Origin of the sequence: Luteibacter anthropi (assembly GCF_011759365.1) — a bacterium.
Lineage (GTDB): Bacteria > Pseudomonadota > Gammaproteobacteria > Xanthomonadales > Rhodanobacteraceae > Luteibacter > Luteibacter anthropi.
This window is the reverse complement of the sequence record NZ_JAARLZ010000014.1, coordinates 1-56,099: the sequence shown is the minus strand read 5'-3', so window position 1 is coordinate 56,099 and position 56,099 is coordinate 1. Positions and strand designations below refer to the sequence as shown.

The 56,099-nt window shown below is 65.5% G+C and carries 53 protein-coding genes, 1 pseudogene and 1 riboswitch (1 of these 55 running past the window's edge); of the genes and pseudogenes, 33 read left to right on the top strand and 21 right to left on the bottom strand.

Annotation, left to right across the window (positions count from 1 at the left end; all coding sequences use genetic code 11):
• On the top strand, positions 1-93 hold the 3' end of the coding sequence (locus tag HBF25_RS20040) for a TorF family putative porin (protein ID WP_166951973.1). It extends 630 nt beyond the left edge of the window; 93 of the gene's 723 nt are visible here — the last part of the coding sequence; its start codon lies off the left edge, out of view; it ends in the stop codon at positions 91-93.
• Between the two features lie 119 nt (positions 94-212).
• Here HBF25_RS20040 and HBF25_RS20030 read toward each other — a convergent pair whose 3' ends face one another.
• Positions 213-599, bottom strand: a complete 387-nt coding sequence (locus tag HBF25_RS20030) for a DUF4440 domain-containing protein (protein WP_166951967.1) — start codon at positions 597-599, stop codon at positions 213-215.
• Complete coding sequence (locus tag HBF25_RS20025) at positions 596-1,777, bottom strand: MFS transporter (protein WP_166951965.1); 1,182 nt, start codon at positions 1,775-1,777, stop codon at positions 596-598. Before HBF25_RS20025 ends, HBF25_RS20030 begins: the two co-directional genes overlap by 4 nt.
• Positions 1,778-1,876: 99 nt before the next feature.
• Here HBF25_RS20025 and HBF25_RS20020 point away from each other — a divergent pair, with 99 nt between their 5' ends.
• Positions 1,877-2,791, top strand: coding sequence for a LysR family transcriptional regulator (locus tag HBF25_RS20020; protein ID WP_166951962.1), 915 nt, complete (start codon positions 1,877-1,879; stop codon positions 2,789-2,791).
• Here HBF25_RS20020 and HBF25_RS20015 read toward each other — a convergent pair.
• Entirely contained in the window at positions 2,788-3,780 is a 993-nt protein-coding gene (locus HBF25_RS20015; protein WP_166951960.1) for an oxidoreductase, read from the bottom strand. The two genes, HBF25_RS20020 and HBF25_RS20015, sit on opposite strands and share 4 nt — an antisense overlap.
• A 97-nt stretch (positions 3,781-3,877) precedes the next feature.
• Between HBF25_RS20015 and HBF25_RS20010 the strand changes: the two genes are divergently transcribed.
• Positions 3,878-4,789 carry an AraC family transcriptional regulator gene (locus HBF25_RS20010; RefSeq protein ID WP_166951957.1) on the top strand — a complete coding sequence of 304 codons (912 nt, stop codon included), beginning with the start codon at positions 3,878-3,880 and terminating at the stop codon, positions 4,787-4,789.
• 174 nt (positions 4,790-4,963) lie between these two features.
• Here the strand turns inward: HBF25_RS20010 and brnQ are convergent, their stop codons facing one another.
• Positions 4,964-6,319 (bottom strand): branched-chain amino acid transport system II carrier protein, encoded by a 1,356-nt coding sequence (gene brnQ, locus HBF25_RS20005; RefSeq protein WP_208392696.1) that lies wholly within the window; start codon positions 6,317-6,319, stop codon positions 4,964-4,966.
• Positions 6,320-6,418: 99 nt separating this feature from the next.
• Here brnQ and HBF25_RS20000 point away from each other — a divergent pair, with 99 nt between their 5' ends.
• The 7 genes from HBF25_RS20000 (at position 6,419) to HBF25_RS19970 (ending at position 11,448) form a co-directional block, all read left to right on the top strand.
• Positions 6,419-7,207 carry a DUF4339 domain-containing protein gene (locus tag HBF25_RS20000; RefSeq protein WP_166951952.1) on the top strand — a complete coding sequence of 263 codons (789 nt, stop codon included), beginning with the start codon at positions 6,419-6,421 and terminating at the stop codon, positions 7,205-7,207.
• A gap of 125 nt (positions 7,208-7,332) precedes the next feature.
• Positions 7,333-7,950, top strand: a complete 618-nt coding sequence (gene gmk, locus HBF25_RS19995) for a guanylate kinase (protein WP_166951949.1) — start codon at positions 7,333-7,335, stop codon at positions 7,948-7,950.
• Positions 7,947-8,759 (top strand): ABC transporter ATP-binding protein, encoded by an 813-nt coding sequence (locus HBF25_RS19990; protein ID WP_166951946.1) that lies wholly within the window; start codon positions 7,947-7,949, stop codon positions 8,757-8,759. The genes gmk and HBF25_RS19990 overlap by 4 nt, the downstream gene beginning before the upstream one ends.
• Entirely contained in the window at positions 8,756-9,523 is a 768-nt protein-coding gene (gene mlaE, locus HBF25_RS19985) for a lipid asymmetry maintenance ABC transporter permease subunit MlaE (protein ID WP_166951943.1), read from the top strand. The genes HBF25_RS19990 and mlaE overlap by 4 nt, the downstream gene beginning before the upstream one ends.
• Before the next feature lie 58 nt (positions 9,524-9,581).
• Entirely contained in the window at positions 9,582-10,457 is an 876-nt protein-coding gene (mlaD, locus tag HBF25_RS19980; protein ID WP_166951940.1) for an outer membrane lipid asymmetry maintenance protein MlaD, read from the top strand.
• Positions 10,458-10,477: 20 nt separating this feature from the next.
• On the top strand, positions 10,478-11,155 hold the full coding sequence (locus tag HBF25_RS19975) for an MlaC/ttg2D family ABC transporter substrate-binding protein (RefSeq protein ID WP_166951937.1): 678 nt from the start codon (positions 10,478-10,480) through the stop codon (positions 11,153-11,155).
• The gene (locus tag HBF25_RS19970; RefSeq protein WP_166951935.1) at positions 11,152-11,448 is read left to right on the top strand and encodes an STAS domain-containing protein; all 297 of its coding nucleotides are present in this window, start codon (positions 11,152-11,154) and stop codon (positions 11,446-11,448) included. The genes HBF25_RS19975 and HBF25_RS19970 overlap by 4 nt, the downstream gene beginning before the upstream one ends.
• Positions 11,449-11,615: 167 nt before the next feature.
• On the opposite strand, the gene HBF25_RS19965 is transcribed toward HBF25_RS19970, so the two are convergent.
• Positions 11,616-12,449 carry an MlaA family lipoprotein gene (locus HBF25_RS19965; protein ID WP_166951932.1) on the bottom strand — a complete coding sequence of 278 codons (834 nt, stop codon included), beginning with the start codon at positions 12,447-12,449 and terminating at the stop codon, positions 11,616-11,618.
• Positions 12,450-12,626: 177 nt separating this feature from the next.
• Here HBF25_RS19965 and rpoZ point away from each other — a divergent pair, with 177 nt between their 5' ends.
• The 4 genes from rpoZ (at position 12,627) to recG (ending at position 17,930) form a co-directional block, all read left to right on the top strand.
• Positions 12,627-12,917, top strand: coding sequence for a DNA-directed RNA polymerase subunit omega (gene rpoZ / locus HBF25_RS19960; protein ID WP_166951929.1), 291 nt, complete (start codon positions 12,627-12,629; stop codon positions 12,915-12,917).
• A gap of 114 nt (positions 12,918-13,031) precedes the next feature.
• Positions 13,032-15,215 (top strand): RelA/SpoT family protein, encoded by a 2,184-nt coding sequence (locus tag HBF25_RS19955; protein WP_166951926.1) that lies wholly within the window; start codon positions 13,032-13,034, stop codon positions 15,213-15,215.
• Between the two features lie 197 nt (positions 15,216-15,412).
• Entirely contained in the window at positions 15,413-15,796 is a 384-nt protein-coding gene (locus HBF25_RS19950; protein WP_166951924.1) for a RidA family protein, read from the top strand.
• 16 nt (positions 15,797-15,812) lie between these two features.
• Complete coding sequence (gene recG / locus HBF25_RS19945) at positions 15,813-17,930, top strand: ATP-dependent DNA helicase RecG (RefSeq protein WP_166951921.1); 2,118 nt, start codon at positions 15,813-15,815, stop codon at positions 17,928-17,930.
• A gap of 225 nt (positions 17,931-18,155) precedes the next feature.
• Here the strand turns inward: recG and HBF25_RS19940 are convergent, their stop codons facing one another.
• The gene (locus tag HBF25_RS19940) at positions 18,156-19,121 is read right to left on the bottom strand and encodes a mitochondrial fission ELM1 family protein (protein WP_166951918.1); all 966 of its coding nucleotides are present in this window, start codon (positions 19,119-19,121) and stop codon (positions 18,156-18,158) included.
• Between the two features lie 139 nt (positions 19,122-19,260).
• Here HBF25_RS19940 and HBF25_RS19935 point away from each other — a divergent pair, with 139 nt between their 5' ends.
• From HBF25_RS19935 to HBF25_RS19910, 6 genes are all read left to right on the top strand, one after another.
• Positions 19,261-19,854: a malonic semialdehyde reductase gene (locus HBF25_RS19935; protein ID WP_166951915.1), complete on the top strand. Its 594-nt coding sequence runs from the start codon at positions 19,261-19,263 to the stop codon at positions 19,852-19,854.
• Between the two features lie 73 nt (positions 19,855-19,927).
• Positions 19,928-20,509 carry a YceI family protein gene (locus tag HBF25_RS19930; protein ID WP_166951912.1) on the top strand — a complete coding sequence of 194 codons (582 nt, stop codon included), beginning with the start codon at positions 19,928-19,930 and terminating at the stop codon, positions 20,507-20,509.
• A 108-nt stretch (positions 20,510-20,617) separates the two neighbouring features.
• Entirely contained in the window at positions 20,618-20,842 is a 225-nt protein-coding gene (locus tag HBF25_RS19925) for a zinc-finger domain-containing protein (protein ID WP_166951909.1), read from the top strand.
• Positions 20,843-20,900: 58 nt separating this feature from the next.
• A complete protein-coding gene (locus tag HBF25_RS19920; RefSeq protein WP_166951906.1) occupies positions 20,901-22,040 on the top strand; it encodes a glycosyltransferase in 1,140 nt (379 codons plus the stop codon).
• Positions 22,037-23,314 carry an O-antigen ligase family protein gene (locus HBF25_RS19915; protein ID WP_341778201.1) on the top strand — a complete coding sequence of 426 codons (1,278 nt, stop codon included), beginning with the start codon at positions 22,037-22,039 and terminating at the stop codon, positions 23,312-23,314. Before HBF25_RS19920 ends, HBF25_RS19915 begins: the two co-directional genes overlap by 4 nt.
• Positions 23,304-24,098, top strand: coding sequence for a glycosyltransferase (locus tag HBF25_RS19910; protein WP_166951903.1), 795 nt, complete (start codon positions 23,304-23,306; stop codon positions 24,096-24,098). The genes HBF25_RS19915 and HBF25_RS19910 overlap by 11 nt, the downstream gene beginning before the upstream one ends.
• Here the strand turns inward: HBF25_RS19910 and HBF25_RS19905 are convergent.
• Together HBF25_RS19905 and lpxL are read right to left on the bottom strand one after the other, a co-directional pair.
• Complete coding sequence (locus tag HBF25_RS19905; protein ID WP_166951900.1) at positions 24,045-24,959, bottom strand: VirK/YbjX family protein; 915 nt, start codon at positions 24,957-24,959, stop codon at positions 24,045-24,047. The two genes, HBF25_RS19910 and HBF25_RS19905, sit on opposite strands and share 54 nt — an antisense overlap.
• Before the next feature lie 122 nt (positions 24,960-25,081).
• Complete coding sequence (gene lpxL, locus HBF25_RS19900; RefSeq protein ID WP_166951897.1) at positions 25,082-25,999, bottom strand: LpxL/LpxP family Kdo(2)-lipid IV(A) lauroyl/palmitoleoyl acyltransferase; 918 nt, start codon at positions 25,997-25,999, stop codon at positions 25,082-25,084.
• An 80-nt stretch (positions 26,000-26,079) separates the two neighbouring features.
• On the opposite strand from lpxL, the gene waaA reads away from it, so the two are divergent.
• Entirely contained in the window at positions 26,080-27,345 is a 1,266-nt protein-coding gene (waaA, locus tag HBF25_RS19895; RefSeq protein ID WP_166952139.1) for a lipid IV(A) 3-deoxy-D-manno-octulosonic acid transferase, read from the top strand.
• A gap of 10 nt (positions 27,346-27,355) precedes the next feature.
• Here the strand turns inward: waaA and HBF25_RS19890 are convergent, their stop codons facing one another.
• From HBF25_RS19890 to HBF25_RS19875, 4 genes are all read right to left on the bottom strand, one after another.
• Positions 27,356-27,958, bottom strand: a complete 603-nt coding sequence (locus tag HBF25_RS19890; RefSeq protein ID WP_166951894.1) for a hypothetical protein — start codon at positions 27,956-27,958, stop codon at positions 27,356-27,358.
• Between the two features lie 17 nt (positions 27,959-27,975).
• On the bottom strand, positions 27,976-28,569 hold the full coding sequence (locus tag HBF25_RS19885) for a hypothetical protein (protein WP_166951891.1): 594 nt from the start codon (positions 28,567-28,569) through the stop codon (positions 27,976-27,978).
• A 202-nt stretch (positions 28,570-28,771) separates the two neighbouring features.
• Positions 28,772-30,163, bottom strand: a complete 1,392-nt coding sequence (locus HBF25_RS19880) for a TolC family outer membrane protein (RefSeq protein ID WP_166951889.1) — start codon at positions 30,161-30,163, stop codon at positions 28,772-28,774.
• 35 nt (positions 30,164-30,198) lie between these two features.
• On the bottom strand, positions 30,199-30,858 hold the full coding sequence (locus HBF25_RS19875) for a protein-L-isoaspartate O-methyltransferase family protein (protein ID WP_166951886.1): 660 nt from the start codon (positions 30,856-30,858) through the stop codon (positions 30,199-30,201).
• A gap of 364 nt (positions 30,859-31,222) precedes the next feature.
• Between HBF25_RS19875 and HBF25_RS19870 the strand changes: the two genes are divergently transcribed.
• From HBF25_RS19870 to HBF25_RS19855, 4 genes are all read left to right on the top strand, one after another.
• Positions 31,223-31,885, top strand: coding sequence for a TetR/AcrR family transcriptional regulator (locus tag HBF25_RS19870; RefSeq protein WP_166951883.1), 663 nt, complete (start codon positions 31,223-31,225; stop codon positions 31,883-31,885).
• 35 nt (positions 31,886-31,920) lie between these two features.
• A riboswitch (TPP riboswitch) is annotated at positions 31,921-32,020 on the top strand.
• Between the two features lie 73 nt (positions 32,021-32,093).
• Positions 32,094-33,935 carry a phosphomethylpyrimidine synthase ThiC gene (gene thiC, locus HBF25_RS19865; protein WP_166951880.1) on the top strand — a complete coding sequence of 614 codons (1,842 nt, stop codon included), beginning with the start codon at positions 32,094-32,096 and terminating at the stop codon, positions 33,933-33,935.
• 163 nt (positions 33,936-34,098) lie between these two features.
• Positions 34,099-34,671 carry a ferritin-like domain-containing protein gene (locus tag HBF25_RS19860; RefSeq protein WP_166951877.1) on the top strand — a complete coding sequence of 191 codons (573 nt, stop codon included), beginning with the start codon at positions 34,099-34,101 and terminating at the stop codon, positions 34,669-34,671.
• 37 nt (positions 34,672-34,708) lie between these two features.
• Positions 34,709-35,737 carry a DUF2333 family protein gene (locus HBF25_RS19855; protein ID WP_425483512.1) on the top strand — a complete coding sequence of 343 codons (1,029 nt, stop codon included), beginning with the start codon at positions 34,709-34,711 and terminating at the stop codon, positions 35,735-35,737.
• 166 nt (positions 35,738-35,903) lie between these two features.
• Here the strand turns inward: HBF25_RS19855 and ppa are convergent, their stop codons facing one another.
• The 5 genes from ppa to HBF25_RS19830 form a co-directional block, all read right to left on the bottom strand.
• A complete protein-coding gene (ppa, locus tag HBF25_RS19850) occupies positions 35,904-36,437 on the bottom strand; it encodes an inorganic diphosphatase (protein ID WP_166951872.1) in 534 nt (177 codons plus the stop codon).
• Between the two features lie 134 nt (positions 36,438-36,571).
• Positions 36,572-38,653 (bottom strand): prolyl oligopeptidase family serine peptidase, encoded by a 2,082-nt coding sequence (locus HBF25_RS19845; RefSeq protein WP_425483513.1) that lies wholly within the window; start codon positions 38,651-38,653, stop codon positions 36,572-36,574.
• A 288-nt stretch (positions 38,654-38,941) separates the two neighbouring features.
• Positions 38,942-40,990: a sodium-translocating pyrophosphatase gene (locus HBF25_RS19840; RefSeq protein ID WP_166951867.1), complete on the bottom strand. Its 2,049-nt coding sequence runs from the start codon at positions 40,988-40,990 to the stop codon at positions 38,942-38,944.
• Positions 40,991-41,089: 99 nt separating this feature from the next.
• On the bottom strand, positions 41,090-41,554 hold the full coding sequence (locus HBF25_RS19835) for an RcnB family protein (RefSeq protein WP_166951864.1): 465 nt from the start codon (positions 41,552-41,554) through the stop codon (positions 41,090-41,092).
• A 128-nt stretch (positions 41,555-41,682) separates the two neighbouring features.
• Entirely contained in the window at positions 41,683-42,969 is a 1,287-nt protein-coding gene (locus tag HBF25_RS19830) for an amidohydrolase family protein (RefSeq protein WP_166951861.1), read from the bottom strand.
• A 159-nt stretch (positions 42,970-43,128) separates the two neighbouring features.
• On the opposite strand from HBF25_RS19830, the gene HBF25_RS19825 reads away from it, so the two are divergent.
• Together HBF25_RS19825 and HBF25_RS19820 are read left to right on the top strand one after the other, a co-directional pair.
• Positions 43,129-44,343, top strand: a complete 1,215-nt coding sequence (locus HBF25_RS19825) for a putative DNA modification/repair radical SAM protein (RefSeq protein ID WP_166951858.1) — start codon at positions 43,129-43,131, stop codon at positions 44,341-44,343.
• Positions 44,343-45,749 (top strand): UdgX family uracil-DNA binding protein, encoded by a 1,407-nt coding sequence (locus tag HBF25_RS19820; RefSeq protein WP_166951855.1) that lies wholly within the window; start codon positions 44,343-44,345, stop codon positions 45,747-45,749. Before HBF25_RS19825 ends, HBF25_RS19820 begins: the two co-directional genes overlap by 1 nt.
• 154 nt (positions 45,750-45,903) lie before the next feature.
• Here HBF25_RS19820 and HBF25_RS19815 read toward each other — a convergent pair whose 3' ends face one another.
• On the bottom strand, positions 45,904-47,163 hold the full coding sequence (locus tag HBF25_RS19815; protein WP_166951817.1) for a 6-phosphofructokinase: 1,260 nt from the start codon (positions 47,161-47,163) through the stop codon (positions 45,904-45,906).
• Between the two features lie 180 nt (positions 47,164-47,343).
• Between HBF25_RS19815 and HBF25_RS19810 the strand changes: the two genes are divergently transcribed.
• From HBF25_RS19810 to HBF25_RS19790, 5 genes and pseudogenes are all read left to right on the top strand, one after another.
• Positions 47,344-47,925: an adenylate kinase gene (locus HBF25_RS19810; RefSeq protein ID WP_166951814.1), complete on the top strand. Its 582-nt coding sequence runs from the start codon at positions 47,344-47,346 to the stop codon at positions 47,923-47,925.
• A 73-nt stretch (positions 47,926-47,998) separates the two neighbouring features.
• Entirely contained in the window at positions 47,999-49,357 is a 1,359-nt protein-coding gene (gene mpl / locus HBF25_RS19805) for a UDP-N-acetylmuramate:L-alanyl-gamma-D-glutamyl-meso-diaminopimelate ligase (RefSeq protein WP_166951811.1), read from the top strand.
• A gap of 10 nt (positions 49,358-49,367) precedes the next feature.
• The gene (locus HBF25_RS19800) at positions 49,368-49,970 is read left to right on the top strand and encodes an LON peptidase substrate-binding domain-containing protein (protein ID WP_166951808.1); all 603 of its coding nucleotides are present in this window, start codon (positions 49,368-49,370) and stop codon (positions 49,968-49,970) included.
• 210 nt (positions 49,971-50,180) lie between these two features.
• Positions 50,181-51,119, top strand: a pseudogene (locus tag HBF25_RS19795) (sigma-54 interaction domain-containing protein); the annotation flags it as partial.
• A 426-nt stretch (positions 51,120-51,545) separates the two neighbouring features.
• Positions 51,546-52,796 carry an acetylornithine/succinylornithine family transaminase gene (locus HBF25_RS19790; RefSeq protein WP_166951802.1) on the top strand — a complete coding sequence of 417 codons (1,251 nt, stop codon included), beginning with the start codon at positions 51,546-51,548 and terminating at the stop codon, positions 52,794-52,796.
• Between the two features lie 188 nt (positions 52,797-52,984).
• Here HBF25_RS19790 and hemL read toward each other — a convergent pair whose 3' ends face one another.
• Together hemL and thiE are read right to left on the bottom strand one after the other, a co-directional pair.
• Positions 52,985-54,262 (bottom strand): glutamate-1-semialdehyde 2,1-aminomutase, encoded by a 1,278-nt coding sequence (gene hemL, locus HBF25_RS19785; RefSeq protein ID WP_166951799.1) that lies wholly within the window; start codon positions 54,260-54,262, stop codon positions 52,985-52,987.
• Positions 54,259-54,897, bottom strand: a complete 639-nt coding sequence (gene thiE, locus HBF25_RS19780) for a thiamine phosphate synthase (protein ID WP_166951796.1) — start codon at positions 54,895-54,897, stop codon at positions 54,259-54,261. Before thiE ends, hemL begins: the two co-directional genes overlap by 4 nt.
• 99 nt (positions 54,898-54,996) lie before the next feature.
• On the opposite strand from thiE, the gene HBF25_RS19775 reads away from it, so the two are divergent.
• A complete protein-coding gene (locus HBF25_RS19775; RefSeq protein ID WP_166951793.1) occupies positions 54,997-55,188 on the top strand; it encodes a rubredoxin in 192 nt (63 codons plus the stop codon).
• A gap of 256 nt (positions 55,189-55,444) precedes the next feature.
• Here the strand turns inward: HBF25_RS19775 and HBF25_RS19770 are convergent, their stop codons facing one another.
• A complete protein-coding gene (locus HBF25_RS19770; protein ID WP_243853330.1) occupies positions 55,445-55,894 on the bottom strand; it encodes a DUF192 domain-containing protein in 450 nt (149 codons plus the stop codon).
• Between the last annotated feature and the right edge of the window lie 205 nt (positions 55,895-56,099).

Sequence of the window (56,099 nt, the reverse complement as noted above, 5' to 3'; positions counted from 1 at the left end):
AGCACGGACCTGCGCTACTGGGATACAGATGCACACGAGTCGGGCTCACCATTCCACCCCCACCTCGTGGCCTCCCTGAAAGCCGATATCTAATGGCCTCACCGATCCACTGTAGGAGCGCGCCTTGCGCGCGACCGATGTGGCGAATGCGATGAATGATTTCGCGACAACCGGTCGCGCGCAAGGCACGCTCCTACAAATGCGCTGCATCGCTACGGCAGCAAGGTCTCGTGCAGATACCGCCAGACAGGACGACCGCCTGGCACAGGCATCAACCACGCGGTGGAATGACGGCGATTACCGCTGCCATCGCCCAGGGTCTGCGTTTCGGTGTACGACACCCACAACCCATCGGCATCCGAATGGGTCACGACATCGGCGATATCGATGTGGATGCCCGGTCGCGCTCCACGCAGGCTGGCAAACAGCGTCGCCACGCCATCGCGGTCGATCCGGTCGCCGCGCACGGTGACCATGCGGAAACCCGGGTCGAAACACGCGACGAGCGCATCCAGCGCATCTTCCTCGGCGGTGCCCCCAAACAGGCTTTCGATCTGCCGATGCAGTTCGATGATTTCCTGGTGCGCGATATCGGTCATGCGGAAGTCTCCTCGATGGGGAAAGTATGGCGATGGGACAAGCCCAGGGCGAGGGTCGCCGGAAGCAGGGTCAGCAAGGCCGCCACGGCAAAGGCATACGAGCCACCCAGCCATTGCCAAACAGCACCCATCACGATGGGTCCGGCACAAAAGGCCAGCTGGCGATTCATGTTCCACAGCGCACTGGCCTGGCCCATGCGTGCGTCCGTGACGCCCGTAAAGGCCAGCGTCTGTGCAGCGCTTGAACACAGGCTGCCGCCCAGCCCCATCAGCACGAACGCGCCGGCAGCCCAGGGATCGCCGGGCGCCGTCACCTTGCCGAGTGCCAGGATGCCCAGGGCTTGCGTGACCATGCCGACGAGCAGCAGCGGTCTGGCACCAAGGCGGCCGAAGCTCCTGCGGGTGGTGAGAATGGCCACGCCCGAGGCGATGGCCCACGGCAGCATCAGTGCACCGATGCCCCCGGGTGAATACCCGAGCGAGGCCAGATGCAGTGCGGCGATGAGGTTCACGCCGACGAAAACGCCCGGGACGAACAGATAGACCAGCATCGCCGTATGCAGGGCACGCAGGCGAAGCAGCGACGGAATGGCGGGCAGAAACGAAGCACTCGCCGCGATGTGCTGCCCACGCGGCAGCCACAGCACGGCCAGCGCCAGGGTCATCAATGCAAGCGGCACGTTGGCCAGATACAGCCAGCGCCACGACACGGCATCCACGAGCACACCACCCAGCATCGGCGACAGCGCCGGTATCAGCAGCGCCACGAACATCACCCGCGTGGTGAGCGCGCTGCGCTCGGTGGGTGGCGTAAGCCGATACGCCCAGGCCTGCCCCACCGGAATGAGCATTCCGCCAAAGAGCCCCTGACCGAACCGCCAGCCGATCAGTGTATGGATATCGCTCGTGGTACCGGCCAGCGCGGACATCACGGCAAAGCCGGCAAGGGAGAGGCAGATCAGCGGCTTTTCACCCAGCCATGCGGCAAGCCGGGGACCAGCAGGAATCACTACCGTGAGCCCCAGCGTGTAGATGCCGCTCACCCAAGACAGCTGGGTCACGCTGGCCGCCAGGTCATGCCCGATGCGGGGCATCGCCACGTTGGCGGCGAACATGTTCACCAGGTCCAGGGCGAAGCCCAGCAGGTAGATCCAGGCGACGCGGTTGCGCTCGTCCACGACAGGGCTCCGGTCAAAGCGTGAAGCCTAGGGAATCCGCTCGTCTGGAAATAGCCCACGATGGCGTATAGATTGTCAAAAACTTTTTGACGAATGCCCATGATCAGCCTGGACCGGTTCGACATCTTCAAGGCCGTGGTCGATGCCGGCTCGTTGTCGGCGGCTGCGAAAGCGCTGGGCTTCAGCCGGGCCGTGGTGAGTTTCAACCTCAAGCGGCTGGAGGCCGACCTCGGCGTGGCCTTGCTCACCCGCAACACGCGCAGCCTCACGCTCACCGACGCGGGGGAGCGTTTCTACGAGCGCTGCGTCGAAACCCTGGAAAGCGCACGACGCGCCATCGACGAAGCGCGTGGCGACGATGCGCCCCTGCTGGGGCGCTTGCGCATCACCACCACGGCCGAATACGCCGCGCATGCGGTGATCGGCTGGGTGAACGATTTCCACGCCGCACATCCCGGCCTGCGTATCCACCTCTCCACCAGTTCCGCACCGGCACAGCTGATCTCCGAACGCTTCGACCTTGCCATTCGCCTCGGCCGTCTCCAGGACGCGGAATACCGCGCGACCGAGTTGTCGCGTTACGACATCATGGCGGTTGCCGCGCCAGCGTTGCTGGAACGCGCAGGCCGCGCACGCCCGAACGATCCGGCCTGGGTGCTCGACCTGCCGCGTATCGGCTACCCGCGCCTGCCGGACCAGATCCTGCACGGCCCCGACGGCGTGGACATCCCGTTTCCCAGTAATCCCGCGCAGGTGATGCTGAGCGCGGACAACGCATCGACGCTGCTGGCCTTCGCCCGCGCAGGCCACGGCGTGGCGCTCATGCCACGCTGGCTTGCAGCCCCGTCGCTCGCCGAGGGGACGCTGGTGGCACTGTTACGCCGTCATCGCTTTCCGGATCAAGGCGTCTATGCGGTGTATCCGAACACGCGCCACGTGCCGCACGTGGTGCGACGTTTTATCGATCACGTGCGGCAGGTGGGTGAGCGAAGCGACCCGCGCCGGGGTGTTTAGGCCGGCAGGTGCACGCCGGTCAGGGTTTCACTCAAGTTCCACAGTCTTTCCGCCGCATCCGGATCGATGGCCCAGCGGCGCACGCCGATTTCCTGGGATATGCGGCCGGGTTCCGCGACGCTGTCATCGGGAAGGATGGGCGAGATGTCCGAGTCTTCGCAGTACACGCCGCCCATGCCGTCGAGTTGCGGACTCACGGCCGCCCATACGGTGGTTGCCGCGCCCTGCGCGACGTTCTTGAGTCCCTTGGCGAGGTCGGCGACAGGGCGACCCTGTTCGTCCAGGCCGCCGAAGCCGCGCAGGGTTTCTTCGCTGAGATGTCGGACGAGGTCGGTGATGATGGCGCCGGGGTGCACGGAGAAGGCGCGGATGCCTTGGGCGTGGCCGCGTGTGTCCACCGCAAGTGCGAACAGCGCATTGGCCGTCTTCGACTGGCCGTAGGCCACCCAGGGGTTGTACTCGCGGCGTTCGAAGTGCGGATCATCGAAATCCACGCCGGAAAAGCGATGGCCGCGCGAGGTCAGCGCCACGACACGGGCGCCGTTGGCTCGCACGAGGGCAGGCCATAGACGTGCGGTGAGCTGATAGTGCCCGAGGTGATTGGTGGCGAACTGGCGCTCGTAACCGCGTGCGTCGTGTTCCAGCGGGCAGGCCATCACGCCGGCGCTGTTGATGAGGATGTGCAGCGGTTCGTTCCGGGCGAGGATTTCGCGGGCGAAAGCATCGATGGAGGCCGGATCGGCGAGGTCCATGGGCAGGATCTCGACGTCGATGCCTTTGAGATTTTCGCGTGCCTTGGCCAGGTCGCGGGCGGGTACGATCACGCGGGCGCCTGCGGCGCGCAGGGCGCGGCTGGTCTCGGTGCCGATGCCCGAGTAACCGCCGGTCACGATGGCGGTGCGTCCGGTCAGGTCGATGCCCGCGAGGATGTCATCGGCCGTGGTGGCAGGGCCGTGTCCGGAGGAAATGGGCTGCTGTGGTGTGCGCATGGTGAGCTCCTTGGGTCAGGTATGACACCAAGGTAGGGACGCGCGGCCGAACGATGAATACTTGAAAGTCCCCGTTACATGCTCAATCGTCCCGGGTATGACCCACGATCCCATCACTGACATGCTGCGACTGGCCGAGGTCGAGTCGGTCGTTTCCGGCGGATTCCACGCGGGCGGCGACTGGTCGCTGAGCTTCCTTGCCGCGGACAAGATGAAGTTCTTCGCCGTGGTGCGCGGTGAATGCTGGGCATGCCTCGGCAACGATGCCACGCCCGTGTTCATGCAGGCGGGTGATGTCATCCTGCTGATCAACGAACAGCGTTTCGTACTGGCGAGCGATCCGGCGCTTCCGCCCCGGGATGCGCGAGAAGCATTCGAAGCGGGAGGCTGGCCCATCGCCGCCGTGAACGAGAGCGACGAGGTGCTGCTCATCGGCGGTCACGTGCGCCTGCATCCCGTGTATGCGCCGCTGCTGATCGAGGCGTTGCCTACCTTCATCCATGTGCACGGGGACGCAGCGGATGCGGTGGTGATCCGCTGGCTGATCGACCGGATGATGGAGGAACAGTCGGGTGACCGCCTGGGTGCCTCGCTGGCGACGATGCAGCTGGCTTACCTGTTGTTCCTGCATATCCTGAGGGCGTTTCTCGCCACCGGCGAAGTGCCGCGCGAGGGCTGGCTGCGTGCGGCGACGGATGTGCGCCTGTCTGGTGTGCTGCGGCGCGTGCATGCCGAGCCGGCGCGTGCGTGGCGGCTGGATGAACTGGCGAAGCTGGCGGCGATGTCGCGTACGGCCTTCGCGGCGCACTTCAAGTGCGTGGCCGGTGTGGCACCGCTGGCCTATGTCGCGCAGTGGCGCATGCGGCTGGCCTGCCATGCCTTGCGCAAGGGCGACCAGCCGGTATCGGTATTGGCGCGCGACCTGGGCTACACCTCGGAAAGCGCCTTCAGCCACGCCTTCAAGCGCATCGTAGGCGTAGCCCCCAGCCACTACCTTCCACACATGTAGGAGCGCGCCTGCGCGCGACCGGACCAGAGCGAAAACCGGTCGCGCGCAGGCGCGCTCCTACAGGGTTACGGGATGCGTGTGCGCTACCGCGGCCTGATGCTGTTGTAGGAGCGCGCCTTGCGCGCGACCGGACCGAAGCGAAAACCGGTCGCGCGCAGGCGCGCTCCTACAGGGTTACGGTGTGTCTGTGCCTAGTTCGCGGCCTGGGCCGCCGAGGCGATCTGCTAGGGCCGCCATGGCCATTACCACCAGCACAGGCGGCAGCCACGACAGGCCCTGGTCGTGCAGCGGCAGCTGCTTTACCACCGACAGCGCATCGAAACCGGCGGCGTTGAGCGCATCGGCGCTGCCGACGATGAGCGCGACGATCGCCACGGGCACCACCACGCGCGACGGCGAACGGAACAGCGGGCGCATGAAGAACGTGGCGATCAGCACGATGAAGACCGGATAGATCGACGTGAGGATCGGCACCGACACGCCAATGAGACGCGTGAGCCCCAGGTTGGAGACGCCCCACGAGAACGCCGCGAAAATCCACACATATGTGCTGTACCCGATGCGCGTGATGCCGCTGAAATAGCTGGCGCATGCGCAGGTCAGGCCGATGGCGGTGACCATGCAGGCGATGGTGATCAACACACCCAGGAATACACTGCCGCCGAGGCCGTAGCTGTAATGCACATAGGCGCTCAGCACCTCGGCGCCATTGGTGGCGCTACCGGCAATGGCGTTGCTGCCCGTGCCCAGCAGGAACAGGCAGATATAGATGAGCGCCAGGCCGATGCCGGCGATGATGCCCGACAGCACGGCATAGCGGGTGATGAGGCTCGGTGAGTCCACGCCGCGCGAGCGGATGGCGTTGACGATGACGATACCGAAGGCCAGGGCGCCCAGCGTATCCATCGTGAGGTAGCCGTTGGTCAGGCCCTGCGAGAACGCGGCATGCGCATACAGCTCCGTAGGCTGGCCCGGCTGGCCGGCGGGCCACAGCAGCGTGGTGATCGCCAGCACGATGAGCGCGACGATCTTGATGGGCGAGAGTACCTTGCCCACGGTATCCATCAGCTTGCCCGGATGCAGAGACACCGCGATCACCACGGCGAAATAGGCAAGACTGAACAGCCACAGCCAGTGATCCGAGCCCACGAAGGGCTGGATGGCCGTCTCGTACGACACCGTGGTCGTGCGCGGAATGGCAAAGAGCGGACCGATGCACAGGTAGCAGACGATGGTAAGCACCGTGCCGCTCGTGCGCCCCACCGACCGGGTCAGCACCGACATCGAGCCGCCCGCGCGGGCCATGGCGATCGAGGTGATCACCGGCAGCCCCACACCCGTAAGAAGGAAGCCCGCGGCCGCTGCCCATACCGAGGTGCCGGCCTGCAGGCCGATGAAGGGCGGAAAGATGATGTTGCCCGCACCGACGTACAGGGCGAAATTCATGAATCCCAGGATGAGGATGTCTCTGGCTCGGAACGTGTTCACTGATGAAGGCACGGCGTGGCGGGGAGGGGAAGGGTCGAGCATAGCCCCTGCGGGCGTCCGAACGAACCCGTATGGAGGCATCTCGCCCACCGTGGCTTCCTTGGGCATACTCCGGCGACTTGCAGCGAAGGGGATCGGGGAATGGGCGAGGAACGTCAGATCTGGCTGGGCAGGGGGCAGGAGAAATTCGGACCCTATGCCGAATCGCTGATTCATCAGTGGCTGGCCGAACGCAAGGTATCGCCGTCGATGCTGGCCTGGGTGGACGGCATGGCCGAGTGGCGCCCGCTGCACGAGATGCTGGGGCTGGCGCCCGAGGCCGTGCCGCCGCTGCCGCCGGACGCCTTCGGTGGCCTGGCGGCCCACGATGCCGCTGTGAGGGCCTTGCCCGAGCCCCCCAGTCTGCACTGGTTTCTGGTGCTCCTGCTGTGCATTCCCACCCTGGGTGTCATGGGCATCGTCTGGCCCTTCGTGCAGGCCAGCTGGATCAAGAAGATCGATCCGTCGAGCAAGGCCACCGGCTGGCTGGTGGCGTCGTTGCTGCTGACGCTGGTGGTGTGGGGATTCGGCATCGGCAGCCAGGTCGCGAGAGTCGGCGACGGCCTGACCTCGGTGGCCTTGATCTTTCCGCAACTGGTGATCGGCCTCGCCCAATGGGCCTGCATGATCGTGGCGTTCTTTTCGATGGCCAGCTCCATGCGCCGGGTGTTATCCCCGCTGGGCCTGGTCCCCGAGGTCGGCGGCATCACGCTGTTCTTCTTCACCACGTTCTACATGCAGGGGCAGATGAGCTGGGTGGCGCGCTGGCGGCAGACCGGCCAGACCCAGCCGCCCGCACCCAAGGCCGTGTTCTGGGTGCTCTGGTGCGTTCCGGGGCTGCTGATCCTGATCGTCAGCGTGGCCCTCATGACGGCCCTGCATCACGGGTAAGGGCCGTCCGGGGGTGAATCCGGCTACAATCCCGTTTTGCGCAACGTAATGCCGCGCCCCATCGGCCTTGCCGGCGGGGCGGTGTTCCGGGAGAGAGCCATGAACCCCCATCGAGAGACCCGCGGATGACGCCAGGCACCCTTTTCGTGGTGGCCGCGCCGTCGGGTGCGGGCAAGTCGACGCTGGTCAACGCGCTGCTCGACTGCGAGCCGCAGATTTCGCTGTCCATTTCGCATACCACCCGCCCGCCGCGCGTGGGCGAGCAGTACGGCCGGCACTATTTCTTCGTGGAGCGCCCCGATTTCGAAAAGGAAATCGAAGACGGCATCTTCCTGGAACATGCCGTGGTGCACGGCAACCTCTACGGCACCTCGCGTACCGTGGTGGAAGAAAAACTGAATTCGGGCGCCGACGTACTGCTGGAAATCGACTGGCAGGGCGCGCGCCAGGTGCGCAAGGGCAAGCCGGACTGCGTCAGCGTGTTCATCCTGCCGCCGTCGCGCGTGGAACTGGAACGCCGCCTGCGCGGTCGTAACACGGACGCGGCGGATGTCATCGAGCGCCGGTTGATCAATTCACGCGAAGAGATCGCCCATGCGCACGAATTCGACTACATCATCGTCAACGACAGCTTCGAGGACGCCCTGGGCGACCTCCGGGCCATCGTCCACGCCGTGCGCCTGCGCTCGCCGCTGAACGCCAAACGCCATGAGACGCTGATCCAGGAGCTGATCGCCCCATGACCGACGACGCCATCGTCCGCGTACGCGGACTGACCACGGTCCTCAACGGAAAGACGATTTTCGACTCGCTCGACCTCGATATCCCCCGTGGCAAGGTCACGGCGATCATGGGTCCGAGCGGCACGGGCAAAACGACCCTGCTCAAGCACATTACCGGGCAGATGCGCGGCGATGCCGGCAGCATCGAGGTAGACGGCCAGAACGTACCCTCGCTGTCGCGCGAGAAGCTGTTCGAGCTGCGCGAGCGCATCGGCTACCTGTTCCAGAACTCGGCCCTGCTCACCGACTTCGACGTCTTCGAGAACGTGGCCTTCCCGCTGCGCCAGCACACGAAGCTGCCGGAGGAACTGGTGCGCAACATCGTGCTGAACAAGCTCCAGGCCGTGGGCCTGCGCGGCGCCGCGAAGCTGATGCCCACCGAGCTGTCCGGCGGCATGGCCCGTCGCGTGGCGCTGGCGCGTGCCATCGTCTTCGACCCGGCGCTCATTCTTTACGACGAGCCCTTCGTGGGCCTCGACCCCATCGCGCTGAACCAGGTGCTGCTGCTGATCCGCACGCTCAACGAGACCCTCGGCATCACCAGCGTACTGGTGGCGCACGAGCTCGCGGCGGTGCAGAAGGTGGCCGACCACGTGTTCCTCATCGCCAACGGCAAGGTCGTGGCGCAGGGTGCGCCCGATACGCTGGCCAGCGACGGTTCGCCGTGGACGGCGCAGTTCTTCGGCGGCGAGCCCGACGGCCCCGTTCCCTTCCAGTACCCCGCAGGGGATTACGCCACCGCGCTCGGTTTCCCCGGAGGCAAGGCATGACCACCCGCGACGACAACGTCGTCATTCGCAGCCTGGCGCAGATCGGCGCCTGCGGGCTGTTCCTCCTTACGGTGCTGGCCGCCATTCCGCGCAGCCTGCGCCACGGTCGCGAGACGCTTCGCCAGATCTGGTTCGTGGGCGCGATGAGCCTCACCATCGTGATGACCTGCGGCCTGTTCGTGGGCATGGTGCTGGGTCTGCAGCTCTACGACGTGCTCTCTATCTTCGGCGGCACTTCGGCCACGGGTACCGTGGTAGCCATTGCCATTTACCGCGAGCTGGGCCCGGTGGTCACGGCGCTGCTGTTCGCCGGCCGTGCGGGTACCTCGATCACCGCCGAAATCGGCCTGATGCGCGCCACCGACCAGCTCGACGCCATGGAGATGATGGCGGTGGACCCGATGGCCTACGTGGCCGCGCCGCGTTTCCTTGCCGGCGTGATCGCGCTGCCGCTGCTGGGCGTGGTGTTCTGCGCCATGGGCGTGTTCGGCGGCCATCTGGTCGGCGTGACCTGGCTCGGCATCGACAACGGCACCTTCTGGTCCAACATGACCGCCGCGGTGGATGTCCACAAGGACATCATCAACGGCGTGCTGCTCAAGTCCTTCGCCTTCGGCATCGTGGTCTCCCTGATCGCGGTGTTCCAGGGCTACACCACCCCGCCCACCAGCGAAGGCGTCGCGTATGCGACCACGCGCACGGTGGTCGCATCGTCCATCGCCATCCTGGCGCTGGACTTCGTCCTCACCTCATTCCTGATCTGAGGCCACGGAGGCCCGCCATGACCGTATCCCTTTCCGCATTCAACCCGAGGATCGTGCCGTGACCCAGAGACGCTCCTATGCCGTCGGCACCGGCCTGTTCATCGTGCTCGGCTTTGCCGCCCTGGCCTACCTGGCCACCCAGACCACCTCGGTGGCGAACTCGCGCCAGGGTTCCAGCTATGCCGTGGAAACCCGTTTCGCCAACGTGGGCCAGCTCAAGGTCCGCGCCCCGGTGAAGATCGCCGGCGTGCGCGTCGGTTCGGTCCAGGCCATCGACCTCGTGCCGGGCAAGGAAGAAGCCAAGGTCACGCTGTCGATCGACGACAACCACAAGGACATCCCGGACGACTCGGTCGCCACGATCTACACCAGCGGCCTGCTGGGCGACCAGTACGTAGGCATCCAGTTCGGCCGGTCGAAGAGCCCGGTGAAGGAAGGCGGCGAGCTGAGTCTCACCCGCCCGGCGCAGCAGCTGGAGGAAATGCTCGGCAAGTTCTTCGGCGGCGGCAGCGCTCCGGACCACCTGGGCGGCACCTTCCACGTCACCGGCAACTTCACCAACATCGGCGGCCTGCAGACGGGCGCGGCCGTGAAGATGGCCGGCGTGCCCATCGGCAGCGTCGACTCCATCGTGATCAAGCCGGGCTCCAGCGAGGCCACGGTGACCCTTGCGATCGACAAGAGCTACTCCCAGATACCTGATGACTCGGCCGCTGCGGTATTCACAAGCGGTTTGATCGGTAGCCAGTATGTTGCCCTCCAGCCGGGCGGCTCGCCGGAATACCTGCATGAAGGCGACGAGCTCGTCCTCACGCAGTCGGCGATGCAGCTGGAAGACCTGATCGGCAAGTTCCTCGTGAACGGCTCGCCGAGCGACAACAAGAACGGCGGCGCCTCCGGCGACGCCAAACCAGACAACGCCGGCAAGAAGTAATGCCGGCTCAGGAGACTCGCATGCTGCGTCAGCTTTCCCTCGCCATCGCCCTGGCCATCGGCACGGTCGTGGCCGCGCCGGTTCTCGCCCAGAATGCCGCTTCGGCGGCCGCCACCCAGGGCCAGCAGCCCCAGCAGATCGTCCAGACCATTTCCGACGATCTGGGCAAGGCCATCGAAGGACACCAGGCCGAGCTGAAGAACGACAAGGAAAAGCTGATCGCCGTCATCGACGACACCTTCCTGCCGCACTTCGACATCGACTACGCCTCGATTCTGGTGCTGGGCCAGAACGCAGCCAAGGCATCGCCCGAGCAGCGTGAGCGTTTCGCCAAGGCGTTCTACAACTCGATCACCCATCGTTATGCCGAGGGCCTGCTCAACTACACCCGTGGCCGGGTGAAGGTGCTGCCGTTCACGGGCGATCAGAATCCCAAGCGCACGGTCGTCCGCACCCAGGTCATGCTGGACGACGGCAAGTCGGTGTCGGTCGACTACGCCTTCCGCCAGAGCAAGAGCGGCGACTGGAAGGCTTACGACGTGATCATCGAGGGCATCTCGTACATCACCAACTACCGCAACCAGGTCGATGCCGAGATCAAGAAAGAAGGTCTCGACAAGCTGATCACCGATCTGGAGCAGAAGGGCTCGGCGGCCATCGACCAGCTCGAGAAAGACTCGGGCGGCAAGAAGAAGTGAGCCAGCCGGCCTTCCAGCTGACGACTCCGGCGCCGGATACCCTCGCGGTATCCGGTGCTCTCACGTTCGGCACCGCCACGGCCGCCCTGGCCACGGGCCGTGCCGAACTGGATCGCGGCGCGCAGACGGTGCTGGATCTCGCGGGGGTATCCCAGGCGGACAGCGCCGGGCTCGCCACGGTGCTGGCGCTGCTGGCGCACGGTCGTGGCAAGGGCAGGGCGATCCGCGTGGCCCACGTGCCGACGGGCCTCCAGGCCCTGGCCCGCGTCTCAGGCGTCGAACCGCTGCTGTAACCGACATGCCGTTGTAGGAGCGCGCCTTGCGCGCGACCGGGGTTACGAAAGCATCGGTTGCCGCTGCATCGTTTCATAGGCTGTCGCGCGCAAGGCGCGCTCCTACAAAAGCAGGCGGTAGCAACCGGTAGCAACAAAAAGAAAGGGGCCCATCGGGCCCCTTTCTCTTATTCGGGCTTCTGCCCGTTCTTTTGTTCCCACTTGTGCTGCTGGTCGAGCAGCTCTTCGGGGTCGAAGTTGGAGTTGTCGTTGCCGCTGATGCCCTGCATGCGCTCGATCACGTCGGCCGGCGGGTTGCCGTCGTAGATCTGGTAGAGGCGCTGCTGGCGGTAGGCGTCGCGCATGAACACGTAGGGGTCGTAGGCCGAATTCAGGAAGCTCTCGGCGTCGATCGCACGGGCGCGCAGGGTCACGAGATAAAGGACGGACGGAACGTAGTACTGGCCGGCCTTGAAGTCGTGGTTGCGGGCGAAGTAGCTGAGCGGATCGAAGAAATAGCTGTCCACCGGCAGACGCAGGACGTCGCGCGGGGTGGTGGAGCCGATGAAGGGCAGCACCAGGTAGCTGCCCTCAGGCACGCCCCAGCGGGCGAGGGTCACGCCGAAATCGGTGTCGTACAGCGGCATGCCCAGCAGGCTGGCGGGGTCTTTGAAGCCCAGGAAGCCGATGGTCAGGTTGACCACGAAGCGGCCGGTGGTCTGTATGGCCTGCTTGGGACGGGCCTGGAGCAGCTCGTTGGCCACCGTGATCGGCAGGCGGATATTCGTGTAGAAGTCGCTCACCGCCGTACGGACCGGCGCGTTGGTCACCTTGCGGTAGCCCACGGCCACGGGCCGGATCAGCGTCTTGTCGAGGCTGTCGTTGAAGGCGTAGACCTTGCGATTGAAGTGCTCGTTCGGGTCGTCGGTGCGCGGCGGGGCGATGTGGCACGCAGCCAGGAGGCCGGTGACCAGCAGGCCTAGCGCGGGGCGGACGAACCGGGACAGGAGGCTGGGGTGCATGGGGTCTGCTTTGGCGGGGTGAGGCGGTGCTTTATTGTACCGCTTGGTTTTATTATTTTCACCCGGGAGGTCGATCCCGGCGGGAACCGGGCATCATACCCCTGCCCCGATTGCCAGCCAACCGGCCGGACAGCTACACTGCGCGGTCAGAAGTGTCTTTATTGTCAAGGATTTGAAATGGCCCGTATTACTGTCGAAGACTGCCTCACGGTAGTCGACAACCGCTTCGAGCTCGTGCTCCTGGCGACCAAGCGCGCCCGTCAGCTTGCCAAGGGTGCCGAACCCACCATCGATCCGGATCACGACAAGCCGACGGTCGTCGCCCTGCGCGAGATCGCCGAGCGTCGCGTCAACGAGACGATGATCGATGCGATCGACAAGGCTGCACGCGAGCGTGCCGAGCGCGAAGCCCTCGAGTGGGCCGCCACCGAAGTGGACGACGACCTCTCGAAGGGTGGAGATGACTGATGACGCCGGGTCGCTGTCGGCCCTGCATTCATCCGTTCCCTGCGCAGTACGTTGAAGCGCGGCTGACGAGGCCGCGCGCGGGAGGCGGCGCCCTTTGAGGCGCACGGGTCTCCCATGGATGTCATCCCTGCCAAAAAACTGACCGACGTGGTCGATACCGATCCGGTGCCCTCGTATGTGCAGGCGCTGGAAGATCGCGTGGGCGCGTATCTGCCGAAGGAACAGGTGCTGCGCATCCGGCGCGCCTTCCTCGTCGGCGCCGCCGCGCACGACGGCCAGACCCGCAAGTCGGGCGAGCCGTACATCACGCATCCGGTGGCCGTGGCCCAGGTGCTGGCTGAGCTCGGGCTCGATGCCGAGACAATCATCGCCGCGATCCTGCACGACACCCTCGAAGACACGAAACTGGGTCGTGAGGAGCTGGCCGGCGAATTCGGCGAGACCGTGGCCGAACTGGTCGATGGCGTCACCAAGCTCGACAAGATGCGTTTCTCCAGTCGCGCCGAAGCCGACGCCGAGAGCTTCCGCAAGATGCTCCTGGCGATGGCGCGCGACCTGCGCGTGATCCTGATCAAGCTGTCCGACCGCCTGCACAACATGCGCACGCTGGGCGCCAAGGATTCCGCCTCGCGCCGGCGCATCGCCCGCGAAACGCTGGAAATCTACGCCCCTATCGCGCAGCGCCTGGGCATGAACAAGTTCAAGGCCGAGTTGCAGGATCTCGGCTTCAAGGCGCTATACCCCGACCGCCATCGCATCATCGGCGAGCGCATCCGCGCCGCGCTGGGCAACCGGCGCGAAGCGATGGCGAAGATCGAGATGGCGTTGGAAGGCCGCCTCGCCGCCGAAAAGATTCCAGGTCGCGCGGTCAGCCGCATCAAATCGGCGTGGAGCATCTATTCGAAGATGCGCAACGAGCACAAGTCGTTTGCGCAGCTCATGGATGTCTACGGTTTCCGCGTCATCACCGACACGGCGATGCACTGTTACATGGCGCTGGGCGCCGTGCATGGGCTGTACAAACCGGTGGACGCGCGTTTCAAGGATTTCATCGCCATTCCCAAGGGCAATGGCTACCAGTCGCTGCACACGGTACTGCTGGGGCCGTTCGGTGCGCCCATCGAGATCCAGATCCGCACGTCGGAAATGGAATCGGTGGCCGAGCGCGGCATTGCCGCGCACTGGGCCTACAAATCCGATTCCGGCCCCGCGAACAGCGCGCAGTTGCGCGCGCGCGAATGGCTTTCGGCGCTGGCCGACAGCCAGGCCAACACCCCGTCGGCGTCCGAGTTCCTCGAAAACGTCAAGATCGACCTGTTCCCCGACGAGGTCTACCTGTTCACGCCGCGCGGCGACATCTTCTCGCTGCCGCGCAATGCCACGGCGCTGGATTTCGCCTATGCCGTGCATACCGACGTGGGCGACCACGCGGTGGCGGCGCGCGTCGACAAGAAGCTGGTGCCGTTGCGCACACGCCTGATTTCCGGCCAGGTGGTGGAAGTGATCACCGCGCCTTCGGCCGTGCCCAATCCGGCGTGGCTCGAAGCCGTGGTCACGGGCAAGGCGCGCACGGCCATCCGCCAGTACCTGAAACACCTGCAACACGAAGACGCCGTGGACTTCGGTCATCGCATGCTCGACCGTGCGCTCGATGCGCGCGGCCTCAGCCTCGATTCCGTGCCGCCGGCAACGCTCGACCGCTTCCTCGACGACGCCAAGCTCAAGCGCCTGGAAGAACTGCTCGCGGAAATTGCGCTGGGCAACCGTTTCGCCGACCAGGTGGCCACCCAGCTGGTGGCCCTGCTGGGTCCGAGCGAGGGCCATGCGCCGTCGGTGGCGGACCAGCTCAATGCGGAGAAGATCCGCATCAGCGGTGCCGAGCGCGGTGTGCTGAGCTTCGGCAATTGCTGCCATCCGCTGCCGGGCGACGAGATCGTGGGTTATCTCTCCTCGGGCAAGGGCATCGTCGTGCATCGGGTGGAATGCCCCAACGTCACGGAATTCCGCAAGTCGCCGGAACGCATCGTGGCGATCGAATGGGACCGCGACGTCAGCGGCGATTATCGTGCCGAACTGCGCATCGAAGTACTCAACCGCCCCGGCGTGCTCGCCACGGTGGCGGCGGCCATTGCCGATGCCAGCTCGAACATCGAGAACGTGGAATACATCGAGCGTGACAGCACGGCGGCAACGCTGCTGTTCGCCATCGAAGTAAAGGATCGCAAGCACCTGGCCGACGTGATGCGCCGCGTGCGCCGCACCGGCGTGGTAAGCGGCGTCTACCGCCACCCCCTGTAAAAGCGCGACAGGCGAAGCCACACCCCTGTAGGAGCGCGCCTCGCGCGCGACAGGCCTGTGTCGAAGCGTCAGATGGCAGAATCCCTCGTCACCGCTTCGTTGGTTTGTAGCGCGCGAGGCGCGCTCCTACAAGGGGTGTTGGTGGCGGGTGGGGGGCGCTGCGGCTAGACTCGTCGGCATCATCACGAGGACACCCCATGACCCGCAGCATCGTCGCCACCGATAAGGCACCGGCCGCCATCGGCCCGTATTCGCAGGCCGTCCGCGCAGGCAACACCGTGTACTTCTCGGGCCAGATTCCGCTCGATCCGGCTACCGGCAACCTCGTTGAAGGCGACATCACCGCGCAGACGCGTCGCGTGTTCGACAACCTCGTGGCCGTGGCTGAAGCCGCCGGCGGCAAGCTCCAGGACATCGTGCGCGTGGGCATCTACGTCACCGACCTGGGCAACTTCGCCGCCGTGAACGCCGTGATGGCCGAATACTTCCAGCAGCCGTATCCGGCGCGTTCGACTGTCGAGGTCTCGGGCCTGCCCAAGGGCGCCCAGGTCGAAGTCGACGCGATCCTCGTCCTGCCGTAAGAGACTCGCCATCGCCGTGGCTCCCAGCGTGAGGTCGACTCCCGCCGCACCGCCGGCGGACCCGGGCCGCGCGCCGCTGACGACACTCGGCGGCGTCGGGCCGGCGCTCGCCGAGACGCTGGGCAAGCTCGGCCTGCGCGAGGTGCAGGATCTCTGGTTTCACCTGCCGCTGCGCTACGAAGACCGCACGCGGGTCGTGTCCATTGCCGACCTGCGGCCGGGTGATCATGCGCAGGTCGAGGGCACGGTCGATTTCGTCGAGCGGGGCTTCCGCTTCCGGCCACAGCTGAAGGTGATCATTTCCGACGAATCCGGCCGTGCACTGCTGCTGCGTTTCTTCCATTTCCGCAAGAGCCAGGTCGATCAGCTGCCGAAAGGCACGCGCGTGCTCTGCTTCGGCGAAGTGCGTCAGGGGCCGCAGGGCCTGGAGATGGTGCATCCGCAGTACCAGCGTATCGAGGCCGGTGAGGCGGTGGTGGTGGATGAGCGGCTGACGCCGGTCTATCCCACCACGGAAGGGCTGGGGCCACGTCGTCTTGGCGGTGTGATTGCCAAGGCGCTGGCACACCTGCCGCAGGATGACCGGCTCGAACTGATTCCCGACGATATCGGTCGCCCGCTCGGCATGGCTTCGCTTCGTGATGCCTTGCTGTACGTGCATCGGCCGCCGCCGGATGTGGATCTGCGCCAGTTGGAGCTCGGCGTGCATCCTGCGCAGAAACGCCTGGCGTTCGAGGAACTGCTCACGCAGCATCTCACGTTGCGGCGCATGCGGGCAGCGGTGAAGGAGCGTAAATCGCCGGCGCTCAAAAGCGCAGGTACCTTGCGCGATCGCTTGCTGGCATCGCTGCCCTTCGCGTTGACGAAAGCCCAGGCGCGCGTCTGCGGTGAAGTGGCACGTGATCTCGCCCGTCCGCATCCCATGCTGCGGCTCGTGCAGGGCGATGTGGGCAGCGGCAAGACGGTGGTGGCGGCACTCGCGGCTGTTGCCGCCGTGGAAAGCGGTTACCAGGTGGCGCTGATGGCGCCGACCGAACTGCTGGCCGAACAGCACCTGCGCAATTTCCGTGCGTGGCTTGAACCGCTGGGCCTGGATGTCGAGTGGCTCGCGGGCAAGGTGCAAGGCAAGGCGCGCAAGAGTGCGCTGACGCGGGTGGCCGATGGCAGCGCCCACGTCGTCGTCGGCACGCATGCGCTCATGCAGGAAGGCGTGGCGTTTGCAAAGCTGGGGCTGGTCATCGTCGACGAACAGCATCGTTTCGGCGTGCACCAGCGGCTCGCCCTGCGTGACAAGGGCGCGGAAGGTGAACTCATTCCGCACCAGCTCGTGCTCACGGCCACGCCGATCCCGCGCACGCTGGCGATGAGTGCGTATGCTGATCTCGATGTCTCGTCCATCGACGAGCTTCCGCCGGGGCGTACGCCGGTGCAGACCGTTGCCATTTCCAACGAGCGCCGTTACGACGTGATGGAGCGCATCCATGCCGCGTGCATGGAAGGGCGTCAGGTGTACTGGGTGTGCACGCTGATCGAGGAATCCGAGCAGCTCAATGCACAGGCCGCCGAGGTGGCGCATGCGGAGCTTGTCACGGGGTTGCCTGATCTTGCCGTAGCCATGATCCACGGCCGGATGAAGCCCAAGGAAAAGCAGGCGGTGATGGATGCGTTCAAGCGCGGCGAGATTGCCGTGCTGGTGGCCACCACCGTGATCGAGGTAGGCGTGGATGTGCCGAACGCCAGCCTCATGGTCATCGAAAATAGCGAGCGTCTCGGGCTGGCCCAGTTGCATCAGTTGCGTGGTCGCGTGGGGCGTGGCGCCATCGCGTCGTCGTGTGTGCTGCTGTATCAGACGCCGCTGTCGCGGCTGGCGAAGGAGCGCCTGATCGTGATGCGTGAAACCAACGATGGGTTCCGCATTGCGGAGAAGGATCTGGAACTGCGGGGCCCCGGTGAAGTGCTGGGTACCCGGCAGACGGGCCAGTTGCAGTTCCGCATCGCGGACCTGTCGCGTGATGCGCACCTGATGCCCGAGGTGCAGCGCGTGGCCGAGGCGATGATGCGCGACCACCCGGCGCGTTGTGAGCGCCTGATCGCCCGTTGGGTCGGTGACGCGGCCCGTTACGTCGACGCCTGATCGCCGGATCGGTTTTCGGTATGACCTTGATGCGTGGCGTTGTCGGCCGGTCGCGCGCAAGGCGCGCTCCTACAACAGCAGCGGTGCCCTGTAGGAGCGCGCCTTGCGCGCGACCACCTCAGGTGACCGGTGACGAATGATGCCTTGCGATGATCGGGCGGGCGGTTGGCCGGGCTGGGTTTACTGGACGTGCCGTCGTTGATCGGTCGCGCGCAAGGCGCGCTCCTACAGGTGGCCCAGGTGTTGGTGAATCCTGGCGGCGATGGATGCGGTTTCGCGTAGCGGTTCCTGGCTGTCGGCCGTAACGGCGTCCATGTCGTGCAGGCGGCCGCTGGCTCTGAGTTCTTTATGGAAACGTGCCAGTTTTGCCGGTAACGGCTCGTCCACGCGCGTATGCACCGGGCGTCCCGTGGCGCAGGCTTCCGAGAGCATGTTCACCGAATCGGGGGTGACGGCCAGGCGGTGGGCCCAGCCGAGGATGCCGGGGTAGGGGTTGGGGCCGTCCTGTTCCGAGGTCCAGACGATGCCGGGGATGCCGGCGAAGGCGGCGCGGACCATCGGCATCACGCTGGCAGGCGTGCGTCGCGAGGTGATCGCCATCACCGAGCCGCCGTCACGACCGTGCCTGGCCTTCGCCGCTTCAAGAAACGCGGCCGTGACCGCGGGGTCCACCGGCTTGCCGTGCCGCTCGCCGCCGATGAGCACGCCCAGGCGGGGCGAGGGCAGGGCGCCCAGGGAGGCGAAGGCGCCCCGCGCGTCGTCCAGCCATGCATCGTTTACGGGATGCAGCGAACCCAGCGGGGCCAGCACGTTGTCGCCCTGCAGCCCGTCGTGGCGGGGGGCTACCACCAGGTCCCAGTGGCTCGTATCGATACGCGGATCGAGGATCTGCACCGTCAGCGTGCGGCCACCCGACCAGTAACGCATCAGGCGGGTCACCCAGGCCGCCGTTCTTCCACAGCCGATCGCCAGGGCGGGCCATGGCGGTAGCAGCGCGTCGGTGTTTCCCCTGAGCGCCATGCTCGTTCCCGGCAGGAGACGCGGCGCAAACCAGGACCACGGGGAGCGCAGCTCCACCGAAACCTCGCGGATCGACGGCGTGATCGCCTCGGCCAGGGCCAGGGCCTGGCGCCGGTTACCGGCGCGGCCATCCGTGATGACCCAGCAAAACGGCGCGGCAGGGCGGTTCATGGCGTGGTACTCGCCTGGATTGTTATCGATATTGCGACAGTACGTTCCCCGTCAGAGCGATCCACGAACCCCGTCTTCACCCTTACACTCTCCAGACGCTGGCCCCTGTGGGCCTTCCCGCCACTGTACAAGGATTCCCATGAGCGCTCCGCTGTCCGACGCCTCGCTTGACCAGCTGTTCCGTACCGCGCGTACCTTCAACGCGTGGCAGGACAAGGAAGTGACCGACGAGCAGATCCGCCAGATCTATGACCTGGCGAAGATGGGCCCCACTGCGGCCAACACCTCGCCCCTGCGCGTGCGCTTCATCAAGTCGAAGGATGCCAAGGCGCGCCTGAAGCCCTACCTGCACGAAGGCAACGTCGAGAAGACCATGCTCGCACCGGTGACGGCCATCGTCGCCACCGACTTCGCTTTCTACGAGCACCTGCCGAAGCTGTTCCCGCATGCGGATGCCCGTAGCTGGTTCGTGGGCAACGACCCGCTGATCCAGGCAGCTGGTAACCGTAATGGCTCCCTGCAAGGTGCCTACCTCATCATCGCCGCCCGTTCGCTGGGTCTGGATTGCGGCCCCATGTCCGGCTTCGACCAGGCTGGCGTGGACGCCGAGTTCTTCGCCGGCACCCAGATCAAGTCGAACTTCCTGGTGAACATCGGCTACGGCAACCCGGACGTGAACCTGTTCGGCCGCCTGCCGCGCCTCGATTTCAACGAAGCCGCCGAAATCCTCTGATTTCTTTCCCGCGGTGACCGCCCGGTCCCGCTGCCATCGCAGTACCCAACCCTCACTGCTGGAGAAACACCCCATGCGCGCTCTCCGTTTCGTCGCCCTCGCGGGCCTGCTCGCCACCGCCGGTACTGCCGTTGCCGCCCCGGTCACCTACAAGCTCGACCCGACCCACACCGATGTGCTGTTCACCTGGAACCACTTCGGCTACTCGAACCCGAGCGCCAACCTGAACAACGCCGACGGCACCGTCGTCTATGACGAGAAGGACCCGTCGAAGTCCTCCGTGGAAGTGACCCTGCCGCTGAGCGGCCTGGACACCTTCGTGCCCAAACTCGACGAGCACCTGAAGTCGAAGGATTTCCTGGACGCCGCCCAGTTCCCGAACATCACCTTCAAGAGCACCAAGGTCGCTGGTGCCGGCAAGGGCAAGCTGAAGGTCACCGGTGACCTCACCGTGCACGGCGTGACCAAGCCGGTCACCCTCGACGTCACCGTGAACAAGGTGGGCGATCACCCGATGCTGAAGGTGCCCGCGGCCGGCTTCGACGCCGTCGCCACCATCAAGCGCTCGGACTTCGGCGTGGGCGCCTACGTGCCGAACGTCTCGGACGAGATCAAGATCCGCATCACCACCGAAGCACACGGCGACAAGCAGTAAGTTTTTCCGGGGCTCGTCCCCAGGGGCCCGCGCCGGCAACGGCGCGGGCCTTTTTGTTTCTTGTTACCATTTCCTTCCAGTGCAAACCGTATCGCCCGGAGTTTTTCCATGAGCACCCCTACCGCTGCGCGTCCCAACCCCGCGGCCGCGCCGCTGATTCCGGCCAACGCCGAAAATCGCTACGAGGTCACCCGGGCCGATCTTCCGCTTTCCTGCCCCATGCCGGGCATGTACTTGTGGAACTCGCACCCGCGCGTCTACCTGCCCATCGAAGACGAAGGCGGCACGTCGAAGTGCTCGTACTGCGGCGCCACCTACGTTCTGAAAGACTGAAGCCGCTCCGCGGGCGTGCTTACAGCAACGCCCGCTCATCTCCCCTAACGGACCGCCCATGGCCACCGTCTTTCCGAACCGGACGATGACCGTCGTGCAACTCGTCCCCGCCCTGCATTCGGGCGGCGCCGAGCGCTCGACCCTGGAGATCGCCAGGGCGCTGGTCCAGGCCGGTCACCGTTCCATCGTGATTTCCGCCGGCGGCCGCCTCGTGGCCCAGCTGGAGGCCGAGGGCAGCCGGCATATCAGCCTGCCCATCGGCAAGAAGGCGCTGTCCACGCTGTTCCTGGTGGGCAAGCTGCGTCGCATCCTGCGCGAGATCCAGCCCGATATCGTCCACGCCCGTTCGCGTCTTCCCGGCTGGATCGGCTGGTGGGCGCTGCGTGGGCTGAAGCCGCGCCCTCACTTCGTCACGACGGTGCACGGGCTCAATACGCCGGGACGCTACAGCGCGATCCTGCTGCGTGGCGAGCGGGTGATCGTGGTGTCGCAGACCCTTCGTGATTACGTGCTGCGCCACTATCCGCATGAGGCGGGGGTGTCGCGCATTTCCGTGATTCCGCGGGGCATCGATACCGAGGCGTTTCCGTACGGCTATCGCCCGGACGATGGCTGGCAGCGGGCCTTTTTCGAGCAGTATCCGCAGCTGGCCGGTGCTCCCCTGCTCACCCTTCCCGGACGCGGCACGCGCCTGAAGGGCCATGCCGATGCCGTCGAGCTGGTCGCCGACCTGGCCCAGCGCTCCATCGACGCACGCCTGCTGCTGCTGGGCGCGGACGAACCGGGGCGCGAGGCCTACATCGCCGAACTGCGCCAGCTTATCCACGACCGTGGGCTCGACGACAAGGTGGTGATCTCGCCCGCCCGCTCGGACGTCCGCGATATCTATGCGATGTCGGCGCTCATCCTGCAGCTGTCGCGCCGGCCGGAGTCGTTCGGCCGCACGGTGGTCGAGGCGCTGGCTTTGTGCCGTCCGGTGATGGGCTATGCCCACGGTGGTGTCGGCGAACTTCTCGCCGAACTCTATCCCGCCGGCCGCGTGCCGCTGGGTGATCGCGAGAAGCTGGTGGAGCGTGCGGCTGAACTGCTTCGCTTTGCCCCGCCGATTCCGCCGCCGCGCAGCTACCGCCTCGTCGACATGCAGACCAGCACGCTGGCCTTGTATGCCGATGTCGTGGAAGGCGTGCCCAGCGCGTGAGTGCGACCCTGGCGGCAAGGCTTCGCGCGGGGCTGGCATCACCGCTGCTTCCCATCTGGCTGGTGCCGGCCCTGCTGCCGTTCGGCCGCAGCGCCGAGCTGGGCGTGTTCCTGTGCCTGGTGGGGGCGATTCTCCTGCTGGTGCGCGAGCCGAAAGCGCTGCATCACCATCCGGGGGCCCGGTTGTTCCTGTGGTTGTTCGCGGCGTACGCAGGCGCGGCGCTGGTATCGGCCGTGGATGCCGTGGCGCCGGGCAAGAGCTGGGGCACCGTGGCCGGCCTGCTGCGCTTCGCTCCCCTGGGCATCTACACCTGCTTCGCCGTCCGCCGGCCCGGCAAGGTGCGCAGCCTCTACTTCGCCACGGCCGTGGTCGTGGCGATCTGGGTGGCCGATGCCTGGGTGCAGGCCCTCACCGGCTATGGTCTTGCCGGCGCATCCAATGCGGATCGCCTGTCGGGCATCTTTGGCGCCACCAACCTGAAGCTGGGTCCGGCGCTGTCGGCGCTGGCGCCCTTCCTGTTGTGGGGCGCGCGGGAACGCTGGGGGCGCCGTGGTCTTGCCTTGGCCTTCCTGCTGGCGCTGGGCCCCGTGCTGCTCTCCGGCTCGCGGGCGTCATGGCTATGCTATGGACTGGTGGCCCTGGGTTTCCTCTGGCGTGAAGCGGGTTCGTTCCGGCGATTCGCCCTGGGCTGCCTGGGTGGAGCTGTCGTCCTGGTTCTGGCCGCTGTTCTCGCATGGCAGGTATCGCCACGGTTCCATGAACGCATCGCCCGTACGCTGCCGGTGCTCCAGGGCAACAGCGCGGGTATCGATAGTGCCCTGACCGGTCGCCTGGATATCTGGGTCAACGCCTTGCGCATCTACGAGGCGCATCCGGTCAACGGCGTGGGTGTGCGCGGTTTCCGCGTGGCCTATCCGCAGGTTGCACCACCCGACGATCACTTCCTCACGGCAGAGAAATGCGGTGACGGCGAAGGGGCCTGCCATGCGCATCAGGTGCTCCTTGAGGTGGCTACCGAAACCGGATCGATTGGCCTGCTGGCGTGGCTGGCGGCAACCGTATTCGCGGTGCGTCAGTGGTGGCGTGCCGGGCCGGTCGCACGAGCGCAGGCCTTTCCCGCCACGATGGCCCTGCTTGCGATCCTGTTTCCCCTGAATACCCATATGGCCTTCTATTCGGCCTGGTGGGGCCTGCTGGCGGCATGGCTGCTCTCGGTATGGTGTGCCGCGCTGCATGCGGATCTTCCTGACCAGGAGGGTGCCCGTGGCGCGTGAGCCGTTATCCGTGGTGGTCACCACCTTCGATAACGCGGACACCATCGAGGCGTGCCTGGCGTCGGTGCATTTTGCCGATGAGATCGTGGTGCTCGATTCGGGCTCGACGGACGCCACGCGCGATATCGCGCAGCGGCTCGGCGCACGCGTACAGGTGCAGCCGTTTGCCGGCTACAGCGCACAGAAGCAGGCGGCCATCGACCTGGCTATCCACCGCTGGGTGCTGCTGCTGGATTCCGACGAAGCCTTGCCGGCGGTCGCCGCGCAGAAGATCGAGTCAGCGCTGGTGTCGCCCGATGTGGCGGGCTTCGAACTGCTGCGCAGGGAATGGGTTTTCTGGCGCTGGCAACCTGACCGTGCGCGGCTGAACCACTACGTACGCCTGTTCGATCGCACGCGAGGCCGCATGAGTGGCCATGAAGTGCACGAAAGCGTCGTGGTAGACGGCCCGATAAAACGGCTGGATGCCGTCATCGATCACTACGGCGAGCGCGACATCGAAGGTCGCGTTGACAAGGCCAACCGCTATTCATCGTTGCAGGTCGCGGACCGGCATACGCGCCTGCCATCCTTCCTGCGCACGCGCATGGTCGTGTATCCGACGATCGCCTTTGCCCGTTACTACTTCTGGCGCGGGCACTGGCGTGGCGGCTGGGCGGGCTTCGTCGCTGCCCGCGTGCATGCGTTCTACGCGTTCCTGAAATACGCCAAGCTCTACGAGCGCGGCCGCTCAGGCAGCCATCGAAACGTTTTCCAGGCGAAAGCCGAACGCCCCGACCAGTAGCGCGCAGGCCTGGTGGCGAAGCGCTTCGCGGCGGCGGAATTCACTGCGGCGCTTGCTTTCCACTTCAGATGCGCAGCGGGTCGGCTCACGCGGCGCCATGGCATAGAAGCCATCTTCCACGGCCACGCCTTCGGCTTCGAGCCAGAACGTGTCGTAGTCGGCCTTGATCTTGTCGCGCCTGCCACCGAACGGGTGGGCGGCGTTGGAAATGCCCAGGACACGTTCCACGCCGTACACCTCTGCCAGCGAGCGGATCATCGACAGCAGGAGATTCTTCGGCCTGAGGCCATGGCACTGTTTGGTGAAGTCGCGCACGGCATCGCGGCCGGCATTGTTCGACGCGCCCTGCAGGCAACCGATGACGATGCTGCGGCCGCCGTCGATGAAGGAAATGGACGCGTAGGAGATCTGCAGGCCATTGTCATCGGTGAGCGAGATGCTCAGCTCGCCTTCGCGATCGCGCAGGCGGGGTGCCTTGAGAATCAGGTTGAGGCCGCTGCCGTCGCGCAGTTCGACGCGGCCCAGCCGGATCTGGCGCGAGCGGTACAGGGTGTCGAACAGTTCGCGGGGAAACCGCGCCACGGCGAATTCGTAATGGCTGCGCAGCACGTCGAGGCGACGGTCACGCGACCATTGCCGGCTGATGTAGCGATGCTGGTAGCGCTCGAGCAGGGTCACGTCCACGCTGGTCAGTCCGGCCATGTCCGGCGATTCGAGCAGCGCAAGCCAGGCGTCGTGGCGACGGAAGCGCACCATCGAGCGGCCGACGTAGGTCAGCGTGGCGCTCAGGCCTCGGATGCGCTTGCTGTGCCAGCTGGCCCGGCCGCGCAGCGAACGCGCGAAACGGAGGAGTGACTGCATGAAAGGACGTCCATCTGTCTGGGGATGGACGTCGTTCTACGCCTGAGGAATTTCGCGGAGCTTTCGTTGTCGCGGGGTAAAAATACCTGTTCAGGCAGTTGCTTGCATGCGCAAGTATCGCCTCAGTAGATGCGCGGCTCGCCCGGCGGACGGGTCTTGAAGCGCTTGTGCACCCACAGGTATTGCTCGGGCGCCTCGCGCACCATCTGCTCGATTTCACCGTTGACCACGGCGGTGTCGGCGGCGGCGTCCTTGCTGGGCACGCCGGGCAGCGGAGCGCCCAGGCGCATGGCATAGCCGGAGTCGCCGGGCAGCCGGCGATGATAGAACGGGATGACCACCGCGCCCGACATGCGGGCCAGGTGATGGGTGGCGGTGATGGTGGCCGCCGGCACGCCGAAAAAGGGCACGAAGACGTTGTCCTTGCTGCGCATGTCCTGGTCGGGCGCGTACCAGACGGTGCCACCGGCCTTCAGGTATTTCACGGTGCCACGGATGTCGTCCTTGTCGAACATGGCATCGGCATAGTGCAGGCGCGAACGCAGCACGGCGAACTCGAACACGTCGGAATCCATCTGCCGGTACATGCCGGCGATGCGGATCCGCTGGGAGACCAGCCGGGCGCAGAGTTCCAGATGCGAGAAGTGTCCACCCACCAGCAGAACACCACGCCCCGCCGCGCGGGCGGCTTCCAGGTGCTCCAGACCCTCGACCGTGACCGGCACCCGGGCGATGGCCTCATCTGAGCCCATCCAGCCCAGCGCAAACTCGGCCAGCATCATGCCCACGTCGCAGAGATTGGCCCGTACCAGCGCCTGCTGGCTGACCGGGTCCAGTTCGGGGAAGCACAGCGCGATGTTGGTGGCCGCGATGCTGCGCCGTTCGCGGTTGAGATACAGCGCGAGGCGCCCGGTAAGGCGCCCCAGGCGCATCAGCAGGCGGAACGGCAGGTGGGCGATGAGCCAGATCACACCTACGCCGATCCACGCCGGCCAGTGGCGGGGCGTGAGCAGGCGTCGGGTCAGGCTGGGGTAGGGCATTCCGGGCATGTCCGCCCATTGTAACGAATGGGGACGGCTATACTGCCCGGCCACCCGCCATCCCAGGGGACTGCGTGCTGCTGCGCCTGCTCTACAACTTCGCCATGTACCTGTTCACGCCACTGGTGATGCTGCGGCTGATGGCCCGGGGCATGCGCTATGGCGATTACCACGTGCGCTGGCGCGAGCGCTTCGGCAGCTTCCGCGAACCACGCCTGGCGGGGTGCCTGTGGGTGCATGCCGTGTCAGTGGGCGAGGTGAACGCCGCCGAGCCGTTGATCAAGGCGCTCATGCAGGCATATCCGCGCGCGCCGATGCTGGTGACCACGGTCACGCCCACGGGGTCGGAGCGGGTGCGCCAGCTGTTCGGCGACAGCGTGCACAGCGTGTACCTGCCCTACGACCTTCCATTTGCCGTGCGGCGCTTCCTGCGCAATACCCGTCCGCGACTGGCGGTGATCGTGGAAACGGAGATCTGGCCAAACCTGTATTTCGCCTGCCGCCGGCATGGCATTCCCCTGCTCATCGCCAACGCGCGGCTGTCCGAACGCTCCCTGCGCGGCTATGCGCGGATGAGTTCGCTGGTGCGCCGGGCGCTGCGCTGCGTGAGCCATATCGCTGCGCAGTCGCGTACCGATGCCGCCCGCTATCGCCTGCTGGGCGCCGAGCCGAGCCAGCTCACGGTCTGCGGCAACCTGAAGTTCGACATGCCTGTACCGCAGGCGGCCCTTGAAGCGGGCGCCGCCATGCGCGAGGCCTGGGGAACCGGACGTCCGGTGTGGATTGCCGCCAGCACGCATGAAGGCGAGGAGATGGGGGTGCTGGAGGCACACCTCGACGTGTTGCGCCGCCTGCCGGATGCCTTGTTGCTGATTGCCCCCCGCCACCCGGAGCGTTTCCGTGCCGTGGAGGCCTCGGTGCGCAGCCTGGGCTTCACCGTGGCCACCCGCAGCGCCGACAGCGTGCCGGGCCATACGACGCAGTGCTTCGTCATCGATTCCATGGGCGAGCTGCTGCGTTTCTTCGCCGCGGCCGACGTCGCCTTCGTGGGCGGAAGCCTCGTGTCCATCGGCGGCCACAACGTGCTGGAACCCGCCGCGCTGGGCAAGCCGGTGCTGGTCGGTCCGCACACCTTCAACTTCGAGGAAATCACCCAGGAACTGCTCGACCGGGGCGGTGGCCTCAGGGTGGCCGATAGCAACGGGCTGGGCGCCGAGGTGCTCTCGATGCTGCGTGACGAAACACGCCGCCAGCAGATGGGCCGTGCGGCGCGTCAGGTTTTCGAGAGCGAGCGTGGCTCCGTGGGCAAGGTCATGAAGCTGGTGGATCACCTGCTTCAGGAGTGAATGCCCGCGCTCAGGAGTTTTTCGACGCCGACAGGCGCCTCGGGTCACATCGCACGAAAGCTTCGATGTTGTATCCACCCGATGCACGTGGGGTGTAGCTGAATGTTGCGTTCGCTATGCGGCGATCCTGTCCACGGCAGAAAGCATACGCAGCATCACGAGTGAGTTTGTAAGCACCGTCCCGATCACCGAGCGCCATCAGCGCCAGGGTGTCGCCTTCAGTGGGAAGACGGCCGAGCCCGCGCAATCGAGCGGGCGGGGCGGGTGGCACCGATGCGGCCTGGCCCGGATAGATGCCGCAGGTAGCGAAGGCGGTCTCCTTAAGATTCCCGACCCCCAGATAAGCTACGCCCCGCCGATGGTTGTCGTATGAGGCAAGGTAGCCTCCGCGTGCATCGCAGTAGGCGAGAGCGTCTGCCCACAGTGCGGCATACAGCAGGCCGGCATCGGCATCGATACCAGGGTCTTCCTTGAATACCTTGTAGTCGAACGCCTCGTAATGAAGATTTTCGCTGATCCGCGATGGCAGTCCCGCGTCCGTGGCGAAGGTGCAGCTGGTGAAGCATAACGAGAACATTGCCGCGACTCGCAGCATGGGTTTGAAAGGCGTCATGGTATGTCTTCCTTGAATCAGGGTGTCGCCGTGTCGACGGGCAGGCAGGTGAAATAGCCTTCGACGGACTCGCCGCCCAGTGCATTCTTGTGATGCGCCAGGCGGACGCTCTTCACCCCGGTGGTTGCGCAGGTGTTCCGGATGGTATCCCTCGCCCCTTCATAGGCCGATTGCCGCGTTCCTACCGCGTGGATCTTTCCCTCGCTGACCGGTGTGCCCCATGTTTCGTATGCGAATGCAGCGGCAGGGCGTACGGGTTCGGCTCCGGTATCCGTGGCGAACGTGCCGTCGTCCGGCAGGCAGCGTGCCCGCGCGGAAACGCGGTGCATGATCTGTACTTCGTCGTCTGGCCGCGGGCTTTCGACGTCGTATGAGCTCATGAAGCCACGATGCCCGTCGCACACGTGCAGGCTCCGCTTCCAGGTTTCAGCCAGTACCGCCGCATGGCTTTCACCATCCGTGATCAGCTGGGACACGGAGTATTCGATGGCGACAACCGATACGCCGGTGTCGGAAGGGGGAGCCGGGTTCTCCGGATTCATGGCATGGAGCGTGGTCGCTCCGCCAAGGAGCGCGAGCGCCATGCCTGCAAGGGCTGCGGAGTGCGTCATGGTTCGTCCTTGAATGATGTGGGGATGGCCGGCCATGTCGTTGGCCGGCAGGCCATTGTCCTGATTGGAAGGGCGCGTCCGGATCGGACCGCCCCTCCTCGGGGCGTGGGTGAATGCCGATCCGCTGTGCAGGCGCATGGCCTGCCATAAAAAAAGACGGGCCCTTGCGGGCCCGTCTTTGAACTGACGCCGTGTGCCGTGATTACTGCAGCAGGGCGTTGATCGTTTCCATGTCCTTGAAGTCCACCGTGCCGGCCGTCTGCTTCAGCAGCAGCTTGTCGAGGATGAACTGGTGGCGTGCCTGCGAGTAATTGCTGAGCGCCTGGGTCAGGTTCTGCTGCGCGATGAGGACGTCCACGATGGTGCGGGTGCCCACCTCAAAACCGGCCTGGGTGGCGTCACGCGCGCTTTCGGCGGATTCCACGGCGGCCTTCGTCGCACCGACCTTGCTGATGCCGGCCACGACCGAACGGTAGTAGTTCAGCGTGTCGCGGACGACCTGGCGACGGGTGATTTCCAGCGAGTCCTGGGCGGAGTCGCGCTGGTAGATCGCCTGGCGCACCTTCGACTGCGTGAAGCCACCGGAGAAGATGGGCACCGACAGCGTGAGGCCCACGGTGGTGGTACCACGGCCGTTGGGATTGCTGGCGCTGCTGATGGAGCCGAGGTTTTCGGTCCACTGCGACTGCTTGTTGTACGAAGCGGTGGCATTCAGCGTGGGCAGGTGGCCGGCGCGTGCCGAGGTGATGGAATGCTCGGCCGAATCGACGTTGTACTGACCCGAGATGATGGTCGGGTTGGTCTTGACCGCCTGGGATACCCACGCGTTGGGATCGTTCGGCGAGGGAGCATCCATCGGCAGCTGCTCGCGCAGCTTCTTCAGGTTCTCCGACGGCTTGCCGGTGATCTGGGTCAGCGCTTCGCGCGAGTCCGACAGGGTGTTCTCGGCGGTGATGACCGACGCCACGGCGGAGTCGTGCTGGGCCTTGGCGTCCTGCACGTCGGTGATTGCCGACAGGCCCACGTCGAAACGCTGCTGCGCCTGTTCAAGCTGGCGCGCGAGCGCCTGCTCGTTCGCCTTGGCGAAGGTCAGGGCGTCGTCGTTGGTCAGCACCTGGAAGTAGGCGCTGGCCACACGGGCGAACAGTTGCTGCGCGGCGGCGTCGTAGGCGGCCGTCTGCGAATCCGCCGACGAGTGGGCGGCCTTCAGGTCGGAGATCTTGCTGAAGTCGAAGACGACCTGGTTGACCGTGGCACCCAGTGCGCGCGTGCGGGTGTGACCCACGTCGCTCGACAGGATGGGCCGGCCCTGGGCGTCACGCAGGGTGTCGCCCGTGGTGGGGTCGGTGAGCGTCACGCGTGACGGACCCGCCGGATCGGCCTGGTTGAGGCTCAGCGTGCCATTCACCTGCGGAAGCAGGGCGGAGCGGGCCTGGACCACACCTTCACCCGTGGCGAGGCGCTGTGAATCGGCCTGGGACAGCGTCGGATCGTTAGCCCGGGCCAGACGGTAGGCATCGAGCAGGTCTTCCGCCTGGCTGGCGAAGGGCATCGCGGCCAGTGCGAACGCGACGGTGAACAGCTTCAAGCGCATGGTATCGCCTCGTGGATGATGGGAAAGCTTGTGGGTCAGAGCACGAAGCGCTTCACCGGCGCAGCATGCGCCAGGTAGGGAAGGTCCGTTTCAAACAGGGATTCCTCGCGGAAGCGACCCTCGCCCTCATGGGTGAGGAGCACTGCCGTCTGGGCGGGTGAATCGCCGCGGACCACGAACATGCGGCCACCGACCTTCAGCCAGCGCACGAACTTCTCGGGAACCGCGTGGACTGCCCCGGTGACCACGACGACATCGAAAACGCCGGCCGGCGCGTAGCCGTTGACGGCTTCGGCGGTCTCCAGCGAGACGTTGGTGACACCGGCAGCCGACAGGCGCTGGCGGGCGCCCTCGACGAAGTCGGCATGCATGTCGATGCTGGTGACCTTGCCGCCAAGGCGGGCAAGGCAGGCGGTGAGGTAACCCGAGCCGGTGCCGATTTCCAGCACGTCGTCGGTCTTGGTCAGGGCGATGGCCTGCAACACACGGCCTTCGATCACGGGCTTCATCATCACCTCGCCATGGCCCAGGGGCAGGGTGAGGTCGGCGAATGCCACGTTACGGTGGGCCGGTGCGACGAAGTCTTCGCGACGGACCGACTTGAGGGTCTCGAGGACGTCGTAATCCAGGACCTCCCAGGGGCGGACCTGGTTCTCGACCATGTTCTGCCGGGCCTGTTCGAAATTCATCGCCATGGTGTTCAATCCCGTACGAAATCTGTAAAAAAAGGTCTGGAAGGATAAGCGGTTACCGCCCACATTCCCTAATGTTAAGGCTGAGGTCGCCGGGCCATCGGACGAAGTGCCGGAAGTCACCGGACATACCTGACGGAAGTCATGCTTCCGTGAGATCCGGGGTTCTGGCGGCTGAACGACCGATGGCGAGCATCCTTTCAAGCCATTGGGAACCACCCGTGGGCGGCCCCACCTTCAATTCTAAGGTAGACGGGCGGCGATGCTCCGCTTTTTCCGGTGACGCGGATGCCAACTGCGTCGTGCTGGAAATAACTAAACCGATGCGTATAATAAAGTCATAATCTTTGTTTGTGAAGGTGTAGCCATGAACGCCAGCCCGAAAATGAAACCCCAGGGCCCGGGGCGTCCGAAGGACATGGAGAAACGCGCGGCCATCCTCGACGCGGCCAAGGCCCTGTTTACCCAGGGTGGCTTCGCGGGTACGAGCATGGATGCCGTCGCGGCGTCCGCGGGCGTGTCCAAGCTCACCGTTTACAGCCATTTCGGCGACAAGGACAACCTCTTCCGCGAGGTGATCCGCGCGCACGTGCAGGAACGCCTGCCGGACGACCTGTTCGATTTCAGCCCGGGCGCCGACATCCGCGTCACCCTGGGCAACATCGCCAGCCGCCATGCGGCCATGGAAACCAACACGGAATCCGTGGGCACCTTCCGCGCCATCCTGTCCGACTGCCATTCCGGCGGCAACCCGCGCTTTGGCCGGCTGGTGTGGGAAGAAGGCCCGGCCCGCATGCACAAGCTCGTGCAGCGCCTGCTCGAAGGCGCTACCAGCCGTGGCCAGCTCGATATCCCCGACGTTTCCCGCGCCACCACGCAGTTCCTGGCCCTGCTCAAGGGCGACCTGCTGATCCGCCGGCTGTTCGGCTGCGAAGACTGCGCCGTGCAGTTCGCCGAGGAAGTACGTGCCAATGCCCTGGCCGCCGTCGAGATGTTCATGCGCGCCTATTCGCCGCGCGTCGAGGCCTGATCGCTCGCTTCCTGCTCCGCTTCGTGATTGAATGGTCGGCGAAGCGGGGGTGCCCATGCGATAAGCGCGGGCTGAGAGAGTCCCTTCGAACCTGATCCGGTTGGTACCGGCGTAGGAAGCTTCGCCCACGGGTGACGTGCGTCTGTGCGCGCGTGCCCTGTGGCGGTGCCGTCCGCTTCTCCCTTCCCCCGTGAGGACCGAGAAGCCGATGAATGCCATGCCGTCCGATCTTGCCCGCGCCGCGCGCGAGCTTTCCGAATCCGTTACCCAGCCCATCTCAGGCTCCCGCAAGATCCATGTGACGGGCAGCCGTCCCGACCTGCGCGTGCCCATGCGCGAGATCGCCCAGTCGTCCACGCCGACGCTGTTCGGTGGCGAGACCAATCCCTCCATCGTCGTCTACGACACTTCCGGTCCCTATACCGATCCGGCGCACGCCATCGACCTGGCCATCGGCCTGCCCGCGCTGCGTGCCGGATGGATCGAGGAGCGTGGCGACGTGGAGCGCCTGGATGGCCTGTCGTCGACGTTCGGCCGTTCGCGCGAGGATGACGCGCGCCTGGATGCCATCCGCTTCGGCGAGCGCCGTCTGCCGCTGCGTGCGAAGGCCGGTGCCAACGTCACCCAGATGCATTACGCCCGCCGGGGCATCGTGACGCCGGAGATGGAATACATCGCCATCCGCGAGAACCAGCGCATCGAAGCCCTGGGCGAGAGTGCGCTGCGCACCCAGCATCCCGGTGAAGCGTACGGTGCAGCGCTGCCGCGCCTGATCACGCCAGAGTTCGTACGCGATGAAGTGGCCCGTGGCCGCGCCATCATTCCCGCGAACATCAACCACCCGGAAGCCGAGCCGATGATCATTGGCCGCAACTTCCTCACCAAGGTCAATGCGAACATCGGTAACAGTGCCGTCAGTTCCGGCATTGCCGAGGAAGTGGAAAAGCTGGTGTGGGCGATCCGCTGGGGCGGCGACACCGTGATGGATCTCTCCACCGGCAAGCACATCCACGAAACGCGCGAGTGGATCATCCGCAATTCACCGGTACCCATCGGCACGGTGCCCATTTACCAGGCGCTGGAAAAGGTGGGTGGTGTCGCCGAAGACCTCACCTGGGAAATCTTCCGCGACACGCTGATCGAGCAGGCGGAGCAGGGCGTGGATTACTTCACGATCCATGCCGGCGTGCTGCTGCGTTTCGTGCCACTCACCGCGAAGCGCGTGACCGGCATCGTGTCGCGTGGTGGTTCGATCATGGCCAAGTGGTGTCTTGCGCATCACCGCGAGAATTTCCTCTACACGCACTTCGAGGATATCTGCGAGATCATGAAGGCCTATGACGTGTCCTTCAGCCTCGGTGATGGACTGCGCCCGGGCTGCGTTGCCGATGCCAACGACGCGGCACAGTTCGGCGAACTGGATACGCTGGGCGAGCTGACGCAGATCGCGTGGAAGCACGACGTGCAGTGCATGATCGAAGGCCCCGGCCACGTGCCCATGCAGCTCATCAAGGAGAACATGGAGCGCCAGCTGGAGAAATGCCACGAGGCGCCGTTCTATACGCTGGGACCACTCACCACGGACATCGCGCCGGGTTACGACCACATCACCAGCGCCATCGGCGCGGCGATGATCGGCTGGTTCGGCACGGCGATGCTCTGCTACGTGACGCCGAAGGAACACCTGGGCCTGCCCAACCGGCAGGACGTGCGCGACGGCATCATTGCCTACAAGATCGCCGCCCATGCGGCAGACCTTGCCAAGGGGCATCCCGGTGCCCAGGTACGCGACAACGCCTTGTCGAAGGCGCGTTTCGAGTTCCGCTGGGACGACCAGTTCAACCTGGGCCTGGATCCGGACAAGGCGCGCGAATTCCACGACGAGACGATGCCGAAGGATGCCCATAAGTCGGCCCACTTCTGCTCCATGTGCGGGCCGAAGTTCTGCTCGATGAAAATTACCCAGGACGTACGCGAGTACGCCGAGGGCATGGAAGAAAAGGCCCTGGAATTCCGGGAGCAGGGCAGCGAGGTGTACCGCCGGGCGTAAGGTTGCGAAGGACATCGCCCGGTCCTGGGAAACAGGGCCGGGCGCTTGCCGGGCATTCCAAATGCACACGATTCGCATTCGGCGATTCTTCACCCGTTCTTCCCAGCGGTCACCCTAACGTCAGGGACATTTCCCACGTCACCTTCCAAGGAGACCTAAGGCCATGTCCAAAGCCAAGCCATTCGTCAGCGATATCGAGAACATTCGTAAGCGCGCCCGCGAGCACATCGACAAGGGGGCGATTACCTCGGGGTATCGCGCGGATCGCGAAACGGTGATCAAACTGCTCAATGAAGCGCTGGCCACCGAGATCGTCTGCGTGCTCCGTTACAAGTATCACTACTACATGGCGCCGGGCATCCACTCGCAGAGCGTCAAGGCCGAATTCCTCGAACATGCCAACGAAGAACAGGTGCATGCCGACCGCATCGCGGAGCGCATCACCCAGCTCGACGGCACCCCGAATTTCAACCCGGAAGGCCTGCTTTCACGCAGTCATGCCGATTACGTCGAAGGCGTGGACCTGATCGACATGATCAAGGAAGACCTCGTTGCCGAGCGCATCGCCATCGACAGCTACCGCGACATCGTGAACTACATCGGCGACGATGATCCGACCACGCGCCGCATCATGGAAGACATCCTCGCGCAGGAAGAAGAGCACGCCGAAGACATGGCGACCTTGCTGGAGAATCTCGGCAAGAAGGGTGAGCCGGCGGCACCCTCGAAGCATTGAGGGGTAAGCTAGGGGCGAACGTTCGCTCTGACGAAGGATGACCATGAACGCGACCGCCGCCCCCGCGCCTGCCCCGAAACGCAGGCGCCGATCCTTGAGCCTCGTGATCGCACTGCCGATCGCGCTTCTCATCCTGCTGGTGCTGTTCTTCATGTGGTGGTGGGACAAGGAACCGGAGCAGTTCGATCCGGTCGCCGTGACCGCCGCACACATGAAGGACCTCGGCCGTCCCGTGAGCACGGGTGCCGTCACCACCTACACGTTGATCCGCTCCGTCGACACCCTGATGGACAAGCGCGGCGGCTACCTGAGCAACGACCGGCTGCCGCCCGGGGCGTTCATGGACAACATCCCCAACTGGGAATTCGGCTCGCTCACCGCCTCGCGCGACCTCGTACGGGCCCTGCGCAACGACTTCAGCCGTTCGCAGACCCAGTCCACGGAGGACAAGGCGCTCGGCGAGGCCGACCCCCTGCTCAACAGCCCCAACGATCGCTGGCTGTTTCCCAGCACGGAATCCCAGTACCGCAAGGCCACGAACGACCTGGAAGACTACCTGGGCCGCCTGAGTGACTCGGAGGATGGCAACGCCCACTTCTACGCCCGCGCCGACAACCTGGCCGACTACCTACAGACGGTCTCGACCCGCCTGGGCTCGCTGTCCCAGCGACTGTCGGCCAGCGTGGGCCAGCTCAAGGTCGACGCGGCGCCCAACGCCGACGTGGGCGCCAATGCGGCGCCGGCCAAGGCCGTCTACGAGAAGACGCCCTGGAACAAGATCGACGACAACTTCTACGAAGCCCGGGGTTACACCTGGGCCCTTCTGGAACAGTTGAAAGCCTTCCGCCACGACTTCGGGCCCATCCTGAAGTCCAAGAACGCCGATGCCAGCCTCCAGCAGGTGATCCGCGAGCTGGAGGAATCGCAGAAGGCGCTGGGTAGCCCGGTGGTTCTCAACGGCTCGCCATTCGGCTTCTTCGCCAACCATTCGCTGGTGATGGCCAACTACATCTCGCGAGCCAACGCCGCGATCATCGACCTGCGGGCCCTGCTGGGTCGGGGCTGAGCCACAAAAAAAGCCCGCTGACGCGGGCTTTTTCGTCTCTCTGTAGGAGCGCGCCTGCGCGCGACCGGTTTTCGCGATAAACCTGTGGTCGCGCGCAAGGCGCGCTCCTACAGGGGCTTCGAATGCGACCGGACCCGGCCGCACACAAAGCGTGCCCCTGGTCGTCTTACTTCGAAGCCTGGTAACGCGCGATGCCGGCGGTGATCTCGGCCTTGGCCTCGTCGGCGCCGACCCAGCCATCCACCTTGACCCACTTGCCCTTCTCGAGATCCTTGTAGTGCTCGAAGAAGTGGCCGATGCGCTCCAGCCAGTGGCCGGACACCTGGGCGATATCGTTGATGTGGGCGTAGCCGCCGAAGATCTTGCCGTGGGGCACGACCACCAGCTTTTCGTCAGCACCCGCTTCGTCGGTCATCTTGAGCATGCCGACCGGATGGCAGCGGATGACCGAGCCCGGGACCAGCGGCAGGGGCAGGATCACCAGGGCGTCAAGCGGATCGCCGTCGCCACCCAGGGTGCCCGGCACATAGCCGTAGTTGCAGGGGTAGCGCATCGGGGTGGAGAGGATGCGGTCGACGAAGATCGCGCCGCTTTCCTTGTCCACTTCGTACTTGACGGGCTCGGCGTCCTTCGGAATTTCGATGATGACGTTGATGTCGTCCGGCACATGCTTGCCGGCGGGAACGAGGTGCAGGCCCATGGTATTCCTTGCTTATTCAGGGGTTAGATCCGCCCCATAGAATAAGCCCTGCACCCCCCAGGGTCCAAATGCCCCCCGTAGGAGCGCGCCTCGCGCGCGACCGGCACCGGCCGCACGCAAGGCCCACCCTCACCTCATTTCAGGTGTTCCCAAAGATAGGTATACGACAGCGCGTTCATGAACGCCGACTGCTTGTTGTCCGCCGCCGCCCCATGGCCACCTTCGATGTTCTCGTAGAAGCTGGCATCGAAGCCCATGGCCTGCATCCGGGCCGCCATCTTGCGGGCGTGCACCGGGCCCACGCGGTCGTCGCGGGTGGAGGTGGTGAACAGCACGGCCGGGTAGTGGGTGCCCTTGTGCAGGTTGTGGTACGGCGAGAAGGTCTGGATGTATTTCCATTCCTCCGGGTTGTCCGGGTTGCCGTACTCGGCCATCCACGAGGCACCGGCGGACATGTGCGGGTAGCGCTTCATGTCGAGCAGGGCCACCTGGCTGACCACGGCACCGTACAGCTGCGGGTACTTGGTGAGCATGTTGCCCGCCAGCAGGCCGCCGTTGCTGCCGCCCATCATGCCCATGTGCTTCGGGCTGGTGATCTTGCGGTCGATCAGGTCCTGCGACACGGCCGCGAAGTCTTCATAGGCACGCGGACGGTTGGCCTTCTGGGCGGCCTGGTGCCAGCGCGGACCGTATTCGCCGCCGCCACGGATATTGGCGATGACGTAGACACCGCCCTTTTCCAGCCAGGCACGGCCGACGCCGGCCGAGTAGGCGGGCTGCAACGAGATTTCGAAACCGCCGTAGCCGTAGACCAGGGTGGGGTTGTTACCGTCGGTCTTCAGCGACTTCGGCGCGATTTCGAAGTAGGGCACCTTGGTGCCGTCCTTCGAGGTGGCGAAGTGCTGGCTCACGTTGAACTTCGACGCATCGAAGAAGGCCGGGCTGTGCTTGAGTTCCTGCGCGCCGCCATTCTTGCCGACGGTGCCGAAGTACAGCGTGGTGGGCTGGAGGAAGCCCGTGACGATCATGAAGTAATCGTCGCTGTCGTCGGCATCCACGCCCGAGGCCTGCACGGTGCTGAGGGCCGGGGCGCCCCCGAGCGTTTCGCTCTTCCACGGGCCGCTGGCGGCGGGCGTGAGCACCTGGAGCTGGCTCACCACGTCACGCATCGTGTTGACGATGAGGTGGTTGCGCGTCCACGAATAGCTGGCCAGCGAGCTATGCGCATCCGGCGCGAACAGCACGGTGATCTCTCGCTTGCCGGCCATGAAATCGTCGAACTTCGTCGCCAGCAGCGAGCCGGAGGGGTAGGTCTTGCCGCCCACGGTCCAGTCGGTGCGTGGTTCGATCAGTAGCCATTCGCGCTCGACGTCGGTCTCGGCGTCGTTGGGCACGTCGATCTTGGTGAGCTTGCCGTCCTTGCCGCGCAGGTAGGTTTCGGAGTTGTAGAACGCCAGCGCGCGATGCACGAAGTCGCGCTCGAAGCCTGGGGTGCGGTCGCGGAAGGCCGAGATGGACATGTCGGTCTTCTGGCCTTCGTACACCGTGGTGGCGGACGACAGCGGCGTGCCGCGCTTCCATTCCTTCACGATGCGCGGGTAGCTGGAATCGGTCATGGAGCCCGGGCCGAAATCGGTGGCCACGTAGATGTGGTCCTGGTCGATCCAGGCGATCTGGCTCTTGGCCTCGGGCAGGGTGAAGCCATCCTTGATGAAGGACTTGGTGGTGAGGTCGAACTCGCGGACCACGTCGGCATCGGCACCGCCGCGCGAGAGCGACAGCAGGCAGCGACGGTAGTCGGGCTTAAGGCACTGGGCACCATGCCACACCCAGTTTTCCTTCTCGGCGGCGTTCAGCGCATCGAGATCGATCACCGTTTCCCAGTTGGGCTTGTCCTTGCGGTACTCGGCCAGCGAGGTACGGCGCCAGATGCCCTTGGGGTGTTCCTTGTCGCGCCAGAAGTTGTAGTAGCTGTCACCGATGCGCGAGACCATGGGGATCTTGGCGTCGGAGTCGAGCACTTCGAGCAGGCGGGCGTCGAGGGATTTGAAATCCTGGCCTTCGGCGTACTTCGCCACGGTGCGGGCGTTTTCCGACTTGACCCATTCGAGCGGCTTGGCACCGTCGATGTCGTCGAGCCAGAGGTTTTCGTCGTCGCCGGCAGCGGCCTGGGCGGCGGCAGGGGCGGTCTTCGGAGTGTCGTGTGCCTGGGTCATGCCACTGAAGGTAAGGGCGATGGCCAGCGCAATCCAGCGTCGTTGCATGGGTCGAGGATTCCTGGTCGGTAAAAGACGTGATCCTTGACCTTAACGCAGGGGGAGCCGGGGGTACCCCATGACTTTTGCCCTATCCGGGGCATTTGCGCCGGCGCGCTCGGGGCGTTGTGGGGCTTCTGGGTCGCGCGCAGGCGCGCTCCTACAAGAGCCGGTGGACTGCAATGGCTCTTGTAGGAGCGCGCCTCGCGCGCGACCGGAATCACGAAGATGCCCAGGCGGGCGCCCAACTCACAACAACGGAATCAACAACAACGCCACGATATTGATGATCTTGATCAACGGATTCACCGCCGGCCCGGCGGTGTCCTTGTACGGATCACCTACCGTATCGCCCGTGACGGCCGCCTTGTGGGCATCGGAACCCTTGCCACCGAAGTGCCCGTCCTCGATGTACTTCTTGGCGTTGTCCCACGCCCCGCCACCGGTAGTCATGGAAATGGCCACGAACAATCCGGTGACGATGGTGCCGATCAACACGCCGCCCAGCGCCTGCGCACCGGCCTCAGGCCCACCCAGCCACTTGAACCCGAAGATCACCACCACTGGCACCAGCACCGGCAGTAGCGACGGCACCAGCATCTCGCGAATGGCCGAACGGGTGAGCATGTCCACGGCGCGGGAATAATCCGGCCGCGTGGTGCCCTCCATGATCCCGGCGATCTCGCGGAACTGCCTGCGCACTTCCTCCACCACCGCGCCGGCGGCACGACCCACCGCCTCCATCGCCATCGCGGCGAACAGGTAGGGAATGAGTCCGCCGATCAACAAACCGATGATCACGTAATGGTTGGAGAGATCGAAACGCACCTCCGCTCCGCCGAAATGCAGGCCGAGGTTATGCGTGTAGTCGGCAAACAGCACCAGTGCGGCAAGACCGGCCGAGCCGATCGCATAACCCTTGGTCACCGCCTTGGTCGTGTTGCCCACGGCATCCAGCGGGTCGGTGACACCACGCACCTCGGCCGGAAGCTCGGCCATCTCGGCGATGCCGCCCGCGTTGTCGGTGATGGGGCCATAGGCATCCAGCGCCACCACCATGCCCGTCATGCTCAGCATGGCCGTGGCGGCGATGGCGATGCCGTAGAGACCAGCCAGCGCATATGCCCCCCAGATGGCTGCACAGACCGCCAGCACCGGCAATGCAGTGGACTTCATCGACACGCCCAGCCCCGCGATGATGTTCGTCGCATGCCCGGTAGTGGACGACTGCGCCACATGGCGCACGGGCCGGTATTCCGTGGCCGTGTAGTACTCGGTGATGACCACCATCGCTCCGGTGAGCACCAGTCCGATGATCGCGCAGCCGAAGATGCGCCCGGCACCGTAGGCGGAATCGGCCATCAGCGACTGCGTGATCGGCCAGAAAGCGATGGCCGCCAGCAGGGCGGATACGAACACGCCGGCATACAGCGCATTCATGATCTTGCCGCCGCGGGTCTTCACGAAGAAGGTGCCGATCACCGAGGCCACGATGGATGCGCCACCCAGCACCAGCGGATAAAGCACCCCGGAAGGCCCGGTCTCGGTGGCCATCACGCCGCCGAGCAGCATGGTGGCGATAAGGGTGACGGCGTAGGTTTCGAACAGGTCGGCGGCCATGCCGGCGCAGTCACCGACGTTGTCACCCACGTTGTCCGCGATCACCGCCGGATTGCGCGGATCGTCCTCGGGAATGCCGGCCTCCACCTTGCCCACGAGATCGGCGCCCACGTCCGCACCCTTGGTGAAGATGCCGCCGCCGAGGCGGGCAAAGATCGAGATCAGCGACGACCCGAAGGCCAGGCCGATCAGCGCATGCAGGGCATGACTGCGTTCGTAGCCCAGGTGCATCAGCACGCCGTAGTAACCGGCCACGCCCAGCAGGCCCAGGCCCACCACGAGCATGCCGGTGACGGCACCGCCACGGAAGGCCACCGCCAGGGCAGAAGAAAGGCCGCTTCTGGCGGCCTCGGCAGTACGCACGTTGGCACGAACCGAAACGTTCATGCCGATGTAGCCGGCCGCTCCCGAGAGCAGCGCCCCCAGCGCGAAGCCGATGGCGATTCCCCAGTCGAGGAAGATGCCGATGAGAAGGAAAAGCACGATGCCGACGACACCGATGGTGGCGTACTGGCGGTTGAGGTAGGCGCGGGCGCCTTCCTGGATCGCCGCGGCGATCTCCTGCATCCGTTCGTTGCCGGGCGATCGGGCCAGTACCCAACTGACCGAAAATGCACCGTACAGAATCGCAACGACCGCACATGCCAGCGCGATCCATAAACCGTACTGTTGCAGCATCGAAGCCTCCCCGAATTGTAGGAGCCCGGAAGGGCCCGGTCCGAGTATAGGCACCGGAGGCTTGCGAAGCTGTTGTGCGCTGCACCGTTACATGGGCGATCAGCGCGTGGCCATGTCCAGGATGATGCCGGTGGCGATGGCCACGAGCAGGAAGTCGTTGTTATCGCGCACCCAGTGGTAGCCACGCGGCGGCGGACGCAGGCGGTAATAGCCGTAATCGCGGATCACCGTGTGCGAGCCGTAGTAGCGATGACCGCGTTCCCAGTGGCCGTAATAGCGTGGCGGCGGAGGCGGGCGGTTGTAGTACGCCGGCTGGTAGTAGTGACCATGCCCGTAATAGCGCGGCGGGGGCGGCGGCAGCGGACGATGACCATGCCAGCCACGGTCGCGATCGCCCCGCCAGCCACGATCCCCGTGCCAGCCGCGATCATTGTGCCCACGACCGCCATCGTGGCGATGGTCGTAGCGGCCGCGATCATGATCGTGGTGATCCGGATCGGCGAACGCGGCCGGGGCCGCAAGCAGGGCCAGTCCGGCGAGGGCGCTGAGCAGGAAGGTTTTCATCGCAGGTCTCCTTGGGGCGGTCACCTGCCGCACTCCTTGCGGCCGACCGACGACCCGGATGCTAGGAACCTGCGCCTGAACGCAAGGTCTTACGGCATCACGGGTCGTTCACCTGCGCGACAGCGAATTCAGGCGATGGAGCCGGGCCGGAACTCAAGGGAAATCCGCTCCGGGCGGCCGGGCAGGCGCAGCGCCGTCTGCCGTTCCGGGGCGCGTGCCAGCACCTGGCCCCCACGGACGACCAGCAGGCGGGCGGCGCGCAGGCGGATGGCCTCATAGGCATCGCCGGCCTGCAACAGCACCAGGTCGGCCCGCTGGCCTTCGGCGATGCCATACCCTTCCAGGCCCAGCACACGGGCCGGATTGCGGGTGACGGCATCGAAACACTGCGCGACGCCCTGCGTGGAGGTCATCTGCGCGACGTGCAGGCCCATGTGGGCTACCTCCAGCATGTCGCCGGAACCCATGCCGTACCAGGGGTCCATCGCGCAGTCGTGGCCGAAGGCAACGTTTACGCCCGCCGCCAGCAGTTCGGGCACGCGGGTCATGCCGCGGCGTTTCGGGTAGCTGTCGTGGCGGCCCTGCAAGGTGATGTTGATGAGCGGATTGGCGATGGCATGCACGCCGGCCTCGGCGATCAACGGCAGCAGTTTGGAGACGTAGTAGTTGTCCATCGAATGCATGGACGTCAGGTGCGAGCCGGTCACCCGCCCCTGCAAGCCGATGCGGCGGGTTTCCGCGGCCAGGGTTTCGATATGGCGCGACAGTGGGTCGTCGGATTCATCGCAGTGCATGTCCACGCGCAGGCCGCGTTCGGCGGCCAGTTCACACAGCCAGCGGATGGATTCGGCGCCGTCGGCCATGGTGCGTTCGAAGTGCGGAATACCGCCCACGACATCCACGCCCATGTCCAGCGCACGTACGAGGTTGGCCTTGGCATTCGCCGAGCGCAGCAGGCCGTCCTGTGGAAAGGCCACCAGTTCCAGGTGCAGGTAGGGCGCGACGCGGCGCTTTACTTCAAGCAGGGCCTCGACGGCGAGCAGGCGGTCGTCGCAGATATCCACATGGCTGCGGATGGCCAGCAGGCCCTGGGCCACGGCCATGTCGCAGTAGGCCATGGCGCGCTCGATGAGAGCGTCGATGGTGAGGTGTGGCTTCAGTTCGCCCCACAGGGCGATGCCTTCGAGCAGCGTGCCCGAGGCGTTGAGGCGGGGCAGGCCCAGCGACAGCGTGGCGTCCATGTGGAAATGGGCGTCGACGAAGGGAGGCGTGACCAGCCGGCCCTTCGCGTCGATTTCCTCCACGCCGTTCGCTTCCAGCGCGGGCCCGATGGCGGCGAAGCGCCCGTCGCGAATGCCGATATCAATGTCGCGGCGCCCGTCGGGCAAGGTGGCGTGGCGGATGATCAGGTCCATGGGAAGCTCCGGCTAACGATCCCCCATTGTAGGAGCGCGCCTTGCGCGCGACAGGGTTTCGCGGAAATCCCGAATATCCGCGCCAATCCGGTGGCGCGCGAGGCGCGCTCCTGCATGTTCACGCCGTGGCGGCGCGGATACGGCACCATATATTCACCCATGAACCTCTCCGACAAGCTCGCCATCCTGGCCGACGCCGCGAAATACGATGCCTCGTGCTCGTCCAGCGGCGGCAAGGGCCGTAACTCGCTCGGTACGGGAGGGACCGGCTCGACCGAAGGCATGGGCATCTGCCACGCGTACGCACCGGACGGGCGCTGCATCTCCCTGCTGAAGATCCTGCTCACCAATTTCTGCGTCTACGACTGCGCCTACTGCGTGAACCGGCGCAGCAGCAACGTGCGCCGTGCCCGTTTCACGCCGGAAGAAGTGGTCAATCTCACGCTGGAGTTCTACCGGCGTAACTACATAGAAGGCCTGTTCCTGTCCTCGGGCATCATCCGCTCGCCGGACTACACGATGGAGCAGCTGGTGCATGTGGCGCGCTCGTTGCGTACCGAGCATCGCTTCGGTGGCTACATCCACCTGAAGACCATTCCGGACGCCTCGCCCGAGCTGATCGATGCAGCTGGCCGCTGGGCCGACCGTCTCAGCATCAACGTGGAGATGCCGACCGAAGGTGGCCTGAAATCGCTGGCGCCGGAAAAGGATCTGCGCGACATCCGACGCTCCATGGGCCGCCTGCGGCTTGCCATCGACGAGGCGAAGGCCGAAGCGAAGGCGCCACGGTTTGCGCCGGCCGGGCAGAGCACGCAGATGATCGTGGGCGCCGACAGCGCCAATGATCGCGAGGTGCTGGTGACCAGCAGCAACCTCTACAACAACTACCAGTTGCGCCGTGTTTACTACTCGGCCTTCAGCCCCATCCCCGATGCATCGAAGATCCTCCCCCTGAAACCGCCGCCGCTGGTGCGCGAGCACAGGCTCTACCAGGCCGACTGGCTGATGCGTTTCTACGGCTTCGGCGCCGACGAGATTGCCCCGGCGGGGAACGACGGCATGCTGCCGCTGGATATCGACCCGAAGCTGGCCTGGGCATTGCGTCATCGCGAGCAGTTCCCGGTGGACGTCAACCGGTCCCCTCGCGACATGCTGCTGCGCGTGCCCGGGCTGGGTGTGAAAACGGTGGACAAGCTCATCGCCATGCGCATGCACAAGCGCATTCGCTACGACGACCTGATCCGGCTGCGCGTGCCTGTAAAAAAGGTGGCGCCCTTCGTGCAGACGCTGGATCACCGCCCTCGTGGCGACCACGAAAGCCAGGTTCTGCGTCGCGACCTGCGCGAACCCGCGCAGCCCGACCTGTTTGGCTGATGTACGGCGTCGTTCTTGACGATGCGTCCGACTTCGACGAGTGGCGGACCAAGGCACGGGCCCTGCTGCTTGCCGGGGTAGATCCTCGTGACGTGGCCTGGCAAGGGGAGGGATTGTTCGGAGGCGTTGCCTTGCCTTCGCCACGCGATATTGCCCTGCCTGCGGTACCGCGTACCTTCCTCGACCTGGCGGCCGTCGTGCTCACGCATAGCGACGAGCGCCGGCACGCAGTGCTCTACCGCATGCTGTGGCGGCTGACCCATGGCGAGAAAGGCTTGTTGAGCATCGCCACCGATGACGATGTGATCTGGGCGCACACCTGCGCCAGGCAGGTCAACCGCGATGCGCACAAGATGAAGGCCTTCGTTCGCTTCCGTGAGGTGACGACGGAGGATGGCAGCGTCTACGTGGCCTGGTTCGAGCCGGCGCATGACATCGTGCGTTGCGTGGCGCCGTTCTTCGTGCGCCGGTTCACGGGCATGCGCTGGTCCTTGCTCACGCCGTCACGCACCGCCCACTGGGACGGCGCGACGCTTTCCTTCGGGCCGGGTGCGAGTCGCGAGGATGCCCCGACGGATGATGCGCTGGAAGATCTGTGGCGCACCTATTACGCGAGCATTTTCAATCCGGCCCGGCTGAAGGTGGATGCGATGCGTCGCGAGATGCCGGTGAAATACTGGAAGAACCTGCCGGAGGCGCGGCTTATTCCCGAACTGGTGCGCGATGCGTTGCCCAGGATGCAGGCGATGGTGGAGAAACAGGCCACGGTGCCCCGGAAGAAAATCACCCCCTTGCAGAAGGCGGCGGACGACGCGCCCGAAGGCAGCCTCGCGGCATTGCGCCGTCAGGCGCAGGATTGTCGTGCCTGCGATCTGTGGAAACCCGCCACGCAGACGGTGTTTGGCGAGGGCCCGGCGCATGCGCGCGTCGTGGTGATCGGCGAGCAGCCAGGCGACCAGGAGGATCTGGCCGGCAAGCCTTTCGTGGGGCCGGCGGGGCAGCTGTTCGACCGGGCGCTGGGGGAGGCGGGTGTACCGCGCGACAAGCTCTATGTCACCAACACGGTGAAGCATTTCAAGTTCGAACCGCGCGGAAAGATGCGCCTGCACAAGCGGGCCAACGCGGAAGAACAGGCCGCCTGCCGGCGCTGGCTGGCGGCGGAGATCGACCGTATCCGGCCCGGGGCGCTGGTGTGCCTGGGCGCCATGGCTGCACACGCGGTGTTCGGAGCATCGTTCAAGCTGATGGAGCAGCGCGGCCAGTGGATCGGGCTGCCCGATGGCCGCAAGGCCATGGCAACGATGCACCCCTCCTACCTGCTGCGCCTGCCCGACCCAGCCGCACGCGAACGCGCCTACGCCGACCTTGTCCGCGATCTAAGCCTGATCACCCCAGAACTCGTGTAGGAGCGCGCCTCGCGCGCGACCGGGTCTGCGACACAGCCGATCATCGGCAGACCGGGCAGCATGTCGCATACCCGGTCGCGCGCGAGGCGCGCTCCTACAGGGCTGAGGGTGTGTCTTGTGTTGTGGTTGGGTCGGTCGCGCGCGAGGCGCGCTCCTACGGGGCGGGTTTGAATTTCTTGAGTTTTTTGGGCACGGATGCGTTTTTCAGCACCACGTATTCCGGCAGGCCATCGGCGCCATACGGTGGCGGCACTTCGCCCTGGATCAGTGGCGCGAGGTAGCGCCGGGCCGCGCTGGTGATGCCGAAGCCGTCCTTCGAGATGAAGCTCTTCGGCATCTTCTTCTCATGGTTGGCGATCTTGTCCAGCGGTGCGGCTTCGATCTTCCACTTATAAGGCTCGTCGGATACACGCACGATCACCGGCATCACGGCGTTGAGGCCTTCGGCGGCGTACTCCACGGCCTTCTTGCCCACCGCGTAGGCCTGCTCCACGTCCACCTTGGACGCGATATGACGCGCGGAGCGTTGCAGGTAGTCCGGCAGCGCCCAGTGATACTTGTAGCCCAGCTTCTCGCGCACCAGCGCCGCCAGCACCGGTGCGGCGCCACCCAGCTGCGCATGCCCGAAGGCATCGCGGGCACCCGACTCGGCGAGGAATCGTCCCTCGTTGTCCTTCACCCCCTCGGACACCACCACGGTGCAGTAGCCCACCTTCTCGACGGTGGCCTGCACCTTCGCCAGGAACGCCTCGGGGTCGAACACGTTCTCGGGGAAGAGGATCACGTGCGGCGCATCGCCGGGCTTGTTGCCTGCAAGCCCGGCGGCTGCCGCGATCCAGCCGGCGTGGCGGCCCATGACCTCGATGATGAACACCTTGGTGGAGGTATCGGCCATGGAGGCCACGTCGAGGCTGGCCTCGCGCACGGCAATGGCCGTGTACTTGGCGACCGAGCCGAAGCCGGGGCAGGTGTCGGTGACCACCAGGTCGTTGTCGATGGTCTTCGGCACGCCGATGCAGTTCACCTCGTAGCCCAGCGCCTGGCCGATCTTCGAGACCTTGTTGGCCGTGTCGGCCGAGTCGTTGCCGCCGTTGTATAGAAAGGTGCGGATGTCGTGCGCGCGGAACACCTCGATGAGACGTTCGTATTCGGCACGATTCTCTTCCAGCGACTTCAGCTTGTAGCGACAGGAGCCGAATGCGCCGCCGGGCGTATGCCGCAGGGCCGCGATGTTGGCCTTGGCTTCCTTGCTGGTGTCGATCAGCTCCTCGCGCAGCGCGCCGAGGATGCCGTTGCGGGCGGCGTACACCACGATGCCCTTGTCCCGGGCCGTTTCGATGACGCCCGCCGCGGTGGCGTTGATGACGGCGGAGACACCGCCCGACTGGGCGTAGAGGAGTTTGCCGGAGGCCATGCGTCGCATCCTTTTCGGGTCGTAAGCCCCGAGGGTACCGCGAGCGGGGCACGTGCGGCGTCCTGCCACGTCTGTGTAACAGCCGTTTGACGCGGCGCGTCACCACCCGTTACCTTGGAACCCATTTTCTCGTGGCCGGCGGCGGGGTTATCCCGGACGTGCGGCGAAATCGGAGCATCAATGCGACTCGTCCTCTTCGGCGCCCCCGGCTCGGGCAAGGGTACCCAGGCGGTCTTCCTCAAGGAGGCCCTGGGCATTCCGCACATTTCCACCGGCGATCTCCTGCGCGCCGAGATCAAGGCGGAATCCGAGCTCGGCAAGAAAGCCAAGTCCCTCATGGACGCCGGCCAGCTGCTCCCGGACGACATCATGCTCGGCATCATCCGCCATCGCCTTAGCCAGCCGGATGCCAAGCCCGGCTTCATCCTCGACGGCTACCCGCGCAACCTGGCGCAGGCCGATGCCCTCGACGTGGTGCTGAAGGAAATCGGCCAGCCGCTCGACGTGGTGATCAAGCTCGACGTGCCCAACGAAGCCATCATCGCTCGCTGCGTGGTGCGCTTCGAGAAGGAAGGCCGCCCGGACGACAACCCGGAAACGGTCAAGAAGCGCCTGGGCATCTACGCCGACCAGACCGCCCCCGTGGCCGAGTTCTATGCCAAGCGCGGCAAGCTCAAGGTCATCGACGGCGTGGGCGACCTCGCGGACGTCACCGCCCGCATCCAGGCGGCCCTCCACGAGGCCAAGGCCGTGAGCGCCTGATCCTTACCGGCCCGCCTTCATGGCGGGCCTTTCGCGACGGCCCTCGCCGTCGCGCCTTGCGATGAAACACGGCATGCGCGTCCATATCCTCGGCATCTGCGGCACCTTCATGGGCGGCGTCGCCGCGCTCGCACGCGAACTGGGCCTCCAGGTGGACGGCTCCGACGCCAACGTCTACCCGCCGATGAGCACCCAGCTCGAACAGCTGGGCATCTCGCTCATGCAGGGTTATCGCCCGGAACACCTGCAGCCCGCACCCGATCTCGTGGTGGTGGGCAATGCGATGGTCCGCGGCAATCCGGCGGTGGAATACATGCTCGACGAAGGCATGAAGTACATCTCCGGCCCGCAGTGGCTGGGTGAGACGCTGCTTGGCGGTCGCGAGGTGCTGGCCGTGGCAGGCACGCATGGCAAGACCACCACCACCAGCCTGCTGGCGCATCTGCTGGAGTCGGCCGGCCAGTCGCCGGGTTTCCTCATCGGCGGCGTGCCGGGCAATTTCGACGTCTCGGCGCGCCGCGGCGAGGGCAAGTCCTTTGTGATCGAGGCCGATGAATATGACTCGGCCTTCTTCGACAAGCGCTCGAAGTTCGTCCATTACCGGCCGCGCATCGCCATCCTCAACAACCTGGAATACGACCACGCGGACATCTTCCCCGACGTGGCCGCCATCCAGCGCCAGTTCCATCACCTGGTACGCACCGTGCCGGGCAATGGCCGGCTGATCGTCAACGCCGAAGACACCTATCTGGCCGACGTGCTCGCCATGGGTGCGTGGACGCCGGTGGAAACCTTTGGCATCGGTCGTGGCGACTGGCAGGCGGAACCGCTCGCCGCCGATGGCTCGCATTTCCGCGTGTCGAAGCAGGGCGACGTACTGGGTGAGATCCGCTGGGCCTCGCTGGGCCGGCATAACGTCATGAACGCGCTGGCGGCGCTGGCTGCCGCGGCTGCGACGGGCGTAGACCCAGTCGCCCTGCTGCCGGCATTCGCCAGCTTCAGCAGCGTGCGTCGTCGCATGGAAGTGATCGGTACGGCAAAGGGCGTCACGGTGTATGACGACTTCGCGCACCATCCCACGGCCATCGCCACCACGCTCGCCGGGCTTCGCGCGAAAGTCGGCAACGCACGCATCATCGTGGCGCTGGAACCTCGCTCGAATTCCATGCGCCTGGGCGCGCATGCCGATGCGCTGGCGCCATCGCTTGCGGATGCAGATCGCGTGGTGTTCCTGCATCGTCCCGAACTGTCGTGGGATGCGGGCAAGGTGACCGGCGCGCTGGACGGCCGCGGCAGTACGGTGCCCGATGTCGATGCGCTGATCGCCGCACTGGCCGCAACGGCAGGCGAGGGCGACCACGTGGTGTTCATGTCCAACGGCGGCTTCGAAGGGGCGCCCCGGCGCTTCTTTGCCGCGCTCAACGCAGGTTAGACTTCCGGGCATGGCCGCGACCACGCCCACACACGACCTGCCGCTGTTCCCGCTGGCGAACGTCCTCTTTCCGGACGGTCATCTCCAGTTGCGCATCTTCGAACCGCGCTATCTCGACCTTGTGCGCGAATGCGCCCGCACCGGCCGCGAGTTCGGCGTGTGCATGATTCTCGAAGGCCGCGAAGCAGGGCAGCCCGCGGTTCCGGCTGCCGTGGGCACGCTTGCGAGCATCACCGATTTCCACACGCGCGAGGACGGCCTGCTGGGCATCGTTGCGCAGGGTGGTCAGCGCTTTCGTGTGTCGCGCACGCGGGTGCGCGGTGATGGCCAGGTGCGCGGGGATGTCACCCTCTGGCAGCCGGAGGACACCCTGCCGGTGCCGGCCGAATTCGGCCTGCTGGCCACCATCCTCGAACGCCTGGCCGAGCAGATGATGCCGCCGTGGCGACACGACGTGGCCGGCCGTGCGGACGATGCCAGCTGGGTCGGCTTCCGCCTGTGCGAACTGCTGCCGCTGGACGCCGACGAGTGCCAGCACATGCTCGAACTGGACGACCCCATCCAGCGCCTGGCGGAACTGCGCGACATCCTCCCCCGCTTCCAGCGCGGCTGAGCCACGTGGGCTAGCTCGTTTGGCGTATGGCCGCTTTCGGCAGGCCGTTATAACGTCGATCCCCGTCGCCGTGGCCTTTCGAGGCGCATGGCGCGTGGGGCTTGCCGGCCTTGCAGGGGTGTCGGCGGCGGGACAGGGAGCACCCGCAAGGGCCGGCAGCAGGCCACGGGCACGGGGTGAGGAACAGTCATGTCGCACGAGGAATCGTCGGGCCATCGCGCCATATGGGGCGAGAGCCAGGCTATCGGGACGCTTCTGCACAACCTGCGCAAGTTCGCTCCCGTGGAGCTTCCGTTGCTGATCACGGGGGAGACGGGCACGGGCAAGGAGGTGGCGGCGCGCACCCTCCATCAACTGTCGCCACGCCAGGACCGGCCCTTCGCGGCGATCAACTGCGGGGCATTGCCCGCCAACCTGGTGCAGTCCGAACTGTTCGGTCATGAGCGCGGCTCGTTCACCGGGGCGACCTCGCGACGCATCGGGCATTTCGAATCCGCCGACGGGGGTACGGTCTTTCTCGACGAGATCGGTGACCTGCCGCTGGATGCCCAGACCAACCTGCTGCGCGTGCTGCAGGAAGGCACCATCGAGCGCATCGGCAGCTGCCGGTCGATCCGCGTGGACGTGCGCGTGCTGGCCGCCACCCACGTAGACCTCGAAAAAGCGGTGGCGCAGGGGCGCTTCCGCGAGGATCTTTTCTACCGCCTCAACGTCCTGCGGCTGCGCATGCCGCCGCTACGGGAGCGCGGCAGCGACGTAGACCTGCTGGCACAGCATTTTCTGGATACCTTCCGCGAAAGCTACGGTACGCGGGCACGTACCTTCAGCGCGGCCGCCCGCCGCGCGATGAGCACCTTCGGCTGGCCGGGCAACGTGCGCGAACTCATGAACCGGGTGCAGCGTGCCGCCGTGATCGCCGACGATGCGCTGATCACGCCCGACGACCTCGAACTCAACGCCGATGCGCCCGGCACCGATCGCGACAGCCTGGGCGGTGCACGCACACTGGCCGAACGCGAGGCCATCGTGGACTGCCTGCGGGCCAGTGCCTTCAACATCAGCGAATGCGCCCGCCGGCTCCGGGTTTCCCGGGTCACCGTCTACCGGCTTTGCAAGAAACACCAGCTCGTGCTCGACGAACTGCGCTGAGGGAACGGGGCCGGTGAAAAAACTCCCGGTTCACAGCGGAACCGGGAGTCCCATTCGCCGCCGGACTTGGCAGGGTCGTCGGACGTCGAACTCCGCGGGCTTCACAGGGCCACGGTGACGGAAGGAGCAAACGCCGTGCCATCCGGGGCGAAGGCTGATTCGCAAGGACTTTTCAGGCCATTTCCCAGCGCAGGCATGCCAGGGCTGTAGCGGGTGAGAATCAGCGCGTTGCACGAGCGCTACACAGGCCGTTGTTCCGGCCGCCCACCCCTTATACGATGTGGATTCCACGCGAGCGCCCCCACGGACCCGGTCCGACTGCCACTCGCGAGGGAAGGATCGATGTCGGACCGCAGAGCGTACCGTGCGATTCCATCCGTCCCTGCTTGGGTCCCGGCGCTGCGGCCGGGTCCCGGAGTTGTTGCAATGTCGTCGCATCCTGTCGAACCCTCCGAGCTCATCGGCCTGGGCAAGCGTTACTGGCTTTCCGTCTACCGTCCCCGCGACGTCATCCTCGATCACGGCAAGGGCGCCCGTGTGTGGGATAGCGAGGGCCGCGACTATGTCGATTTTGGTGCCGGTATCGCGGTCAACGCGCTGGGTCACCAGGACCCTGACCTCGTCGAGGCACTGGTCACCCAGGCACACAAGCTCTGGCACGCCAGCAACGTCTTCTATTCCGAACCGCCGCTGCGCCTGGCCGAAGAGCTGGTGGAGCACGCGCCGTTCGCCGAGCGTGTCTTCCTGTGCAACTCCGGTACGGAGGCCAACGAAGCCGCCATCAAGCTCGTCCGCAAGTGGGCTGCCGGCCAGGGCCGTGCGCCCGAGAACCGCGTGATCGTCACCTTCAAGGGCTCGTTCCACGGCCGCACGCTGGCATCGGTGACCGCGACGGCCCAGCCGAAATACCAGGAAGGCTATGAGCCGCTTCCAGGGGGCTTCCGCTACGCACCGTTCAACGACGTGGCGGCACTGGAAGAAGCCTTCGCCCAGGGTGGCGTCGCCGCCGTGATGCTGGAGCCGGTGCAGGGCGAGGGCGGCGTGATGCCGGCCGATCCGGGCTTCCTGAAGAAGGTGCGCGAACTGTGCGACGCCCACGATGCCCTCATGGTGCTGGACGAGATCCAGTGCGGCATGGGCCGTACGGGCACGCTGTTCGCCCACACGCACGACCACGTCACCCCCGACATCGTCACCCTGGCCAAGGCGCTGGGTGCCGGCTTCCCCATCGGCGCCATGCTGGTGGGCCCGAAGGTGGCCGACGTGATGCAGTTCGGCGCGCATGGCACCACCTTCGGCGGCAACCCGATGGCGGCGGCCGTGGCCCGCGTGGCGCTGCGGAAGATCGCCTCGCCGGAAGTGCTGCTCAACGTGGAGCGCCAGGCCAACGACATCCGCAAGGGCCTGGACAAGCTCAACCACGAATTCCACCTGTTCTCGGAAGTGCGTGGTCGCGGCCTCATGCTGGGCGCGGTGCTCGATGCGGCTCATCAAGGCCGTGCTGGCGAAATCCTCGACATCGCCGCCGCCCACGGCCTGCTCATCCTCCAGGCCGGCCCCGACGTGCTGCGCATCGTGCCGCCACTGACCATCACCGACGAAGAAGTGGCCGAAGGGCTGCACCGCCTGCACGCCACGCTCGCCGAATTCGCGGCGAAACAGGCAAAAGTAGCGTAATAAAAAGCCCGGCCATGGCCGGGCTTTCCTGTAGGAGCGCGCCCCGCGCGCGACCGGTTTCAGCGACACCCCACACCTGTAGGAGCGCGCCTCGCGCGCGACCGGTTTTTCGCGATATCGATCCTGTCAGAGCGTGCTTTGCGCACGACCGATGGTTGCGACACCCCCGGTCGCGCGCAAGCACGCTCCTACAGGGCGGCGAACACCGTGTCCGCCGCGGCGATGGTCTCCTCCAGCACCGCATCCGAATGCGCACTGGACACAAACCCCGCCTCGAACGCCGACGGCGCGAGATACATCCCGCGCTCCAGCATCCCATGGAAGAACCGGTTGAACGCCTCGACGTCGGCTGCCGTGGCCTGCGCATAGCTCTCCACCGTTTCACTGGTAAAGAACAACCCGAACATCGCACCCACACGATTCACGCTGAAGGCCACGCCATGCTTCTTCGCAGCAGCGGCCATACCGTCGGTAAGCCGTACGGTCCGCTCGGCCAGATCGGCGTGGAACCCCGGCGCCTGAATCAGCTCCAGCATGGCAAGACCCGCAGCCATGGCCACCGGATTACCCGACAGCGTACCCGCCTGGTAGATCGGGCCCGCCGGCGCCACCTGCTCCATGAGGTCGCGACGACCGCCATAGGCACCCACCGGCATGCCGCCACCGATGATCTTGCCGAAGCAGGTGAGGTCGGGGGTAATGCCGTAGTGGGCCTGCGCGCCACCCAGGGCCACGCGGAAGCCGGTCATCACCTCGTCGAAGATCAGCAGCACGCCATGCTCGCTGCACAGCTCGCGCAATGCCTGGAGATAGCCCGGCTTCGGCGGGATGCAGTTCATGTTGCCGGCGACCGGCTCGATGATGAGGCCGGCGATGTCCTTGCCTTCCTGGGCAAAGAGCAGGCGGGCGGCGTCGATATCGTTATAAGGCAGGGTGAGCGTGAGGTCGGCGGAAGCCTTGGGCACGCCAGGCGACGTCGGCACGCCGAAAGTGAGCGCACCGGACCCGGCCTTTACCAGGAAGCTGTCGCCATGGCCGTGGTAGCAGCCTTCGAATTTCACGATCTTCGTGCGGCCCGTGGCGCCGCGGGCGAGGCGGATGGCCGACATCGTGGCCTCCGTGCCCGAATTGACCATGCGCACCATCTCCACCGAGGGCACCAGCTTTACGATGGTCTCGGCCATCGTCACTTCGGCGGGGCAGGGCGTGCCGAACGACAGGCCGTTGCGCACGGCACGCTCCACGGCTTCGCGCACGGCAGGATGGTTGTGGCCGACGATCATCGGACCCCACGAGCCCACGTAGTCGATGTACCGCTTGCCCTCCACGTCCCACAGATAAGCGCCATCGGCGCGCTCGGTAAAGAACGGCTCGCCGCCGACCGACTTGAAGGCGCGCACGGGCGAATTCACGCCGCCAGGCAGCAGCTGGCGGGCGCGGGCGAAGAGTTCGTGGTTCGTGGTCATCGGGTGGTTCCGGTGAAGAGGTCGGCGAAACGACGCGTGGCAGACTGGATGTCCGCAGCGGCGAAGATGGCGGAGACGACGGCGAGGTAGTCCGCGCCGGCGTCGATCACGACCTTCGCATTGTCCGGGGTGAGGCCGCCGATCGCCACGACGGGAAGGCCCAGCGCCTTGACCTGCGTCAATACGTCATGCGGCGCCACAGGGGCATGCGGCTTGGTGGGCGAGGGATACATGGCACCGAAGGCGAGGTAGTCGGCCCCCTTGCCGGCCAGTTCGCGAGCCCGCTCCAGCGAGCCGTAGCAGGACACACCGATGATGGCATCGGGGCCCAGGATCTCGCGAGCCTGCGCGATCGACATGTCTTCCCGGCCCAGGTGGACTCCGCCACCGGTGAGCTTCGCCAGCTCGACGTCGTCATTGACGATGAAAGGCACCTCATAGCGCGCACAGATCCGCGACAGCTCGTCGGCCTCGGCACGTCGTCTTTCGGCGTTTCCGCTCTTGTCCCGATACTGGAGAAGGCGGGCGCCACCAGCGAGGGCGGCCTCCATGGCGGCGAAGAGGTCCGGGCGGGGACCATCGGTGATGGCGTACACGCCCTTGCCGTGCAGGCGGGATCGGAGGAGGGTGGACATGGCGATTCTCTTGTATTCGGGCGGGCGTCGCGCTGGCGCCGCCGCGCCGGGGGGTGACAGAATGTGGGACTTCCTTGTCAGACCACAGTACGCAAAGCCATGAGCCAGAGCACCGAAACCACCCTTCGCAAATGGATGTGCGTCGTTTGCGGCTTCATCTATGACGAAGCACTGGGTCTCCCGGAGGAAGACATCGCCCCGGGGACACGCTGGGAGGATATCCCGGATACCTGGACCTGCCCGGACTGCGGTGTGACCAAGGACGACTTCGAAATGGTCGAAATGGACTGACGCGCCTTCAGGCACGTCACCGATAGCATCAGGGGATGGGGCGGACATCGTTTTGCCCCATTCCGCCAGCCGCAAGGCAGAAAAACCTGCTTCCATGATCCCCAGGGCCGCGCAATGCGAGCCGTACCGTGGAGGAAGCAGCCATGCAGCAATTCATTCCTTTCGACGACCAGTGGGACGAGCTTGCCCGGATCGACCCGGCCGCCCTCGTCCCGTATCACGTGGGCGTGCCCTGCGAGCACGCCCTGGCGGACGATTACTGCACCTTGCCCCAGTCGCCGTCGACCTTGAGCGCATCGCCAAGCTTCAGCCCCAGCTTGCCGGCCACGCCGCCGTTCAGTTCCAGGACGTAGCGGGCGCTACGGTCGCCGCTGGGATAGATGGCGCATGGGTCGGCCTTGCACGGCTGGGCGTTCAGCTGCATCGCCACGAGCTTGAGATCCTTGTCGAAGTAGAGGATGTCCAGCGGCACCAGGGTGTTCTTCATCCAGAAGGAGCGCGGCTCGTCGTCGGCGAAGACGAACAGCATGCTGTGATCGGCGGGAATCGACGTGCGATTCATGAAGCCCATGGCGCGGGAATCATCGGTCGTGGCGAATTCGGCGGAGAATCGCTTGCCGTGCAGGACCACCGCTGGCTCGGTCGCCGCGTGGGCGGCGCCCACCGACAGAAGAAACATCGCGGCGGGAAGGAACCGTTTGATCATCGCCATACCTTATTAGTGTGGAAGAGAAGTGCGGAGTGTACTCCCCAACTTTTTTTCAAAAATGTGTCTGCACCCCCTTCACAGAACGAAATGTTCTCGCTAAGTGATTGATCTTTGACAGTATGCGCAGGTGAATTGTGTGGACGCCTTGCGATGGATTGACGATGTCAACCAAATGCAAGTGTCCCACTAGAAAGAAGTCAGC

Excerpts from the sequence above, each read along its gene's own strand:
- HBF25_RS20030 (WP_166951967.1), bottom strand. The coding sequence starts at position 599 with ATGACCGATATCGCGCACCAGGAAATCATCGAACTGCATCGGCAGATC.
- HBF25_RS20020 (WP_166951962.1), top strand. The coding sequence starts at position 1,877 with ATGATCAGCCTGGACCGGTTCGACATCTTCAAGGCCGTGGTCGATGCC.
- HBF25_RS20015 (WP_166951960.1), bottom strand. The coding sequence starts at position 3,780 with ATGCGCACACCACAGCAGCCCATTTCCTCCGGACACGGCCCTGCCACC.
- HBF25_RS20010 (WP_166951957.1), top strand. The coding sequence starts at position 3,878 with ATGACCCACGATCCCATCACTGACATGCTGCGACTGGCCGAGGTCGAG.
- brnQ (WP_208392696.1), bottom strand. The coding sequence starts at position 6,319 with ATGCTCGACCCTTCCCCTCCCCGCCACGCCGTGCCTTCATCAGTGAAC.
- HBF25_RS20000 (WP_166951952.1), top strand. The coding sequence starts at position 6,419 with ATGGGCGAGGAACGTCAGATCTGGCTGGGCAGGGGGCAGGAGAAATTC.
- gmk (WP_166951949.1), top strand. The coding sequence starts at position 7,333 with ATGACGCCAGGCACCCTTTTCGTGGTGGCCGCGCCGTCGGGTGCGGGC.
- HBF25_RS19990 (WP_166951946.1), top strand. The coding sequence starts at position 7,947 with ATGACCGACGACGCCATCGTCCGCGTACGCGGACTGACCACGGTCCTC.
- mlaE (WP_166951943.1), top strand. The coding sequence starts at position 8,756 with ATGACCACCCGCGACGACAACGTCGTCATTCGCAGCCTGGCGCAGATC.
- HBF25_RS19975 (WP_166951937.1), top strand. The coding sequence starts at position 10,478 with ATGCTGCGTCAGCTTTCCCTCGCCATCGCCCTGGCCATCGGCACGGTC.
- HBF25_RS19965 (WP_166951932.1), bottom strand. The coding sequence starts at position 12,449 with ATGCACCCCAGCCTCCTGTCCCGGTTCGTCCGCCCCGCGCTAGGCCTG.
- rpoZ (WP_166951929.1), top strand. The coding sequence starts at position 12,627 with ATGGCCCGTATTACTGTCGAAGACTGCCTCACGGTAGTCGACAACCGC.
- HBF25_RS19955 (WP_166951926.1), top strand. The coding sequence starts at position 13,032 with ATGGATGTCATCCCTGCCAAAAAACTGACCGACGTGGTCGATACCGAT.
- HBF25_RS19950 (WP_166951924.1), top strand. The coding sequence starts at position 15,413 with ATGACCCGCAGCATCGTCGCCACCGATAAGGCACCGGCCGCCATCGGC.
- HBF25_RS19940 (WP_166951918.1), bottom strand. The coding sequence starts at position 19,121 with ATGAACCGCCCTGCCGCGCCGTTTTGCTGGGTCATCACGGATGGCCGC.
- HBF25_RS19935 (WP_166951915.1), top strand. The coding sequence starts at position 19,261 with ATGAGCGCTCCGCTGTCCGACGCCTCGCTTGACCAGCTGTTCCGTACC.
- HBF25_RS19930 (WP_166951912.1), top strand. The coding sequence starts at position 19,928 with ATGCGCGCTCTCCGTTTCGTCGCCCTCGCGGGCCTGCTCGCCACCGCC.
- HBF25_RS19925 (WP_166951909.1), top strand. The coding sequence starts at position 20,618 with ATGAGCACCCCTACCGCTGCGCGTCCCAACCCCGCGGCCGCGCCGCTG.
- HBF25_RS19920 (WP_166951906.1), top strand. The coding sequence starts at position 20,901 with ATGGCCACCGTCTTTCCGAACCGGACGATGACCGTCGTGCAACTCGTC.
- HBF25_RS19905 (WP_166951900.1), bottom strand. The coding sequence starts at position 24,959 with ATGCAGTCACTCCTCCGTTTCGCGCGTTCGCTGCGCGGCCGGGCCAGC.
- lpxL (WP_166951897.1), bottom strand. The coding sequence starts at position 25,999 with ATGCCCTACCCCAGCCTGACCCGACGCCTGCTCACGCCCCGCCACTGG.
- HBF25_RS19890 (WP_166951894.1), bottom strand. The coding sequence starts at position 27,958 with ATGACGCCTTTCAAACCCATGCTGCGAGTCGCGGCAATGTTCTCGTTA.
- HBF25_RS19885 (WP_166951891.1), bottom strand. The coding sequence starts at position 28,569 with ATGACGCACTCCGCAGCCCTTGCAGGCATGGCGCTCGCGCTCCTTGGC.
- HBF25_RS19880 (WP_166951889.1), bottom strand. The coding sequence starts at position 30,163 with ATGCGCTTGAAGCTGTTCACCGTCGCGTTCGCACTGGCCGCGATGCCC.
- HBF25_RS19875 (WP_166951886.1), bottom strand. The coding sequence starts at position 30,858 with ATGGCGATGAATTTCGAACAGGCCCGGCAGAACATGGTCGAGAACCAG.
- HBF25_RS19870 (WP_166951883.1), top strand. The coding sequence starts at position 31,223 with ATGAACGCCAGCCCGAAAATGAAACCCCAGGGCCCGGGGCGTCCGAAG.
- thiC (WP_166951880.1), top strand. The coding sequence starts at position 32,094 with ATGAATGCCATGCCGTCCGATCTTGCCCGCGCCGCGCGCGAGCTTTCC.
- HBF25_RS19860 (WP_166951877.1), top strand. The coding sequence starts at position 34,099 with ATGTCCAAAGCCAAGCCATTCGTCAGCGATATCGAGAACATTCGTAAG.
- HBF25_RS19855 (WP_425483512.1), top strand. The coding sequence starts at position 34,709 with ATGACCATGAACGCGACCGCCGCCCCCGCGCCTGCCCCGAAACGCAGG.
- ppa (WP_166951872.1), bottom strand. The coding sequence starts at position 36,437 with ATGGGCCTGCACCTCGTTCCCGCCGGCAAGCATGTGCCGGACGACATC.
- HBF25_RS19845 (WP_425483513.1), bottom strand. The coding sequence starts at position 38,653 with ATGACCCAGGCACACGACACTCCGAAGACCGCCCCTGCCGCCGCCCAG.
- HBF25_RS19840 (WP_166951867.1), bottom strand. The coding sequence starts at position 40,990 with ATGCTGCAACAGTACGGTTTATGGATCGCGCTGGCATGTGCGGTCGTT.
- HBF25_RS19835 (WP_166951864.1), bottom strand. The coding sequence starts at position 41,554 with ATGAAAACCTTCCTGCTCAGCGCCCTCGCCGGACTGGCCCTGCTTGCG.
- HBF25_RS19830 (WP_166951861.1), bottom strand. The coding sequence starts at position 42,969 with ATGGACCTGATCATCCGCCACGCCACCTTGCCCGACGGGCGCCGCGAC.
- HBF25_RS19825 (WP_166951858.1), top strand. The coding sequence starts at position 43,129 with ATGAACCTCTCCGACAAGCTCGCCATCCTGGCCGACGCCGCGAAATAC.
- HBF25_RS19820 (WP_166951855.1), top strand. The coding sequence starts at position 44,343 with ATGTACGGCGTCGTTCTTGACGATGCGTCCGACTTCGACGAGTGGCGG.
- HBF25_RS19815 (WP_166951817.1), bottom strand. The coding sequence starts at position 47,163 with ATGGCCTCCGGCAAACTCCTCTACGCCCAGTCGGGCGGTGTCTCCGCC.
- HBF25_RS19810 (WP_166951814.1), top strand. The coding sequence starts at position 47,344 with ATGCGACTCGTCCTCTTCGGCGCCCCCGGCTCGGGCAAGGGTACCCAG.
- mpl (WP_166951811.1), top strand. The coding sequence starts at position 47,999 with ATGCGCGTCCATATCCTCGGCATCTGCGGCACCTTCATGGGCGGCGTC.
- HBF25_RS19800 (WP_166951808.1), top strand. The coding sequence starts at position 49,368 with ATGGCCGCGACCACGCCCACACACGACCTGCCGCTGTTCCCGCTGGCG.
- HBF25_RS19790 (WP_166951802.1), top strand. The coding sequence starts at position 51,546 with ATGTCGTCGCATCCTGTCGAACCCTCCGAGCTCATCGGCCTGGGCAAG.
- hemL (WP_166951799.1), bottom strand. The coding sequence starts at position 54,262 with ATGACCACGAACCACGAACTCTTCGCCCGCGCCCGCCAGCTGCTGCCT.
- thiE (WP_166951796.1), bottom strand. The coding sequence starts at position 54,897 with ATGTCCACCCTCCTCCGATCCCGCCTGCACGGCAAGGGCGTGTACGCC.
- HBF25_RS19775 (WP_166951793.1), top strand. The coding sequence starts at position 54,997 with ATGAGCCAGAGCACCGAAACCACCCTTCGCAAATGGATGTGCGTCGTT.
- HBF25_RS19770 (WP_243853330.1), bottom strand. The coding sequence starts at position 55,894 with ATGATCAAACGGTTCCTTCCCGCCGCGATGTTTCTTCTGTCGGTGGGC.